The following is a 56,653-nucleotide window of genomic DNA, read 5'->3' on the forward strand; positions in this document are numbered from 1 at the left end:
CTGCTCTGCCGCACGCGCCGCCGATCGGCCCTCCCCCGTTGCGCGACGCCATCGCCCGCCACGCCGCGCCGAACCATCTGCTCGCCGCGGCCCCGCGCAACCCGCCGCGCGGCCGGCGCCGGCCCCGCCGGCAGTTGCACCGGCGACGCGACCCGCCGGCCCGCGCGGGACGCCCCTGTCGGCTGCATGTATCATTTGCGGTTGAGATCAGCATGACGAACGAGGCCGCCCGGCGCGGCCGCAGGCCGTTCGCATCGTGCTGGCCGCCTTGTTCGCCATGGAATTCCGGACCCAGTGAAACTCTCGTTCACCAAGATGCACGGCGCGGGCAACGACTTCGTCGTGCTCGACGGCTATTCGCGCGCGTTGCCGCCGCTCACCGAAGCGCAGGTGCGCGCGCTCGCCAACCGCCACTTCGGCATCGGCGCCGACCAGTTGCTGCTCGTCGAGCGGCCGACCGTCGACGGCGCGGATTTCAAATACCGCATCTTCAATTGCGACGGCGGCGAGGTCGAACACTGCGGCAACGGCGCACGCTGCTTCGTGAAGTTCGTCAGCGACCGCGGCCTCACCGGCAGCCGCAGCGTGCGCGTGCAGGTGATGAAGGGGCTGATCACGTTGACGCTGCAGGACAACGGCGAAGTGGTGGTCGACATGGGCGCGCCGGTGTTCGCGCCGGCGCAGGTGCCGTTCGATGCGGCGGGCCTCGACGGCCGCACGGAGGGCCGCGACACGCTGTGGCCGCTCGACGTCGGCGGCGCGACGCGCTGGATCTCGACGGTGTCGATGGGCAACCCGCACGCGGTGCAGGTCGTCGACGACGCCGACGCATATCCGGTACGGGAGGAAGGCCCGCTGATCGAGCGCCACGCGCGCTTCCCGCAGCGCGTGAACGCCGGCTTCATGCAGATCCTGTCGCGCAGCGAGGTGAAGCTGCGCGTGTACGAACGCGGCGCGGGCGAGACGCTCGCGTGCGGCACCGGCGCCTGCGCGGCCGTCGCCGCCGGCATCCGGCGCGGCCTGCTCGATTCGCCCGTGACCGTGCACACGCACGGCGGCACGCTGACGATCGGCTGGGACGGCGCGCGCGACGAAGCCGCCGCGCTGACGATGGCCGGGCCCGCCACGACCGTGTTCGAAGGCGAGATCGACCTGAACGCCTGACCCTGCAACGTTACCGATAACTGAACGCGCCAGCCACATGAACGATCGCGAAGTCGCCGACTACCTGCTTGCCAACCCCGAATTCTTCGCGCGGCACGCCGAGCTGCTCGCGACGGTCCGCCTCGCGAACCCGCACGGCAAGGCCGCGATCTCGCTGCAGGAGCGGCAGATGGAGATGCTGCGCGACAAGAACAAGCATCTCGAGCGCCGGCTCGCCGAACTCGTGCGCTACGGCCACGAAAACGACGGCCTGTCCGCGAAGTTCAGCCGCTGGACGGCGCGCGTGATCGCGGAACGCGATCCGTACGCGCTGCCGCGCACGATCGCCGACGGCATTGCCGACGTGTTCGACGTGCCGCAGACGGCGCTGCGCGTGTGGGACGTCGCCGACACCTACTCGCAGGCCGACTTCGCACGCCAGGTCGGCGAGGAAGTGCGCCTGTTCACGAACGGCCTGTCGACGCCGTACTGCGGCGCGAACACGGGCTTCGAGGCCGCGCAGTGGCTCGCGCCCGCAGCCGCCTCGGCCGCGCACGCGGCGGAAGGCGCGGAAGCCGCGCCGGCCGGCGACGGCGCCGCCGCATCGGTCGCGCTGCTCGCGCTGCGCGCGCCGAATGCCGGCGCCGATGGCGACGCGCCGGCGTTCGGCCTGCTGGTGCTCGGCTCGCCCGATCCGCGCCGGTTCCACGACGGGATGGCCACCGATTTCCTCGCCCGGATCGCGACGCTCGCAAGCGCCGCGCTCACGCGCCTGCTGCCGCACTGAGTCCTGTTCACGCGATGACAGACGATCCGGTCGCCGCCTACCTGTCGAACCTGAAGCACGTCAGGCAGCTGTCGGAGCACACGCTGCGCGGGTACGCGCACGAGCTCGACGAGCTGAAGAAGCTCGCGGCCGGCCGGCCGCTCGACGCGCTGACGGCCGCCGACATGCGCGGCGCGGTCGCGCGCGCGCATGCGGGCGGGCTGTCGGCACGCTCGATCTCGCACCGGCTGTCCGCATGGCGCGCGTTCTACCGCTGGCTCGCGCAGCGCGTCGAGATGCCCGCGAACCCGGTTGCCGCGGTGCGCGCGCCGAAACGCGCGAAGACCTTGCCGAAGGCGCTGTCGGTCGACGATGCGTCGGCGCTGATGGACGCGCCGCTCGCCGGCACGACCGAAGGCATCCGCGATCACGCGATCCTCGAGTTGTTCTATTCGTCGGGGCTGCGCCTCGCCGAGCTGATCGGGCTCGACGTCGGGTACGCGCAGGCCGACGGCTACCGCTCGGCCGGCTGGCTCGATCTGGCCGAAGCCGAAGTCACCGTGCGCGGCAAGGGCAACAAGGAGCGCAAGGTGCCGGTCGGCCGCAAGGCGATCGATGCGCTGAACGCGTGGCTCGCGGTGCGCGGCGAATTCGTGAAGCACGACCCGCATCCGCTGTTCGTGTCCGTACGCGGCAACCGGATGTCGCCCGGGGTCGTGCGCGAGCGCGTGAAGCGTGCTGCGCTCGCCGCGGGCATCCCCGCCAACGTCCATCCGCACGTGCTGCGCCACTCGTTCGCGACGCACGTGCTGCAGTCGAGCGGCGACCTGCGCGCGGTGCAGGAGCTGCTCGGCCACGCGAGCGTCTCCGCGACGCAGGTCTATACGTCGCTCGACTTCCAGCATCTCGCGAAGATTTACGACAGCGCGCATCCGCGCGCGAAGAAGCGCGACTGACGCGCCTCCCGTGTTACCCGCCGCGCGCGGCAACCGGCAACGGTCCGCTTCGCGCACGGCCCATTTCGATCTCACCATGCAAACCGTCACCCTCAAGCCGTCCAAGGAAAAATCGCTGCTGCGCCGCCATCCGTGGATCTACGCCAATGCGATCGACCGCGTCGACGGCAAGCCCGCGCCCGGCGCGACCGTGATCGTGCGCGCGCACGACGGCCGCTTCCTCGCGCGCGGCGCCTACAGCCCGCAGTCGCAGATTCGCGTGCGCGTCTGGAGCTTCGACGAGAACGAGCCGATCGACCACGCGTTCTTCAAGCGCCGAGTGCAGCGCGCGGTCGCGCACCGCACGTCGATGGTGTCGGGCACGGGCGCGGTGCGGCTCGTGTTCGGCGAAGCCGACGGGCTGCCGGGGCTGATCGTCGACTACTACGTCGCGGACACCGCCGAAGCCGGCGCGGCGCCGCGCGGCCAGCTCGTCTGCCAGTTCATGGCCGCCGGCGTCGAGGCGTGGAAGGACGCGCTCGTCGCGGCGCTCACCGGCGCGACCGGCTGCCCGAACGTGTACGAGCGCTCGGACGTGTCGATCCGCGACAAGGAAGGGCTCGAACAGACGACCGGCGTGCTGGCCGGCGATGCGCCGCCGGCGACGCTGATCTCGAACGAAAACGGCGTGCGCTATCACGTCGACGTGCCGAACGGCCACAAGACGGGCTTCTACGTCGACCAGCGCGACAACCGCGCGCTCGTCGCGCAGTATGCGGCCGACCGCGACGTGCTGAACTGCTTCTGCTACACGGGCGGCTTCTCGCTCGCGGCGCTCAAGGGCGGCGCGAAGCGCGTCGTGTCGATCGATTCTTCGGGCGACGCGCTCGCGCTCGCGCAGCAGAACGTCGTGGCCAACGGCTTCGACGCCGCCCGCGCGACCTGGCTCGACGCCGACGCGTTCAAGACGCTGCGCCGCCTCGTCGACGAAGGCGAGCGTTTCGACCTGATCGTGCTCGACCCGCCGAAGTTCGCGCCGACCCGCGACAGCGTCGACCGCGCGGCGCGCGCGTACAAGGACATCAACCTGAGCGGCTTCAAGCTGCTGCGTCCGGGCGGCCTGCTGTTCACGTACTCGTGCTCGGGCGCGATCGACATGGACCTGTTCCAGAAGATCGTCGCGGGCGCCGCCGCCGACGCGAAGGTCGACGCGCGCATCCTGAAGCGGCTCGGCGCGGGCGTCGATCACCCGCTGCTCGCCGCGTTCCCGGAAGGCGAATATCTGAAGGGCCTGCTGTTGCAAATCGTCTGATCGCCCCGATCTACGCGCGTAACCGTCCGCCGGACGCCATTCCGCGCCCGGCGGATCCGCGCTCCCGCCCGTCGTTCGGACGACGGGCGGGGGCTTGACAGGTATGTTTCAATGGATGGTTGTGCGCCCCGGCTGGCAACGCCCGGGCGCGACGCACATCCTGGTTTTGACCCCGATTCACGAACCACAGGCGACCGACATGGCCACTCCCGTCACCATCCTTACCGGCTTCCTCGGCAGCGGCAAGACGACGCTGCTCAAGCGCATCCTGAACGAACAGCACGGCATGAAGATCGCCGTGATCGAGAACGAGTTCGGCGAAGAGAACATCGACAACGAAATCCTCGTGCAGGATTCGAACGAGCAGATCATCCAGATGAGCAACGGCTGCATCTGCTGCACGATCCGCGGCGACCTCGCCCGCGCGCTCGGCGACCTGGCCGCGAAGAAGCGCGAAGGCAAGCTCGACTTCGACCGCATCGTGATCGAAACCACCGGCCTGGCGAACCCCGGCCCCGTCGCGCAAACCTTCTTCATCGACAGCGAGATCGCCGACGATTTCCTGCTCGACGCGATCATCACGCTGGTCGACGCGAAGCACGCGAACGCGCAGCTCGACGAGCACGAGGTCGTGCAGCGCCAGGTCGGGTTCGCCGACCGCCTGTTCATCACGAAATCGGATCTCGTCGACGACCAGACCGTCGCCGGCCTCAAGCACCGGCTGCTGCACATGAACCCGAAGGCCGCGGTCAGGGTCGTGAACTTCGGCGAAGCGGACATCAAGGAAATCTTCGACCTGCGCGGCTTCAACCTGAACGCGAAGCTCGAGATCGACCCCGACTTCCTCGCCGAGGACGACCACGCGCACCACCACCACGATCACGGCCATGATCACGATCACGCGAATTGCGACCACGATCACGGCCAATGCGCGCACGATCACGACCACGGCCACCACCATCACCACCACGCGCACCACGACGACAAGATCAAGTCGTTCGTGTACCGCAACGACCGCCCGTTCGACCCGAACAAGCTGGAAGACTTCCTCGGCGGCATCCTGCAGATCTACGGCGAGCGGATGCTGCGCTACAAGGGCGTGCTGTTCATGAAGGGCGTCGACCGCAAGGTCGTGTTCCAGGGCGTGCACCAGATGATGGGCAGCGACCTCGCCGCGAAGTGGCTGCCGATCGAGAAGAAGACCAGCAAGATGGTGTTCATCGGCGTCGACCTGCCGCAGGACCTGATCACCGACGGCCTGGACGCCTGCCTCGCCTGACGCATCCGGGCGCCCGTTGCACGACCGTCATTCCAGGCGGCTGCGGCGGGCGCGCGGCGCCCTTTCCGGGCAGGGTTTCGCCGTCATCGCTTTTTCGCGATTTGCGCGTTATATTTTCTAGATATTGGCGCAGCCGACGGGGATCGACCCGATACGGCGCCCACTTGCGATTCAGTTACAATACGTGCCCGCTGGAGTACGGCAACAAATAGGCCCGGTTCTTGCTGAACCAGTTTTCCGGGCATCGCAACCGCGCCGGATCGCCAATCCGCCTCCCGGCCACGGCCGATGCGAAGTGCCGCGCAGCACACCGGTTCGCAGCGCGCGCAACTCCGCGCCAGGCCTATCCTGGTATTTGAGAACCGGTTTTCCAGAGGCTTTCGGCCCCGCGGCGGCAAATCGCAAATGATTGCAAGCGCGGTTGCGGGTAATCCCAAAGTGCAGGCAATATCTGTCGATTTGCCGCACATTGAAGAAGCAAGCAGATGACGAAGAAACTCTTGACCGAAGCCGAAATCCTGAAGATGAGCGACAAGGATTACATGAATGAGGATCAGCTCGCCTTCTTCAAAAATCGGCTCGAACAGTTGCAGGCGGACATCCTCAAGAATGCAGGCCAGACGACCGAGAACCTGCGCGAGACGGTGATCGTGCCCGATCCCGCCGATCGCGCGACGATCGAGGAAGAGCACGCGCTCGAGCTGCGTACGCGCGATCGCGAACGCAAGCTCCTCAAGAAGGTTCAGCAGTCGCTCGCCCGCATCGATTCCGGCGATTACGGCTGGTGCGAGGAAACCGGCGAGCCGATCGGCATTCCGCGGCTGCTCGCCCGTCCGACCGCCACGCTGTCGCTCGAGGCGCAGGAGCGCCGCGAGTTGCGCCAGAAGCTGTTCGGCGACTGATCGAGCGGCGTTCCGCTCCGACACGCTGCTTCCCGAAAGCGCGCGGCCTGCCGCGCGCTTTTTGTTTTTCCGGCACCGGTTCCCGGTGTGCCGGCCCGCCGATTTGCCGCCCGCCTCTTGATATCCCGGCGCCCGCCCTAAAATGAAACGGACGCGCGCCGGGCCGCTTCCCGGCGCACTGCGCTTTACGCGGCGGCGCCTCGCGCCGCCCGACTCTTCCCCGTTTTTCTCAAGGAACGCAGATGGAGCAATTTCACGGCACGACCATCGTTTCGGTCCGGCGCGGCGACAAGGTCGCGCTCGGCGGCGACGGCCAGGTAACCCTCGGCAACATCGTCATGAAGGGTGGCGCGCGGAAAGTGCGGCGGATCTACAACAACCAGGTGCTGGTCGGATTCGCGGGCGGCACCGCCGATGCGTTCTCGCTGCTCGACCGCTTCGAGGCGAAGCTCGAGAAGCACCAGGGCAACCTGACCCGTGCGGCCGTCGAGCTCGCGAAGGACTGGCGCACCGACCGGATGCTGCGTCGCCTCGAGGCGATGCTGATCACGGCCGATGCGACCACCACGCTCGTGATCACCGGCAACGGCGACGTGCTCGACCCCGAGGAAGGCATCTGCGCGATCGGCTCGGGCGGCGCGTATGCGCAGGCCGCGGCCCGCGCGCTCGCGGAGAACACCGATCTGTCGCCGCGCGAGATCGTGGAGAAGTCGCTCGAAATCGCCGGCGACATGTGCATCTATACGAACCACAACCGCATCATCGAAACGATCGAGTAAGGACAGCACCATGAGCACCATGACCCCTGCCGAGATCGTCTCGGAACTCGACAAGCACATCATCGGCCAGGCGAAGGCGAAGAAGGCCGTCGCGGTCGCGCTGCGCAACCGCTGGCGCCGCCAGCAGGTCGCCGATCCGCTGCGCCAGGAAATCACGCCTAAGAACATCCTGATGATCGGGCCGACGGGCGTCGGCAAGACCGAAATCGCGCGCCGCCTCGCGAAGCTCGCCGACGCGCCGTTCATCAAGATCGAAGCGACCAAGTTCACCGAAGTCGGCTACGTCGGCCGCGACGTCGACAGCATCGTGCGCGACCTGATCGAGATCTCGGTCAAGCAGACGCGCGAGACCGAGATGCGCAAGGTGCGCAGCAAGGCGACCGACCAGGCGGAAGACCGCATCCTCGACATCCTGCTGCCGCAGCCGCGCGCGGTGGGCTTCGGCGGCAACGCCGAGCACGCGAACGACGACAACAACGCGACGCGCCAGACGTTCCGCAAGCGCCTGCGCGAAGGCCAGCTCGACGACAAGGAAGTCGAACTCGACCTCGAGCAGCCGTCGGCCGGCATGGACATCATGGCGCCGCCGGGGATGGAAGAGATGACCGAGCAGATCCGCTCGATGTTCTCGAACCTCGGCAGCGGCAAGAAGCAACGCCGCAAGGTGAAGATCAAGGAAGCGCTGAAGCTGCTGACCGACGAGGAAGCGGCGAAGATGCTGAACGACGAGGAAGTGAAGACGAAGGCCGTGCAGAACGTCGAGCAGAACGGCATCGTGTTCCTCGACGAGATCGACAAGATCACGTCGCGCAACAACGAAGGCAGCGGCGGCGAAGTGTCACGCCAGGGTGTGCAGCGCGACCTGCTGCCGCTCGTCGAAGGCACGACGGTCAACACGAAGTACGGGATGGTGAAGACCGATCACATCCTCTTCATCGCGAGCGGCGCGTTCCACCTCGCGAAGCCGAGCGACCTGATTCCGGAACTGCAGGGCCGCTTCCCGATCCGCGTCGAGCTCGATTCGCTGTCGGTGAACGATTTCGAGGCGATCCTCGTCGCGACCGATGCGAGCCTCGTCAAGCAGTACCAGGCGCTGCTCGCGACCGAGGACGTGCAGCTCGAATTCGCCGACGACGGCATCCGCCGGCTGGCGGAGATCGCGTTCGCGGTCAACGAGAAAACCGAGAACATCGGCGCGCGCCGGCTGTACACGGTGATCGAGAAGCTGCTCGAGGAAGTGTCGTTCTCGGCCGGCAACCACGCCGGCGAGCGCGTGACGATCGACGCGCAGTATGTCGACCGCGCACTCGGCGAAGTGTCGCAGGACGAAGACCTGTCGCGCTACGTGCTGTAACGCGCGCGGCACGCGTTGCCGGCTGCGGAACGGGCGGTTCCTTGTTCGGGGCCGCCCGTTTTCGTTTGCGCGACGCGCGCATGCGAAGCCGCCCTCTGGCCGGCATCCGGATCGCGACCTATCATGACGTCTGCCGGGCGCATCGTTCGCCCGCCCGCCGGTTCGCCGGCCTGCCGTCACCGGGTCGCTCTCGACGATGATCGTCTACCCTTCCATCGCCGGCCGTGTCGTGCCGGAATTGCGGTCGCTGACGCGCGCCGACCTCCGCTGGATCTTCCTGCGGATCCGGCGCGACTCGCGCCGCCGCTACTACGTCGCGCTGTCGCTGGCGTTGCTGGGCTCGCTCGCCGGCGCCACGCTGCTGATACTGCCGGTGTTCGCCGGCATCTCGTTCGCGATGCGCGGGATGCTGTCCGCGTCGGCCCTGTCCGGCCTGGCGGGCGCGGTGTGCGGCGTGATCGCCGTGCACGTCGGCTACGCGATCGAAACCGCGCTGATGACGCTCCAGCTCAAGCCGGAAATCGCCGCGCGGCTCGCGCGCGACCGCCTCCCGGCCGCCTGAGCCGCCCGCCACTTACTGCCGGACCGGCTTCTTCGCGAGCTTGCGCTGCAGCGTGCGGCGGTGCATGTTCAGCGCGCGCGCGGTTGCCGAGATGTTGTTGTTGTTCTCGGACAATACGCGCTGGATGTGCTCCCATTCGAGCCGGTCGACCGACAGCACCACCGGATTCTCGAGCGCTTCGTCGGCCTGCACCTCGGTCGCGTTGGTCTGCAGCGCGGCCAGGATCGACTCGACGTTCGCGGGTTTCGCGAGATAGTTGTCGGCGCCTTCCTTCACGGCCTGCACGGCGGTCGCGATGCTCGCGTAGCCGGTCAGCACCAGGATCCGCGCATCGGGCTGCAGGTCGCACAGCGGCGCGATCAGGCTCAGGCCCGAATCCTCGCCCAGGTGCAGGTCGACCGTGATGAACTGGAACTTGCCGCCGGCCGCGAGCCTGAGCGCCGTCTCCTTGTCGTGCGCCTGCTGGACCGCGTAACCGCGGCGCTCGAGGCCGCGCGCGAGCGTGCCCGCGAACACCTCGTTGTCGTCGATCACCAGGAAATTGTTCTCGCTCATGTGGTTTCTCCGTCTACGTGTTGGTTGAGGCGGCCGGCGCCGCGACGCGCACGACCGGCAGGCGCAGCACGGCGCGCGTGCCGCGCGCGGCGGCCGCACGGCTGTCCGGCGTGCCGGCCGCGTGCGGCCCCGTGCGGGGGCCCGATCCCGCCGGGGCGTGACCGTTCGCCGCACTGCGTCCGTTGCCGCCCGCGGCGCGCGGCGCGACATCGGACAGTTCGATTTCGCCGCCGAGCCGCGCGGCCGCGCTGAACGCGAGATACAGGCCGACCCCGTGCCCGCCCTGCGTGCTGTCGACCGGCATCGCGCCGAGCGATTCGCGCAGCGCGGCCGGAATGCCGGGCCCGTCGTCGCATACCTCGAATTCAATCTCGTCGGCCGCGCCGCCGTGCGCGACCTTCGCGGCCAGCGTCACGCGCTGCGGGCTCGCCCGCGCCGCATTGTCGAGCAGGATCGTCAGGATCTGGCCGGCCGCGACCGTGTCGTCGAGCGCGACGCCCGCCGGTCGCGCGCCGAGCAGCTCGAACTGCACGTGAGGATGCCGCAGGCGCCAGTGCTCGACGAACGTGTCGAGCCAGTCGTCGACCGGCTGGCGGCTGGCGGGTGCGCTCGCGCGGCTGCGCAGGCGTGCGAGCGCGGACGTGCAGAGCGTCATCTGCTCCTCGAGCACCTTCAGGTCGGCCTCGTAGCGAGCCAGCCCCGGATCGGCGCGCGCCGCATCGCGCAGCTCCTCGGCGAGCATCGCGATCGTCGACAGCGGCGTGCCCATCTCGTGCGCGACGGTGGCGGCCTGCACGCCGAGCGCGACCGCGCGCTCGTCGCGCAGCAGGTGTTGCTGGGCCGCGCCGAGCGCCGCGTCGCGCTGGCGCAGCGCGTTCGACATGCGTGCGACGAACCATGCGATCAGCCCGACGCTGACCATGAAGTTCGCCCACATCCCGGTGCGGTAGTAGTCGAACAGGTTCGCGGGATTGTCCAGGTTGAGCGGCACCGAATCGAAGCCGAGCGCCGCGTAGCAGGCGACCGCGAACGCCGCGAGCCAGATCATCAGGTGCCATGGCAGCACGGCGGCCGCGATCGCGAGCGAAGGCAGGTACAGCGACACGAACGGATTGGTCGTGCCGCCCGACAGGAACAGCAGCGCGGACAGCGCGCCGAGGTCGACCCACAGCTGGCCGAGCAGCTCGAAATTGGTCTCGGGCCGCGCGCGCAGCACGCGCACCCAGGTCAGCGCGTTGAAAACGATTTCGAGCGCGATGACCATCAGCATCGCCGGCAACGGCAGATGCACGCCGAAATAGGTCTGTACGACGCCGATCGTCACGAGCTGGCCGATGATCGCGAGATTGCGGAGCCAGAACAGGTGACTGAGGTTGACGCGCCCGGTGGTGGTGATTCGTTGCATCCGGGCAGTTTACCCGTTTAGCGGGCAACGCCCCTAGCGGGGACGGATCGAAGCGCCGCGAACCGGCCCGCGGCGCGGCGCCGGCAGCCGCCGTCAGCCGGCCGCGCCGGCCATCCGCTGGGCGATCTCGTCGGCCAGGCATTCGGGGCAGCGGCAGCGCGCGCCGGCGGCCGGCGGCACGCCGCCGGGCAGCGCCGGCATCGACGCGCACCAGCAGTCGAACGGCTGCGTGCGGGCGCCGCAGTCGAAGCCGCGCCCGCAGTGCGGGCAGCGCGCACGGCGCGGAGCGGGACGGGCGTCGACGGCGGAATCGGTCATGGCGCAATCGCGGAAGCGGGCGGGAAGTCGCCCCACGCGACAAGCATAGCGCGGCACACGGAATTTGCACGCCCGCCGTCCGGCCGATGCGGGCCGCGAACCGCCCCGCCGACGGTCCGGCGCACCGCCGCCCGCATCGCGCCGCGCCATAGCCGGCGGGCCGCCGCGCGCCGCGCCCACCCGTCGCCGACGGTGTTCCGGCCCGTCCAAAAACCCGATGCTGCGCTGCGCCACTCCTGTACAATTCGCCGTGTTTCAACCGTTCCCAGCCAGAGCCGCCGCCATGTCCGAGCCCATCGACCTCTCGCAGATCGCCCCCACGCTGAAAGCAGAAATCCTCGCCGAGGCGCTGCCGTATATCCGCCGCTACCACGGCAAGACCGTGGTCATCAAATACGGCGGCAACGCGATGACGGAAGAGCGGCTCAAGCAAGGCTTCGCGCGCGACGTGATCCTGCTGAAACTGGTCGGCATCAACCCGGTGATCGTCCACGGCGGCGGTCCGCAGATCGATCATGCGCTGAAGAAGATCGGCAAGGCCGGCACCTTCATCCAGGGCATGCGCGTCACCGACGAAGAGACGATGGAAGTCGTCGAGTGGGTGCTGGGCGGCGAAGTGCAGCAGGACATCGTGATGCTGATCAACCACTTCGGCGGCCACGCGGTGGGCCTGACGGGCAAGGACGGCGGCCTGATCCACGCGCGCAAGCTGCTGATGCCGGACCGCGACAACCCGGGCCAGTACATCGACATCGGCCAGGTCGGCGAGGTCGAGGCGATCAACCCGGCGGTTGTGAAGGCGCTGCAGGACGACGCGTTCATCCCGGTGATCTCGCCGATCGGCTTCGGCGAAGACGGCCTCTCGTACAACATCAATGCCGACCTGGTCGCGGGCAAGCTCGCCACGGTGCTGAACGCCGAGAAGCTGCTGATGATGACCAACATCCCGGGCGTGATGGACAAGGACGGCAACCTGCTGACCGACCTGTCCGCGCGCGAGATCGACGCGCTGTTCGAGGACGGCACGATCTCGGGCGGCATGCTGCCGAAGATCTCGTCGGCGCTCGACGCGGCGAAGAGCGGCGTGAAGTCGGTGCATATCGTCGACGGCCGCATCGAGCATTCGGTGCTGCTGGAAATCCTGACCGAGCAGCCGTTCGGCACGATGATCCGCTCGCATTGAGCGCGCGCCGCACCTCCACCCGCCCCGACCTGCCGGCGTCGCTGCGACGCCGGCGCATCTCCCGCAGCCGGCCGCGCGCCGGCTCGCCCGTCTGGCTGTTCGATCTCGACAACACGCTGCACCACGCATCGCACGCGATCTTTCCGGAGATCAACCGCGCGATGACGCAGTACATCATCGACGCGCTGCAGGTCGAGCGCGCCGAGGCCGACCGCCTGCGCACCGGCTACACGCAGCGCTACGGCGCCGCGCTCCTCGGCCTCACCCGCCATCACCCGATCGATCCGCACGACTTCCTGCGCGTGGTCCACACGTTCGCCGATCTGCCCGCGATGGTACGCGCCGAGCGCGGTCTCGCGCACATCATCGCCGCGCTGCCGGGCCGCAAGTTCGTGCTGACCAATGCGCCGGAGAACTACGCGCGCGCGGTGCTGCGCGAGCTGCGCATCGAACGGCTGTTCGAACGCGTGATCGCGATCGAGCACATGCGCGACCGCCGCACGTGGCGCGCGAAGCCCGATCACACGATGCTGCGCCGGACGCTGCGCGCCGTGCATGCGCGGCTCGCCGACGCGATCCTCGTCGAGGATACGCTCGGCCACCTGAAGCGCTACAAGCGCCTCGGCATCGGCACGGTGTGGATCACCGGCCACCTGCCCGGCCATCTGCCGGGCACCGGACGCCCGCTTTATGTCGACCAGCGCATTCGTTCGCTAAAATCGCTGCGACAGGGCACACGATCGGGGCGACAGAAATGCAGCCGACTTACCCGCAGGACCCAGCCGTAACGGAAGACCAGGCCACACCGTCCCGCCGGCGCCCGAAGCCGGGCGAGCGGCGCGTGATGATCCTGCAGACGCTCGCCGCGATGCTCGAGGCGCCGAAACCCGAGAAGATCACGACCGCCGCGCTCGCGGCCCGGCTCGAGGTATCGGAAGCCGCGCTGTACCGGCATTTCACCAGCAAGGCCAAGATGTACGAAGGCCTGATCGAGTTCATCGAGCAGGCGCTGTTCGGCCTCGTCAACCAGATCGTCGCGAAGGAGCCGAACGGCGTGCAACAGGCGCGCACGATCGCGCTGACGATGCTCAATTTCGCCGCGAAGAACCCCGGCATGACCCGCGTGCTGACCGGCGAGGCGCTGGTCGGCGAGGACGAGCGGCTCGCCGAACGCGTGAACCAGCTGCTCGACCGCATCGAGGCGACCGTCAAGCAATGCCTGCGGGTCGCGCGCACCGAGGCGGACGCGCCGCAGGACGGCGCGGCGCCGCTCGTGCTGCCGGCCGACTACGATCCGGCCGCGCGCGCGAGCCTGCTCGTCAGCTACGTGATCGGCCGGTGGCACCGCTTCGCGAAGGGCGGGTTCCAGAAGCCCCCCGGCGAGCAGGCCGATGCGCATTTGCGGTTGATCCTGCAGTGACCTGCGCGTGACGCGCACGCTCGCGACGCGGCGGCCGCTGCGCCGCGCGCGCCGCCATGGCCGGACGCGCCCGCCCGCGGCAATCCGCCCCGGAAGGATTTCCGCTATACTTTGCCGACCGTCGCCCCTTGGCGACAGGTCGGAAGCGCGCCGATTTGCTGACTCGATTGCGGGCGCGCGAACCGGCCGGGCACCGATTCGTCGTTGTCCCGGCGGTTCACTACAAATGCGGCTAAAGAGGTCGTCAGCCGCGCATCTCCGACTCCGCGCCTCGCCGACACCATTTAGCCGCCCAGTCATAAGGCATAAGGCGGAACGAATGGAATCGATCGGCATCGTCGCTCCACAGACCATGCACTTCGCCGAACCGCTGCGCTTGCAAAGCGGCAGCGTGATCGGCAACTATCAGCTCGTCGTCGAGACCTACGGCGAACTCAACGCCGCGCGCTCGAACGCGGTGCTCGTCTGCCACGCGCTCAACGCGTCGCATCACGTCGCCGGCGTCTACGCGGACGATCCGCGCAGCACCGGCTGGTGGGACAACATGGTCGGGCCCGGCAAGCCCCTCGACACCAACCGCTTCTTCGTGATCGGCGTGAACAACCTCGGCTCGTGCTTCGGCTCGACCGGCCCGATGAGCACCGATCCGTCGACCGGCAAGCCGTACGGCGCACGCTTTCCGGTCGTGACCGTCGAGGACTGGGTGCACGCGCAGGCGCGCGTCGCCGACGCGTTCGGCATCGAACGCTTCGCCGCGGTGATGGGCGGCAGCCTCGGCGGCATGCAGGCGCTCGCGTGGAGCCTGATGTATCCGGAGCGCGTCGCGCACTGCATCGACGTCGCATCGACGCCGAAACTGTCCGCGCAGAACATCGCGTTCAACGAGGTCGCGCGCTCGGCGATCCTGTCCGATCCCGACTTCCACGGCGGCGACTACTACGCGCACGGCGTGAAGCCGAAGCGGGGCTTGCGCGTCGCGCGGATGATCGGCCACATCACCTACCTGTCCGACGACGACATGGCCGAGAAATTCGGCCGCGCGCTGCGCCGCGCCGACGGCGCGCTCGACGCGTACAACTTCAGCTTCGACGTCGAATTCGAGGTCGAGTCGTACCTGCGCTACCAGGGCGACAAGTTCGCCGACTACTTCGACGCGAACACTTACCTGCTGATCACGCGCGCGCTCGACTACTTCGATCCGGCGAAGGCGTTCGACGGCAACCTGACGGCCGCGCTCGCGCACACCCAGGCGAAGTACCTGATCGCGAGCTTCACGACCGACTGGCGTTTCGCGCCCGCGCGTTCGCGCGAGATCGTGAAGGCGCTGCTCGACAACAAGCGCACGGTCAGCTACGCGGAAATCGACGCGCCGCACGGCCACGACGCGTTCCTGCTCGACGACGCGCGCTATCACAACCTGATTCGCGCCTATTACGAACGAATCGCCAACGAGGTGGGCGCATGAACCAGCAAGCGCTGAATTCCCTGTCCGCACGCGCGGACTTCCGCGCGATCGCCCGCTGGGTCGAGCCGCGCGGCACCGTGCTCGATCTCGGCTGCGGCGACGGCTCGCTGCTGTCGCTGCTGATGGAGGAGCTGGACGTCACCGGCTACGGCATCGAACTGAACGATGCGGGCGTGCTCGCGAGCACGAAGAACGGCATCAACGTGATCCAGCAGAACCTGGAGGACGGGCTGCGCCTGTTCGAGGACCACAGCTTCGATTTCGCGATCCTGTCGCAGACGCTGCAGACGATCCACCAGACGGCCGCGATCCTGCGCGAAACCGCGCGGGTCGGGCGCGAATGCATCGTGTCGTTCCCGAACTTCGGCTACTGGGCGCACCGGCTGTCGGTGCTGCGCGGCCGCATGCCGGTGTCGAAGTCGCTGCCGTACCAGTGGCACAACACGCCGAACGTGCGGGTGCTGACGATCAAGGATTTCGAGGCGCTCGCGCCGGAAGTCGGCGTGACGATCCTCGACCGCATCGTGCTGCACGAAGGCCAGCCGATTCGGTGGGGAGCGAACTGGCGTGGTAGTCTTGCTGTCTACCGCGTCAAGCGCAGCTGAGCCGGAGAGCCGTCGACGGAAGCTCCGTTTCGCACGCGCAAGCGGCCGCCCCTCCTGCGCCGCTTGCGCCGCCGCCGCAATCCGTCAACGCCACACAGCTCCATTCCATGTCGAAAACGCCACACGAGGCGCCCGCACTCACCGCTCACGAGGATCACCCCGGCTGGCGAGCCTATCTGAACACGCACATGCTGATCTGCGTGTTCCTGGGTTTCACGTCGGGTCTGCCCCTCTTCACGCTCGTCTACCTCGTGCAGGCATGGCTGCGCTCCGAGGGCGTGAACCTGAAGGAAATCGGCCTGTTCGCGCTGATCCAGTTCCCGTATACGTGGAAGTTCCTGTGGGCGCCGCTGATGGATCGCTACATCCCGCGCCTGCCCGGCTGGCGGCCGGGCCGCCGGCGCGGCTGGATGCTGCTCACGCAGCTGCTGGTCGCGGGCGCGATCGCCGCGCTCGGTTTCGTGTCGCCGCGCGACTCGATCTGGACGGTGGCCGCGCTCACGACGCTCGTCGCGTTCTTCGGCGCGAGCTCCGACATCGTGATCGACGCGTACCGCCGCGAACTGCTGCGCGACACCGAGCAGGGCCTCGGCAACGCGGTGCACGTGAACGCGTACAAGCTCGCCGCGCTGATCCCCGGCTCGCTGGCGCTGATCCTGTCCGACCACATGCCGTGGGACGCCGTGTTCGCGCTCACCGGCGCATTCATGCTGCCGGGCATCCTGATGACGCTGTTCGTGCGCGAGCCCGAAGTGGCCGGCGCGCCGCCGCGCAACCTGCGCGACGCGATCGTGCTGCCGTTCCGCGAATTCATCCAGCGCGACGGCTGGGCCGGCGCGCTGCTCGTGATCGCGTTCATCTTCCTGTTCAAGATCGGCGACACGATGGCCACCACGCTGTCGACCTCGTTCTTCCTCGACATCGGCTTCTCGCGCACCGAAATCGGCATCGTCGCGAAAACCACCGCGCTCGTCGCGAGCGTCGCCGGCGGCATCATCGGCGGCATCTGGCTCGTGAAGATCGGCATCGGCCGCGGGCTGTGGATCTTCGGCGCGCTGCAGATGGTGTCGACGCTCGGCTTCGCGTGGCTCGCGCAGCTCGGCCCCGGCTCGCCGGTGCTCGCGATGCTCTACGACTTCACCGTGTCGACCAGCCATGCGATCGCATCCGCGCTGTCGATCCTCGGCATCGCCGTCACGCCGCAATTCAGCCCGATGACGGTCGCGCTCGCACTCGTCTACGGCTTCGAAACCTTCACGACCGGCCTGACGATGGCCGCATTCGTCGCGTATATCGCGAGCACGACCGACCCGCGCTATACGGCCACACAGTTCGCGCTGTTCACGAGCCTCGCGTCGGTGCCGCGCACGCTCGCCTCGGCGGCGAGCGGCTTCATCGTCGCGAAGATCGGCTGGTTCGACTACTTCATCGTCTGCACCGCGCTCGCGATTCCCGGCATGCTGCTGCTGTTCAAGATCGCGCCGTGGAACGGCGCCGCACGCAACGGCGAGGCCAGCCGTGCGCAGTAACCGCCCGCGCCGCGTCGCGCGCATTGCGGCTTCGTTGAGCATCGGTGCGGCGGCGCTTGCCGCGACGTTCGTGCACGCGGCCGACACGGGCGCGACCGCGGCGGGCTCCCCGCCGACCGCCGCGCCGCCCGCGCCGGCACCCGCGACGCCCGCCGCGCCCGTCCCGCCGTCCGCCGCCGAAGCCGCGCAGCCGACCGGCGCCGCTGCGCCGGCGAAGACCGCCGACGCGCAGACGCCTCAGCAGCTTCGCTACGGCAACGCCATCGCGTTCCGCACGCTGATCCCGTCGCCGCTGCTCGAACAGCTCACCGCGAACGAATACATGCAGATCGTGCAGGCGGCGGCCGACAGCGACCGCCTGCTGCCCGCGAACCAGCCGCGCGTGAAGCGCCTGCGTGCGATCGTCGCGAAGCTCGCGCCGTATTCGGTGAAGTGGAACGACCGCGTGAAGAACTGGGCGTGGGAGGTCAACGCGATCCGCTCGCGCGACATCCGGCTCACCTGCCTGCCCGGCGGCAAGGTGCTCGTGTACGGCGGCATGCTCGACCGCGTCCATCTGAACGACGACGAACTCGGCGTGCTGCTGGCGCACGGCATCGCGCACGCGCTGCGCGAGCACGCGCGCAGCAACTTCAGCGCGACCTCGCAAACCTCGCTGCGCGCCGCCGCGCTGCCGCCGCTGTTCGGCCTCGGCGATCCGCTGCCGCCGGCGCTGAACCTCGGCGAGCGCCTGCAATCGCTGCACTACGATCCGACCGACGAAACCGAGGCCGACGTGATCGGCGGCGACATCGCCGCCCGCGCGGGCTTCGACCCGCGCGCGGCGATCACGCTGTGGGACAAGCTCGCGATCGCGACGCGTGCGAACAAGGCGACGGGTTTCATCTACACGCACCCGTACAGCACGGCCCGGCGCCAGGATCTTCTGAATCGCCTGCCGGACCTGATGCCGTTGTACGCGAAGGCAATCGGCAAGCGCGTCGACACGCTGCCCGACTATGCGGGCATCAGCGCGCAACGGCGCAAGGTCGTGCGGCGCTAAGGCCTGCTCACGCCGATAACGGGCTCGCCAACGCGCCCTTGCGCCCGCAGGGCAGGATTGGCGTGAACAGACCCTAGGCGTCGACGTCCGCTCCGGCGGACTGGTCGATCGCCGCGCGCTCGCCGGGCGTCCGGCTGCCGCTCTCCCGCATCCAGCGCACCTCGTCACCCGGGCTGCGGCCGAACAGCCGCTTGAATTCGCGGCTGAACTGCGACGCGCTCGCATAACCGACGCGCGCGGCCGCGGTGCCGGCGCCGACCCCGTCCTGCACCATCATCAACCGCGCCTGATGCAGGCGCGCCGCCTTCACGTACTGCATCGGCGACGTCGCCGTCACGTGCTTGAACTGCGCATGGAACACCGCGAGACTCATCCCGGCTTCGCGCGCGAGCGTCTCGACGTCGAGGTCGGCCGTCAGCTCCGCGTGGATGCGCCGCAGCGCCTTCGCGATGCGGCCGAAGTGATGCTGCTGCACGAGCGCCGCGCGGATCGCGTCGCCCTGCGCGCCCGTCAGCACGCGGTATGCGATCTCGCGCATGATCCCGGGCCCCAGCACGCGCGTGTCGTGCGGCGACGCCAGCGCTTCGAGCAGCCGCACGACCGCGTCGGCCAGCGGCGCGTCGAGCGCCGTCGAATAGACGCCGAGCGGCTCGCTGACGGCCGCGCCGAGCGTCTCGTCGAGCAGGATCGCAAGCTCGGCGATCACGGCGAGATCGACGCGGATCGAGATCGCGAGGAACGGCTCGTCCATGCTGGCGAACGTCTCGCATTCGAACGGCAGCGGCACCGACAGCACCAGGTACTGCTGCGCGTCGTAGACGAACGAACGATCGCCGAGATAACCGAGCTTGCGCCCCTGGCACACGACGATGATGCTCGGCTCGTACAGCACGGGCATGCGCGGGCCCGGACGGCTCACGCGGATGAAGCGCACGCCGTCGAGCGCCGCGCGTGTGTCGCCCTCGTTCGGCGCGAGGCGCGTGTGCAACTCGATCATGCGGCGCTGCACGCGCTCGCCCGCGTCGGCGAAAAGAGGCTGGAAGCTCATCGGCGGGTCCTGTACGGCAAGAGAATCTGGCTCGCAATGTAGCACCTGGAACGCATTTTGACGGCTGTTCGCATGCAATTCGAGAGGAATAGGCAAATCTTCGAGACCTTCATGTATTTCGCCGCGGCGCCGCGCTCCTTACGATGACGTCCTGCCTCGCCGCATCGCCACATGATGCGACGGCAGTCTGTTTCACCGGACCCCGTTCCGGACAAGGAGCCCATCGCATGAGCACAACCTATGCCTACGCGGCGACCGATTCCCAGTCGCCGCTCGCCCCGTTCGAATTCCAGCGTCGCGCGCTGCGCGACCTCGACGTCCGGATCGACGTCCTCTTCTGCGGCGTCTGCCACTCGGATCTGCACCAGGCGCGCAACGAATGGCGCAACACGACCTACCCGGTCGTGCCGGGCCACGAAATCGTCGGCCGCGTCACCGCGGTCGGCCCGCAGGTGTCGCGCTTCAAGGTCGGCGAGCTGGTCGGCGTCGGCTGCCTCGTCGATTCGTGCCGCACCTGCCCGAGCTGCGCCGACGGCCTCGAGCAATATTGCGAGAACGGCTTCGTCGGCACCTACAACGGCCAGGATCGCGTGACGGGCGATATCACGTACGGCGGCTACTCGACGCAGCTCGTGGTCGACGAGGCGTTCGTGCTGCGCGTGCCCGAGACGCTCGACCCGGCCGGCGCCGCACCGCTGCTGTGCGCGGGGATCACGACCTACTCGCCGCTGCGGCAGTGGAACGTCGGCCCCGGCAAGAAGGTCGGCATCGTCGGGCTCGGCGGCCTCGGCCACATGGGCGTGAAGCTGGCGCGCGCGATGGGCGCGCACGTCGTGCTGTTCACGACGTCGCCGTCGAAGATCGAGGACGGCAAGCGCGTCGGCGCGCACGAAGTCGTGATCTCGAAGGACGAGGCGCAGATGCACGCGCACCTGAACAGCTTCGACTTCATCCTGAACACGGTCGCCGCGCAGCACGACCTGAACCCGTTCCTGCACCTGCTGAAACGCGACGGCACGATGACGCTGGTCGGCGCGCCGGAACACGACCACCCGTCGCCGCAGGTGTTCAACCTGATCTTCAAGCGCCGCCGCCTCGCGGGCTCGCTGATCGGCGGGATCGCGGAAACGCAGGAAATGCTCGACTTCTGCGCGGAGCACGGCATCACGTCGGACATCGAGACGATTCCGATGCAGCAGATCAACGCGGCCTACGAGCGGATGCTGAAGAGCGACGTGAAGTACCGGTTCGTGATCGACATGGCGTCCATCAAGCCGTAAGCGACGCGTCAATGGAAACGGGCCGCATGTTCGACATGCGGCCCGTTCTGCATCCGGCGGCGGAATGGTTCGGCCGCTACGCGCGCGACACGGCGCCGGGGCTCACTTCTTGTAGTCGTAGTCGATCGTCAGCGGCGCGTGATCGCTGAACTTGATGTCCTTGAAGATCGACGTGCTTTTCGCGGTACCGGCCACGCCCGGCGTCGCGATCTGGTAATCGATCCGCCACCCGACGTTCTTCGCATACGCCTGCCCGCGGTTGCTCCACCACGTGTACTGCTCGGCGCGCGGGTCGAGCGTGCGGAACACGTCGACGTAGCCGACGTCGTCGAACAGCTTCGTGAGCCACTCGCGCTCCTCCGGCAGGCAGCCCGAGTTCTTCTGGTTGCTCTTCCAGTTCTTGATGTCGATTTCCTTGTGGACGATGTTCACGTCGCCGCACAGGATCACCTCGCGCTTCTTCTTCAGCGCGGCGAGGTGCGGCATGAACTCGTCCATGAAGCGGTACTTCGCCTGCTGGCGCTCTTCGCCGCTCGAGCCGGACGGCACGTACACCGACACGACCGACAGCTTGCCGTAGCGCGCCTCGACGTAGCGCCCCTCGGCATCGAATTCGCTGCTGCCGAAGCCGATGATCACGTCGTCGGGCTCGCGGCGGCTGTACACGCCCGCGCCGCTGTAGCCCTTCTTCTCGGCGTGGTGGAAATAGCCCTTGAAGCCGTGCGGCTCGATGAATTCGGCCGGCAGGTCGTCGGCCGACACCTTGATTTCCTGCACGCACACGCAATCGGCGTTCTGTTCGCCGAGCCAGTCGAAGAAGCCCTTCTTCGCGGCGGAGCGGATGCCGTTCAGGTTGGCGGTAATCACTCGCATCATGTCGGGTTCCGTTCAGTTCGATGTTTTACAGGGTGGCAGCTTAACGGATCTTCACGCCTTCGAGTTCGGGCTTCGGCGGCGGGAATTCCAGCTTCATGTCGGTCATCGTGCGCAGCAGCAGCTCGGCGATCATCACGTTGCGGTGCGTTTTCGAATCCGCCGGGATCACGTACCACGGCGCATGCTCGGCGGACGTCGCGGCCAGCGCGTCGCGGTATGCCGACTGGTACGCGTCCCAGTGCTTGCGCGCGTCGAGATCGGAGATGTCGAACTTCCAGTGCTTGGCCGGATCGTCGATGCGCGCCTGCAGCCGCGCACGCTGCTCGTCCTTCGAGATGTGCAGGAAGCACTTGACGACCGTCGTGCCGTTCTCGACCAGCATCGTCTCGAAATCGCGGATCTGCCGGTAGCGGCGCTCGCACTCCTTCGCGTCGATCTGGTCGAGCACGCGCGGCACGAGCACGTCTTCGTAGTGGCTGCGATTGAAGATCGCGAGCTCGCCCGCGGCCGGCACCTGTGCATGCACGCGCCACAGGAAATCGTGCGCGGACTCGATCGGCGTCGGCGCCTTGAACGACACGACGCGCAGGCCGAGCGGATCGACTTCGCGGAACACCGCGCGCACGGTGCCGTCCTTGCCGCTGGTGTCCATCCCCTGCAGCACCAGCAGCACGCGCTTCTTCTGCTGCGTATGCAGGCGCTCCTGCTGCACGTCGAGCTCGGTCGACACGGCCGACAGCCGTTCGCGGTCGGCGTCCTTCGAGCCCGACGAAAACGGCTTCGCGGCCGGATCGAACGCGTCGAGCGCGAATGCGGCGGCTTCCTTCTCGCGCGTGCTGAACGGCACGCGAAAATCGTCGAGCGACGGTTGTTTGGCCATTCGTTCCTCCGTTGGAAGCTTGGGTCTGTTTACATAGGGAACGCACATGTGCCGCCTATGTGAACAGACCCCGGGGTGCATACGATAACGCAGCCTTCAATGCAACGGGCCGCCCCGAACTGCTTCGGGGCGGCCCGTCGTCAAGCGCGGTTCGCACGCGCGGTCATGCTCAGCCGAGCTTCTTCTTCAGCAGCTCGTTCACCTGCTGCGGGTTCGCCTTGCCCTTGGTCGCCTTCATCGCCTGGCCGATCAGCGCGTTGAACGCCTTCTCCTTGCCCGCGCGGAATTCCTCGACCGACTTCGCGTTCGCCGCGAGCACCTCGTCGATGATCGCTTCCAGCGCGCCGGTGTCGGAGATCTGCTTCAGGCCCTTCGCGTCGATGATGCGGTCGGCCGCGCCTTCGTCGTCCGCCTTCTCGTCCCAGATCGTCGCGAAGATTTCCTTCGCGATCTTGTTCGAGATCGTGCCGTCGGCGATGCGCCGCAGCACGAGCGCGAGCTGGGCCGCCGACACCGGGATCGCGTCGATTTCGATGCCGTCGCGGTTCAGCTGCGACGATACGTCGCCCATCAGCCAGTTCGCGGCGATCTTCGCGTTCGCCGCGCCGGCCTTCGCGACCACGGACTCGAAGTACGCGGCCATCGCCTTGCTCGACGTCAGCACGCCCGCGTCGTACGCGGACACGCCGTACTGCTCGGCAAAACGCTGCTGCATCGCGGCCGGCAGCTCGGGCATCCCGGACTGCACGCGCTCGATCCAGTCCTGGCCGATCACGAGCGGCATCAGGTCGGGGTCGGGGAAGTAGCGGTAGTCGTGCGCGTCTTCCTTGCTGCGCATCGAACGCGTCTCGCGCTTGTCCGGATCGTAGAGGCGCGTTTCCTGCACGACCTCGCCGCCGTCCTCGATCAGTTCGATCTGGCGGCGCACTTCGTAGTTGATCGCTTCCTCGAGGAACCGGAACGAGTTCAGGTTCTTGATCTCCGCGCGCGTGCCGAACTTCTCCTGGCCGACCGGGCGCACCGACACGTTCGCGTCGCAGCGGAACGAGCCTTCCTGCATGTTGCCGTCGCAGATGCCGAGCCACACGACGAGCCCGTGCAGCGCCTTCGCATAGGCCACGGCCTCGGCCGCGCTGCGCATTTCCGGCTCGGTGACGATCTCGAGCAGCGGCGTGCCCGCGCGGTTCAGGTCGATCCCCGTCATCCCGGCGAAGTCTTCATGCAGCGACTTGCCTGCGTCTTCCTCGAGGTGCGCGCGGGTCAGGTTGACCGTCTTCTCGTACGCTTCCTTGCCGGCCTTTTCGTTGGCGGGCACCTGGATCGTGATCCGGCCGCCCTGCACGACCGGAATCTCGTACTGGCTGATCTGATAGCCCTTCGGCAGATCCGGGTAGAAGTAATTCTTGCGCGCGAAGATGCTGCGCGGCGCGATGGTCGAGCCGATCGCGAGGCCGAAGCGGATCGCCCGCTCGACCGCGCCGCGGTTCAGCACCGGCAGCACGCCCGGCAGCGCCAGGTCGACCGGGCATGCCTGCGTGTTCGGCTCGGCGCCGAACTGCGTCGGCGCGCCCGAGAAAATCTTCGAGACGGTCGACAGTTGCGCGTGCGTCTCGAGACCGATAACGACTTCCCATTGAGTCATGCTTACACCCCCGCCGGAACTTGCTTGTGCCAGTCGGTCGCGCGCTGGAACGCGTCGGCGACCTGCAGCATCCGGGCTTCGTTGAAATAGTTGCCGATGATCTGCAGGCCGACCGGGCGCTTCGCGTTCGCGCCCGCGCCGAAACCGCACGGCACGCTCATGCCGGGCAGGCCGGCGAGGCTCACCGACAGCGTGTAGATGTCGGCCAGATACATCGCCACCGGATCGTCGCCCTTCGCGCCGAGATCCCATGCGACCGTCGGCGACGCCGGGCCCATGATCACGTCGCAGGACTTGAACGCCTCCTGGAAATCGTTCGCGATGATGCGGCGGATCTTCTGCGCCTGCAGGTAGTACGCGTCGTAGTAGCCGTGCGACAGCACGTAGGCGCCGACCAGGATCCGGCGCTTCACCTCGGGGCCGAAGCCTTCGGCGCGCGACTTCTTGTACATGTCGAGCAGGTCGCCGTACTGCGCGGCGCGGTGGCCGAAGCGCACGCCGTCGAAACGCGACAGGTTCGACGAGGCTTCCGCCGGCGCGATCACGTAATACACCGGGATCGACAGCTCGGTCTTCGGCAGCGACACCGGCACGAGCGTCGCGCCGAGCGCCTCGTACTGCTTCAGCGCCGCGTCGATCGTCGCGCGCACGTCGTCGGCGAGGCCGTCGCCGAAATACTCGTTCGGCAGGCCGATGCGCAGGCCCGCGAGCGGCTTGCCCGCGTCGTTGCCCGCCGCCCACGGCTGGCCGAGGTGGCGCGTGAAGTCTTCATCGTCGCGCTCGAGGCTCGTCGAGTCGCGCTCGTCGAAGCCGGCCATCGCGTTCAGCAGCAGCGCGCAGTCGGACGCGCTTTGCGCCATCGGGCCGCCCTGGTCGAGCGACGAAGCGAACGCGATCATCCCGTAGCGCGACACGCGGCCGTAGGTCGGCTTGATGCCCGTCACGCCCGCGAACGACGCGGGCTGGCGGATCGAGCCGCCGGTGTCGGTGCCGGTCGCGGCCGGCGCGAGGCGCGCGGCGACGGCGGCCGAGCTGCCGCCCGAGCTGCCGCCCGGCACGGCGTTCGTGTCCCACGGGTTCTTCACCGCGCCGAACGCCGAATTCTCGTTCGACGAGCCCATCGCGAACTCGTCCATGTTGGTCTTGCCGAGCGTGACCATGCCGGCCGCCTGCAGGCGGGCGACGACGGTCGCGTCGAACGGGCTCGCGTAGTTCGCGAGCATCTTCGAGCCGGCGGTCGAGTGCCAGCCGCGCGTGACGAAGACATCCTTGTGCGCGATCGGCAGGCCGGTCAGCGCGCCGCCCGCGCCGCGCGCGAGTTCGGCGTCGGCGGCTTTCGCCTGCGCGAGGGTCAGGTCGGCATCGACGTGGACGAACGCGTTCAGGTCGCGCGCGGCGTCGATCCGTTTCAGGTAGAGCTGCGCGAGCTCGACGGCCGAGCATTCCTTGGCGGCGAGCGCGGCGCGCAGTTCGGTCAGGCTTTTTGCGTGCATTGAGTGGTTTTCCTGGGAATTCTGGGTCGCGCGCGGCGCGAGGCCGGCGCGCTTGTCGTCGAATGCTTACTCGATCACCTTCGGCACGAGATAGAGGCCGTCCTGGACGGCCGGCGCCGGACGCTGGTTGTCGTCGCGATTGACAACTTCCGTCACGGCGTCGTCGCGCAGGCGCTGCGCGACTTCCTGGATCTGTTCGATCGGGTGGGCGAGCGGCGCGATGCCGGCGGTGTCGACCGCCTGCATCCGCTCGACGAGGCCGAAGAATTCGTTGAGCTGGCCGAGCATGTGCTCGGCGTCGGCGTCGGCCATTTCGAGTCGCGCCAGGTGCGCGATGCGTTTCACATCGGTCAGGGTCAGGGCCATGCGATCACCGGAAAAACAAGGCTGCGCAATGCATCGAAAGCTGCACTGCGGCGGGGGGTTGGAGGGTGCGATCCCACCCTCAAAAATCGGGACCGAAGCGGCAAAAATACCGCCCGTTTCGATTCAAATACCGTGAAATTATAAGGTATCATTACGCGTTCGACCCAAACCCGGCAGCCTTTTCCCGCACCGTTTCGCCCCGCTTCGGCAAGCCGTGCGTGCTTCGTGCGATCCCCGGTAGACATCACTCGCAGCTTCGTGCGCCGCGGCGGCCGCTTCCGCCACGCTTCCCGAGGCTGTTATTTTTTCCGCTGCCGCCCTCAGCGCTCGCTATCCAGGGCCGGCCCAGAGCGAAACAGGATTCTGAATGTTCGGTTTTTTGCGCAGCTACTTCTCCAACGATCTCGCGATCGACCTCGGCACCGCAAACACCCTGATCTACATGCGCGGCAAGGGCATCGTGCTCGATGAGCCGTCCGTCGTGTCGATCCGCCAGGAAGGCGGCCCCAACGGCAAGAAGACGATCCAGGCGGTCGGCAAGGAAGCCAAGCAGATGCTCGGCAAGGTACCGGGCAACATCGAGGCGATCCGCCCGATGAAGGACGGCGTGATCGCCGACTTCACCGTCACCGAGCAGATGATCAAGCAGTTCATCAAGACGGCCCACGAGTCGCGCATGTTCTCGCCGTCGCCGCGCATCATCATCTGCGTGCCGTGCGGCTCGACCCAGGTCGAGCGCCGCGCGATCAAGGAAGCCGCACACGGCGCCGGCGCATCGCAGGTCTACCTGATCGAGGAGCCGATGGCGGCCGCGATCGGCGCGGGCCTGCCGGTGTCGGAAGCCACCGGCTCGATGGTCGTCGACATCGGCGGCGGCACGACGGAAGTCGGCGTGATCTCGCTCGGCGGCATCGTGTACAAGGGCTCGGTGCGCGTCGGCGGCGACAAGTTCGACGAGGCGATCGTCAACTACATCCGCCGCAACTACGGCATGCTGATCGGCGAGCAGACCGCCGAGGCGATCAAGAAGGAAATCGGTTCCGCATTCCCGGGTTCCGAAGTCAAGGAAATGGAAGTGAAGGGCCGCAACCTGTCGGAAGGCATCCCGCGCAGCTTCACGATCTCCAGCAACGAAATCCTCGAGGCGCTCACCGATCCGCTGAACCAGATCGTGTCGTCGGTGAAGATCGCGCTCGAACAGACGCCGCCGGAACTCGGCGCCGACATCGCCGAACGCGGGATGATGCTGACGGGCGGCGGCGCGCTGCTGCGCGACCTCGACCGCCTGCTCGCGGAAGAAACCGGCCTGCCGGTGCTCGTCGCGGAAGATCCGCTCACCTGCGTCGTGCGTGGTTCGGGCATGGCGCTCGAGCGCATGGACAAGCTGGGCAGCATCTTCTCGTACGAGTGATCGTCTAGCAGTTTCTTGACATGACGCACCCGCGGCGTGGCCGGATCGCTCGTTCAGAACGAACCGCCGCGCCGTTTGCGCGTCTGAGCATCATTTAACCGATCACAGCGCCCGGCGCCGACCATGGAATACAGTCCGCCGCCCCTCTTCAAGCAAGGTCCGCCCGCGCTCGCGCGGCTCATCTTCTTCGTTGCCCTCGCGATCGCGCTCCTCGTATCGGACGCGCGCTTCAGCACGCTCGAAATCGTCCGGGGCGTGCTCGGCACCGTGCTCTATCCGCTGCAGCGCGCAGCGCTCGTGCCGCGCGACCTGTTCATGGGCGCGGCCGACATCGCCGTCACCGGCGCATCGCTACGCCACGACAACGACGCGCTGCGCAAGCGCAACCTGCAACTGTCCACGCAGGCCAACCAGGCCGCCGTGCTCGCGCAGGAAAACATGCACTTGCGCGCGGTGCTCGAGCTGCGCCAGCACATCGCGACGCAATCGACGCCGGTCGAGATCCAGTACGACACCAGCGATCCGTTCACGCAGAAGATCGTCGTCGGGCAAGGTTCGCAGCAAGGCATCCAGAACGGCTCGCCCGTCGTCAGCGAGGACGGCGTGGTCGGCCAGGTCACGCGCGTGTTCCCGCTGCAGTCCGAGGTCACGCTCATCACCGACCGCGATCTCGCGATTCCCGTGCAGGTGTTGCGCACCGGCCTGCGCAGCGTGATCTACGGCACGCCGAAGGGCGATTCGCTCGACCTGCGCTTCGTGCCGACGAGCGCGGATCTCGTCGCCGGCGACGAGCTCGTCACGAGCGGCCTCGACGGCGTCTACCCGCCCGGCCTGCCGGTCGCGAAGGTCGCGCGCGTCGACAAGCTCGCCGATACCGCGTTCGCGCGCGTGACCTGCGCGCCGGTCGCCGCCGTACGCGGTGCGCGCCAGATGCTGGTGCTGCATTACCAGAACGACATCCCGCCGCGTCCCGCCGAACCCGATCCGGCCGCCGACAAGAACGCGAAGGGCGGCAAGAAGGGCGCGAAAGCCGCCGCCAAGGGCGACAAGGCCGAAAAAGCCGACAAGGCCGACGCGAGCGCGAAGCCGGCCGCCGGCGCGAAACCCGCGCCCGCCGCTCCGGCCAAACCCGCCGCCGCATCCGCGAAGCCCGCGGCCGGGCAACCAGGAGCCCAGCGATGAACCGCCCGCAATACATCCTGCAGCCGGTCAATCCGTACTTCATCGTCTTCAGCCTCGCCGCCGCGTTCCTGTTGAACCTGATGCCGTGGGGCCGCCTGCCCGGCGTGCCCGATTTCGTCGCGCTCGTGCTGCTGTTCTGGAACATCCACCAGCCGCGCAAGGTCGGGATGGGCGTCGCGTTCGCGCTCGGCATCCTGATGGACGTGCACGACGCGGGGCTGCTCGGCGAGCACGCGCTCGCCTATACGCTGCTGTCGTACGGCGCGATCACGATCCACCGCCGCGTGCTGTGGATGCCGATCGGCGTGCAGGTGCTGTATGTCACGCCGCTGCTGGTGGTCGCGCAGCTCGTGCCGTTCGTGATCCGCCTCCTGATGGGCGCGGCGTTCCCGGGCTGGCGCTACCTGGTCGACGGCTTCGTCGAGGCCGCGCTGTGGCCGATCGCCAGCCACCTGCTGCTGATGCCGCAGCGCCGCCCGGTCGATCCGGACGATACGCGCCCCATCTGAGCCCGGGGCCCGCCTTGAATACCCGCCGCCCCCACGCCCGCCGCGCGCCGCGCTCCGGGGCTGCGCCTCGCCCGCCCGCGCGCGGGTCAGATTGCCCCTAATCGCATGACCGAATTCAACGACACCCAACAGCAGCTCTCGAAGTTCCGCCTGCGCGTCGCGGCGGCGGGCGTGTTCGTGTTCGTCTGCTTCGGGCTGCTCGCGAGCCGCTTCTTCTACCTGCAGTTGATGCAGCACGGCAAATACGCGCTGCAGGCCGAGGAAAACCGCATCTCGGTCGCCCCGATCGTGCCGAACCGCGGGATCATCACCGACCGCAACGGCGTGATCCTCGCGAAGAACTACTCGGCCTACACGCTGGAAATCACGCCGTCGAAGCTCGACGACACGCTCGACAACACGATCGACAAGCTGTCCGAGATCATCCCGATCGACGCACGCGACCGCCGCCGCTTCAAGAAGCTGCAGGAAGACTCGAAGAATTTCGAGAGCCTGCCGATCCGCACGCGCCTCACCGACGAGGAAGTCGCGCGCTTCACCGCGCAGCGCTTCCGCTTCCCCGGCGTCGACGTGCGCGCGCGGCTGTTCCGTCAATACCCGCTCGGCATGACCGCCGCGCACGTGATCGGCTACATCGGCCGGATCTCGAAGCGCGACCAGGATCGCATCGACGCGATGAGCGACGACAACGACAGCGACCAGGAAAACTACGATCCGCGCCGCGACGCGAACAACTACAAGGGCACCGACTACATCGGCAAGATCGGCGTCGAGCAGAGCTACGAGACCGAGCTGCACGGGCTGACGGGCTTCGAGGAAGTCGAGGTGACGGCCGGCGGCCGGCCCGTGCGCACGCTGTCGCGCACGCAGGCGACGCCCGGCAACAACCTCGTGCTGTCGCTCGACATCGGGCTGCAGCAGGTCGCCGAGCAGGCGTTCGCCGGCAAGCGCGGCGCGCTCGTCGCGATCGAGCCGAAGACGGGCGACGTGCTCGCGTTCGTGTCGTCGCCGAGCTTCGACCCGAATTCGTTCGTCGACGGCATCGACCAGCAGACCTGGGACGAGCTGAACAACTCGCCCGACAAGCCGCTGCTGAACCGCCCGCTGCACGGCACCTATCCGCCCGGCTCGACGTACAAGCCGTTCATGGCGCTCGCGGGCCTGACGCTCGGCAAGCGCACGCCGGGCTGGGGCTTCCAGGACCCCGGCTACTTCACGTTCGGCGGCCACACGTTCCGCAACGACGTGCGCTCGGGCCAGGGCTGGGTCGACATGAACAAGGCGATCATGGTGTCGAACGACACCTACTTCTACATGCTCGCACGCGACCTCGGCGTGAACGCGATCGCGAATTTCATGAAACCGCTCGGCTTCGGCCAGATCACCGGGATCGACATCCAGGGCGAGGCGCGCGGGATCCTGCCGTCGACCGACTGGAAGAAGAAGGCGTTCAAGAAGGCGGCGCAACAGAAGTGGTTCGACGGCGAGACGATCAGCCTCGGGATCGGCCAGGGCTACAACTCGTTCACGATCCTGCAGCTCGCGCACGCGACCGCGACGCTCGCGAACAACGGCATCGTGATGAAGCCCCACCTCGTGAAGGAAATCGAGGATCCGATCACGCGCGGCCGCCGCCTGACCGTGCCGAAGGAAAGCGACGTGCTGCCGTACAAGCAGGCCGACCTCGACGTCGTGAAGCGCGGGATGGAAAACGTGGTCGAGAACCCGTCCGGCACCGCCTACAAGGTGTTCCGCGGCGCGCAGTACCTCGCGGCCGGCAAGACCGGCACCGCGCAGGTGTTCTCGCTGCAGGGCGGCAACTACAAGGGCCACCTGCTCGCCGAGCACCTGCGCGACCACGCGCTGTTCATCGCGTACGCACCGGTCGACCATCCGCAGATCGCGATCGCGCTGATCGTCGAGAACGGCGGCTGGGGCGCACAGGCCGCGGGCCCGATCGCGCGCCGCGTGCTCGATTTCTACCTCGTCGACCGCCAGAACCCGCAGAACGAGGCCGCAGCCGTGGCGGCCGCGGCGTCGGCGACCGAACCGATCAACGCGCCGGTGATCGGCGACGCGAACAAGCCGGCGGCCGTCGCGGCCGGCTTCACGGCATTGCCGCAACCCGTCGTGCCGACGGCGGCCAGCGCGATCGACGCGGCGTCGGCCGCGGCGGCCTCCGATGCGTCGGCTGCGGCCGGTGCAAACGCCGCCGCACCGACCGTCGCCAGCGCCGCCGCGCCGGCGCCCGCGAGCCTGCCGCCGATCCGGCGCCCGCACCGGCCCCACCGGCCGGCCAGCGATGCGCAGCCGCTCGTCGCGACGCCGCGGGACGACACCCACCGTGCGACGGCCCCCGCGAAGTCGGCGGACGTCGGCACCGCTCATTAACGGAGAAAGGCATGCAATTCGACAAGCGCGCCTGGCTCGACAAGATCAAGCAGATGTTCGCGGGCTTCGACCGCCCGCTCGCCCTCATCGTGTTCCTGCTGATGTGCGTCGGCATCGTCACGCTGTACAGCGCGAGCATCGACATGCCGGGCCGCGTCGAGGACCAGCTACGCAACATCCTGCTGACGTTCGTGCTGATGTGGGTGATCGCGAACATCCCGCCCACCACGCTGATGCGCTTCGCGGTCCCGCTCTACTCGTTCGGGGTCGCGCTGCTGGTCGCGGTCGCGCTGTTCGGGATGACCAAGAAGGGGGCGAAGCGCTGGCTGAACGTCGGCGTCGTGATCCAGCCGTCCGAGATCCTCAAGATCGCAACGCCGCTGATGCTTGCCTGGTACTACCAGCGCCGCGAAGGCGGGCTGCGCTGGTACGACTTCATCGCCGCGTTCGGGATCCTGCTGGTGCCGGTCGGGCTGATCGCGAAGCAGCCCGACCTCGGCACGGGCCTGCTCGTGTTCGCGGCCGGCTTCTTCGTGATCTACCTCGCCGGCCTGTCGTTCAAGCTGATCGTGCCGGTGCTCGTCGCGGGCGTGATCGCGGTCGGCTCGATCGCCGTGTTCGAGCAGCGCATCTGCCAGCCCGAGGTGCAGTGGCCGCTGATGCACGACTACCAGAAGCACCGCGTGTGCACGCTGCTCGATCCGACCTCCGACCCGCTCGGCAAGGGCTTCCACACGATCCAGGCCGTGATCGCGATCGGCTCGGGCGGCGTGCTCGGCAAGGGCTACCTGAAAGGCACGCAGGCTCACCTCGAATTCATTCCGGAGAAGCACACCGACTTCATTTTCGCGGTGTTCTCGGAAGAATGGGGGCTCGTCGGCGGGCTCGTGCTGCTGACGCTGTACATGGCGCTGATCGCGCGCGGGCTCTACATCGCCGCGCAGGGCGCGACGCTGTTCGGCCGCCTGCTCGCGGGCTCGCTCACGCTCGCGTTCTTCGTCTATGCGTTCGTCAACATCGGGATGGTGAGCGGCGTGCTGCCGGTCGTCGGCGTGCCGCTGCCGTTCATGAGCTACGGCGGCACCGCGCTCACGACGCTCGGCATCGCGATCGGAATGATCATGAGCGTCGGGCGGCAGCGCCGGCTGATGAAGAGCTAACCGCGCGGCACGCACTGCGGCGAGAAAACGGCGCCCCGGCGCCGTTTTTCCATGCCGCCTGCCGAAAGCCCGCGCGCCGCGGCGGCGCTCACTGCGGCGGCGCGTGCGCCCCGCCCGGCTCCGCACCTGCGCCCGGCGCCTGCGCCCTCAGCCGCGCACTCAGCTCCTTGAATTTCAGCCCGGCCGCCTCGTCGCCCTGCGCGGCCGCCGCCGCGTAATACGCGCGCGCGATGTTCAGGTTCTGCTCGACGCCGTCGCCGCCGCGCTCGTAGAACGACGCGGTCACGTACTGCGCGGTCGGCTCGCCCGCGTCGGCGGCCTGCTTGTACCACACGAACGCCTGCCGGTTGTCGCGCGGGGTGCCGCGCCCGTCGAGGAACTGGTTCGCGAGCGACAGCTCGGCCTGCACATGCCCCTGCTTCGCCGCCCGCAGGAACCAGCGATGCGCCTCGGCCGGATTGCGCGCGACGAATTCGCCGTCGTCGAACATCCGGCCGTACACGTACTGCGCGTGCGACATGTTCGCGTCCGCCGCGCGCCTCAGCCAGCGCAACCCCTCGTCGACGTTCGCCGTCACGCCTTCGCCCGTCAGCAGCATCATCGCGTAGTTGAATTGCGCGAGACGGTCGCCGCGTTCCGCCGCGTCGTGGAACTGCACCAGCGCCGCGCGATAGTCGCCCGCGTTGTAGTCGGCGACCGCCGCTTGCGTCTCGCGTGACGGATCGGGCTTCGCTTGCGGCGCGCCCTGCGCGGTCGCCGCGATACAGACGATCCACAGGCCGAGCATCGCGCCGATCTTCCCGCGCACGCGGAATGTACCCTCGCCACCGTTCATGACCGCACCTCCTGCAGCGCCTGCCGCGTGGCGCGCAACAGCCAGCTGACGTCCGCCGACAGCGTGATCATCCGGTAGCCGGCGTCGCGGTACTGGCGCGCCCCCGCCGTATCGACCGCGAAGATGCCGACCGCGACGCCGGCCTGCCTGCCGGCCGCGAGCACGCGCGCCATCGCGGCCTCGACGTCCGGATGGCGGATGTCGCCGAGATGCCCGAGGCTCGCCGCGAGATCGGCCGGACCGACGAACAGGCAGTCGATGCCGGGCAGCGCCGCGATCCGCTCGACTTCGTCGACCCCGCGCGCCGATTCGATCTGCACGATCACCGCGACCTGCGCGTTCGCGGTCTGCACGTAATCGCGGCGCATGCCGAACGCCGCCGCGCGCACCATGCCCGCGACGCCGCGCAGCCCATCCGGCGATTCGGGCGACGGATAACGGGTGAGCCGCACCGCGTGCACGGCATCGTCGGGCGTCTCGATGCAGGGAAACATCAGCGTGCGCGCGCCGGCGTCGAGCGCGCGCTTCACGAGCCACGGCTCGCGCGCCGGCACGCGCACGACGGGCTCGCTCGGCAGGTGGGCGGCCGCGATCGCGCGCAGTTGCGATGCAACATCGCGGCTGTCGTTCGGCGCGTGCTCCATGTCGATGCAGAGCCAGTCGTAGCCGGCATGCGCGAGCGCTTCCGCGGCCGCGTCGCTGCCGAGCGACAGCCACAGGCCGTATAGCGGCTCGTCGCCGTCGCGCAGGCGTTGCTTGAGGGAATTGGTGAGCGTGCTCATCGATACGGCCTCCAGGACGGAACGGCAGTCGAACGGGACAAGCAACGGGCGAGGCGGCGCGCAATACGCCGGGCAGCGACGCACGGCGGGCGGCGACGGACCGGGCCCGGGAACGTCAGTCGGCCGTGGGCGGCCAATCTGACAGTGCGGGCCGCGCGCCGGCGCGCCACTGCGTTTCCGGGTGCCACGCAACGATCATAGCGCGGCGTTACGCGGAATGTGGGAACGGATGGGGAACGGGGCGGAACGAAGCCGCCGGAGGCGGCGGCAGGCAGCCCGCGCCGGCCGGCGGGGCTGCCGGGAAGACAGGATCAGCGGCCGGGCTGGCGCTCGACGTCGGCCCAGCAGTTCGGCGTTTCGTACAGGCGCACGCGCTCGAGGCGCAGGTTCACGCCGTAGTGCGCGTCGTACACGTTCGCGAGGATGTCGAATGCGATCGCCGCGAGGTTCTCGACGGTCGGAATCCGGTCGATCACGACGGTCTTGTGGTCGGCCATCTGCTCGAGGAACGAGCGCACGATCTCGTCGCGCGCGTAGACCAGGAACGCGTGGTCCCACTTGCCGACCAGGTGCTCCATCGCGAGCGCCTTCACGTCGGCGAAATCCATCACCATGCCGCGGTCGGGCGCCCCCTCGGTATCGACGAGATCGCCGCGCAGCGTGACTTCGAGCACGTAGCGATGGCCGTGCAGGTTCCGGCACTGGCTGCGGTGATCGGGAATGCGGTGGCCCGCGTCGAATTCGAGTTTTCGGGTAATCAGCACGATGTCAAAAGCCGTGGCTCAGGGAATGTTCAGGTATTTGTGGGTCTGCATCGACAGGCGCCACTGCGGATGACGCTTGCACCAGTCGATCGCGAGCTTCGTATTGAGATCGCGCGACGGGCCGTCCATCGGCTGCACGAGGAAATACTCGAAGTCGAGCTTCGCATACTCGGCCAGCCGCTGGTTGTCCTGCGGGATCACGACCTTCAGCTCGTTGCCCTTCGTGACGACGAGCGGCGCGTCGGCCTTGGGGCTCACGCAGATCCAGTCGATCGACTCGAGCACCGGCATCGAACCGTTGGTCTCGATCGCAATCTCGAAGCCCGCCGCATGCAGCGCATCGACGAGCGGCTGGTCGAGCTGCAGCATCGGCTCGCCGCCCGTGCAGACGACGAAGCGGTGCGCCTCGCCTTCCGGCCACAGGCCGGCGATCGTCGCGACGAGCGCGTCGGCGTCCTTGAACTTGCCGCCGTTCTCGCCGTCGGTGCCGACGAAGTCCGTGTCGCAGAAGCGGCATACGGCCTCCGCACGATCCTCTTCGCGGCCCGACCACAGGTTGCAGCCGGCGAACCGGCAAAACACGGCCGGCCGGCCCGCGTTCGCGCCCTCGCCCTGCAACGTGTAGAAAATTTCCTTGACCGCGTAAGTCATCGTCCTTCGTCCGGCTCGCGCCACTCGTTGTCGATCAGAATCCATCATTCGCCGGGCGCTGCCGGCACGCCCGCGTCACAGCGGCGCTTCGGTCACCCGCTCGCCCTTCAGGTAGGCCTCGTAGCCGCGCTTGCGCAGCTTGCAGGCCGGGCACTCGCCGCAGCCGAAGCCCCAGTCGTGCAGCTCCGCGCGCTCGCCCACGTAGCACGTGTGCGTCTCGACGCGGATCAGTTCGACGAGCGCCTCGCCGCCGAGCTGCTCCGCGAGCTGCCACGTCTGCGCCTTGTCGAGCCACATCAGCGGCGTCTCGAGCACGACGCGCGTGTCCATCCCGAGGTTCAGCGCAACCTGCAGCGCCTTCATCGTGTCGTCGCGGCAGTCGGGGTAGCCCGAAAAATCCGTCTCGCACATCCCGCCGACCAGCACGCGCAGCCCGCGGCGATAGGCGATCGCTGCGGCGATCGTCATGAACAGCAGGTTGCGGCCCGGCACGAACGTGTTCGGCAGGCCGTTGGCCGCCGTCTCGATCTCGATCGTGCGCGTCATCGCGGTGTCGCTGATCGCGCCGAGCACCGACAGGTCGACCATGTGATCGTCGCCGAGCCGGTCGGACCACGCGGGAAACCGGCGCTTCAGCGCTTCGCGCACGCCTTCGCGACACTCGAGCTCGACGCGATGGCGCTGGCCGTAATCGAAGCCGAGCGTCTCGACCGTCTGGTAGCGTTCGAGGGCCCATGCCACGCACGTGGCCGAGTCCTGCCCGCCGGAAAACAACACGAGCGCGCCGTCTTTAGCGTCTGTCCGAATCACCGTGATACTCCGTGAATGTGTAGGCTCGCGTCGCGCTGCGCCCCGGGGCCGGCTGCCGCCGGGCGGCCCGACGCGTGCCGGCCTGCGCCGGCTCGACCAGTATAGGCAGCGCGATCGGCCGCGAACGCGGCGGAGCACTTATACCGCCCATCGCGCGGCATCGTTGCCGCGTGCCGCGGCGGCGCCACGATGGCAGCCGGCCGCGCGCTTGAAGCGATGCGCTAAGTCATTGAGCGGACACGGATTTTATCATGCCCCCACGAATGCTGCCGGGCACAGCGCCTACGGCACGCAAACCCCACCACAAACGAAAAACCCCAAGAACCTTCCGATTCTTGGGGTTGGAACTGCTGGTGGCCTGGGACGGAATCGAACCATCGACACGCGGATTTTCAATCCGCTGCTCTACCAACTGAGCTACCGGGCCAACGAAGAAGAGAAAGTATATCCACCCTTCTTCACTTGATCAAGTGTTTTCGCAAAATATTTTATACGGCGCCTTCGGACGGCTTCTTGCCGAGCTCGACTCCGAGCTGCTTGAGCTTGCGATACAGGTGCGTGCGCTCGAGGCCCGTCTTCTCCGCGACGCGCGTCATGCTGCCGTTCTCGCGCGCCAGATGATACTCGAAGTAAGCTCGCTCGAATGCATCGCGCGCTTCACGCAGCGGAATGTCGAACGGGATCGCGGCCGTCTGTCCCGCGACGCCGAGTGCCGACGCCATGTCGTCGCCGAGCATCGGCAGCGCGGCTGCCGACGCCACCGCCGCCGGCCCCGAAGCCTGCCCGGCGCCGGCCTTCGCCGCCGCACCGGCGGACACCGGCGCCGCACCGCGTGCGAGACCGTGCTCGACGGACTTCAGCAGCTTCTGCAGCGCGATGGGCTTCTCGAGGAAATCGAGCGCGCCGATCTTGGTCGCCTCGACCGCCGTATCGATCGTCGCGTGCCCGGACATCATGATCACCGGCATCGTCAAAAGCCCCTGCGCCGCCCACTCCTTGAGCAACGTCACGCCGTCGGTATCGGGCATCCAGATATCGAGCAGCACGAGATCGGGCGCCTGATTCAACCGGTATTCCCGCGCGGCCTGCGCGTTCTCCGCGGCCTCGACGACGTGTCCTTCGTCGCTGAGGATCTCCGAGAGCAATTCCCGGATGCCCATTTCATCATCTACCACCAGGATGGTTGCCATTTACGCTGCCTTTGTCTGCTCACTTGCTTTTGTCTTGGCGGGGGCCGCCCCGTCCTGCACGCCCGATTCGGCGCCTGGCGCATCGCTCGCCATCTGCAGGAACAGGATCGACACCTGCGCACCCTCGACGGTCTCGCCGTGCATGCGATTGCGCAGATCGATCCGCGCACCGTGCTCGTCGACGATCTTCTTGACCGTGGCCAACCCCAGCCCCGTGCCCTTCGCCTTCGTGGTCACATAAGGCTCGAACGCGCGAGTCAGGATGCGCGCCGGAAAACCGGGCCCGTTGTCGGACACGGTGAGACGTACCGCGACGCGCGTTTTCCCCTCGGCGTCGGGATCGCCATATTCTACTGTCTTGGTTTCGATCAACACACGCGGATGCGCCGACTCCGCGACCGAATCCTGCGCATTCTGCAGCAGGTTGTGAATCACCTGGCGCAATTGCGTCGCGTCGCCGCGAATCACCGGCAGCGACGGCGCGAGCTCGGCGACGATCGCGCTCTTGCCTTCACCCACACCGTACAGCCCGAGCACCTCGCTCGCCAGTTCGTTCAGCTGCAGGTTCGCGAGCACCGCCGGCGGCGTGCGCGCGTATTCGCGGAAATCGTCGACCATCCGCTTCATCGCGGCCACCTGGTTGACGATCATCGTCGCGCCGCGCTTGAGCACGTCGGCATCGGACGGCGCGAGCTTGTCGGACAGCTTCATCTGCAGCCGCTCGGCCGACAGCTGGATCGGCGTCAGCGGATTCTTGATCTCGTGCGCGAGCCGCCGTGCGACCTCGCCCCACGCAACCGAACGCTGCGCGGAAATCACGTCGGAAATATCGTCGAACACGACGACGTAACCCGACGTCTGCGGATCGTCGGCCTGCCCCTCGACCGTCGACACGAGGCGCGTGCCGCGCACGAGCAGCGTCAGCGGCTCGGTTTCGCCCGGCACCTCGATCGCGAACTGCTGCTGCCAGTGGCCGCGATCGCCGCTGCCGCCGTCGGATGCCGCCTCGCGATCGGCGAAGGCCTTGCGCACCATCGCACCGAAGCCCGCAGCCACGCCGATCCGGTCGAGCGTCGTGCCGATCAGCGCGTTGAACGGCTGCCGGAAGATCCGCTCGGCGCCCCGGTTGGCCGTGGTCAGCCGGAACTGGCGGTCGAGCACGAACACGCCGGCCGTGAGGTTCGCGAGGATGCTCTCGAGATAGGTCTTCGAATGCTCGAGCGCGACGCGGTTCTTCTCGACCGCGAGCCTCGCCTCGGACAACTGGCGCGTCATCGCGTTGAACGACTGCGTAAGGAAGCCGAGCTCGTCGCGCGTCTTGATCTCGCGCTTCGGCGTGTAGTCGCCTTCCGTGACTTCCTTCGTGCCCTGCGCGAGCAGGAACAGCGGCCGCGCGAGCTGCTGGCCGAGCGCGAGCGCGAGCATCATCGCGATGAAGGTCGCGAGGAACAGCGCGAGCGTCAGCGTGCCGATGTACATCTTGCGCAGCCCCGTGCGGCCGAGCGACTTTTCCTGGTACTCGCGATACGCGCGCTGCACGGCGTCCGCGTTGTGCGCGAGCGTGGGCGGCACCGGCTGCGTGAGCTGCAGGAACCGCTCGGCAGGCTGCAGCAGCGACGTCGTCGCATCGGGAATCGGCCGGACGACGCGCAACCGCAGCGCGCCCTTCGCGCCGTGCGCACGCGGGTCGCCGTCGACTTCGCCCTCGATCGCCGCGTACGCGCCGTGTTCGCGCGCCTGGCTCAGCATCAGCGACGTCGGCAGGTCGTCCGGGATCAGCGCCGCGAAATTGCCCGACGCCTGCGCAACGATGTGCAGGTCGGGCGCCGCGCCCGAGCCGGCGCGGCTCGGCTCGACGATCGTCGCATCCTGCACGCCGAACTGGTCGCGCAGCCGCAGCAGCGTGAGCGTCGTGCCGTTCGTGTTCGCGTCGGCGCTCGCGAGCTGGTCGGACATCAGCCGCGCCTTCGTCTGCAGATCGGACAGCGACGCATCGAGCATCCCGCGGCCGAGGTTCAGGCCGGCCGTCAGCGCCGTCTCGACGTTCACGTCGAACCACGACTCGATGCTGCGCGACACGAACTGGTACGACACGATGTAGATGATCCCGCCCGGCACCACGCCGACGAGCGCGAAGAACACCGCGAGCTTCGCGAGCAGCCGCGTGCCGAACTTGCCCTTCCGCAGGCGCACGACGATCATCCCGATCAGCCCGAGCACCACGAGTAGGAACACGAGCGCGACGACGATGTTCATCGCGTACAGCCACGAATAGTAGCGGTCGAAGAATTCGGTGTTCGCGCTCGCGGCCGCGAGCAGCACGAGCAGCAGCAACGCGGTGAGCGCGACGGTCGAGACGATCACGCGAACGAGGAGGCTCTTCCCGCTGGCCGCGCGGCGCACTTTATTTAGCACGTTCGGTCACCGTGAAGTTGAAGCGCTTCCAGTCCGATCCGAGCGTCCAGTCGCGGTTGTTCACGGCATCGACCTGGAACGGCTTGGGCATCAGCGCCGTATCGAGCTGCATCCGCACCGACGCCGTGTAGGTTTCGCCCGAGCGCACCTGGTTGCGGTCGATCACGTGCCACGACGTGATGTGCCTGACGACCGCGAGCGCGTCCTTCAGCGACGGGAAACCGAGCTGCAGGCCGCCGGTCGACACGCGGTACTCGCGCGTGAGCGGCTGGAACGACAGGCGGATCGTCTGCGACACCGACACCGGCTGCTCGTCGAACCAGTACCAGCGTGCGCGGCTCAGCTCGAAGTCGGTCGTGAAATACAGCGGAATGCCCTTGTTGACGGCATCCTCGAGGCTCGGATTCAGGTCGAAATCGAAGCGGGCGTCGAGGCTCCAGCCGCTGCCGTCGGCCTGGAGCGACGCACGCTGCACGGCGATCGACTCGGCATGCGCCGGCCGGACGACGGCCAGGCACAGCGCCAGCGCGACCATCAGGACGGCCGCGAGCCGAAGTGGAAAAAGGTGTTTGATCGTCACCGTTTCTGAAACCGCGCGTAGAAAAATCCGTCGTGATCGGTGTTCTGGTCGAGTGCGCCGGCGGCGGCCCCTCCCTGCATGCCGCCCGGCAGCAGTTGGCCGGGGGCGTCCAATCGTACCGCATCTTCACAGGCCGCTTCAAACCAGCGGGCCTGCCATTCGCCTTCTTCGGGGAAGATCGAACAGGTCACGTAAAGCAATTCGCCGCCCGGCTTCACGAGCGGCCACAGCGCTGCCAGGATGCGGCGCTGTTCCGCGACGAGCGCCGGGATGTCGGCCTCGCGGCGCAGCCAGCGAATGTCGGGGTGCCGCCGCACGATGCCGGACGCCGAGCACGGCACATCGGCGAGGATGCGGTCGAACGGGCGCCCGTCGTACCACGTGTCGGGCGCGCCCGCATCGCCGACGCGCACCTCCGCTTCGAGCGACAGGCGCACGAGGTTCTCGCCGATGCGCGCCGCGCGCGCCTTGTCGCTTTCGAGCGCGACGACTTCCGCACGCGCCAGTTCGAGCACGTGGCCGGTCTTGCCGCCGGGCGCCGCGCAGGCGTCGAGCACGCGCATGCCGTCGCGTGCGCCGAGCCATTCGGCCGCGAGCTGGGCGCCGGCGTCCTGCACCGACACCACGCCGTCGGCAAACCCCGGAATGCGCTCGACCGGCAGCGCCGACGCGAGCCGCACCGCATGCCGGCCGATCGCGGTCGCTTCGATTCCGCTCGCACGCAACGTATCGAGATAAGTGTCGACGCTCGCGCGGCGTGCATTCACGCGCAGCGTCAGCGGCCCCTGGCGCTCGCCGGCCGCGAGGATCGCCTGCCATGCGTCGGGCCACGCGCGCTTCACCGCGTCGACCCACCATGCGCGGTAATTCCAGCGCGCGACGACGTCGTCCCGCATCGCCGCGACGAGCGCGTCGCGCTCGCGCAGGAAACGGCGCAGCACCGCGTTGACCAACCCCTTCGCGAACACATATTCGCGGCGCGCGCCGATCACGGTGACGGCCTGGTCGACCACCGTAAACGCCGGATATGCGGCCTCGTTCGCCGGGTCGAGCAGCAGCGCGAACGCGCCGGCGAGCACCGCGTGCACGTGTGCGGGCGGCGCCTTGCTGACGAGCCGGCCGATCAGCCAGTCCGCGCTGCCGAGACGACGCATCGTCCGGTACGCGACGTCCTGCGTCGCCCCGCGCGCGAGCGCCTGCGCGCCGGACGGCATCTGCGCGAATACCGCCGAGAGGGCCGCCGGCAACGCGGTGCCCCGCCGCACCGCGTCGACCGCCTGCGCGGCCGCGGCGAGCGCGAAGCCGAGCGAATCGGGCGCAAGATGCAGCGCGGACAGGCGCGCCGAGCGGCCGGAAGGAGACGGGGCGGAAGAACGGGTTCGTGTCATCGGAGCAAAATCGGCAAACAGGCGCGGCAAACAGGCGGCATGCCAACTTGGCAGGCAGCGGGATCGCGGCGCCCGCGTGGCCCTGCGATCCCAAACCGAGCATTGTAGCGTGCGGCCATGCAGCTCCTTTGGCCCCGTTACCGCACGCACAAATGAAACACCCCGCAGCGCGAAGCGTGCGGGGTGGCGTGGCGGCCCCGCGCGGCAATCGCCGCGCGGGCGCCCGTGCTTAATCGAAGCGGCCGGTACGCGCCATCTCCATCAGGCGCGCGATGCGCTCCTCGGTGGCCGGGTGCGTCGAGAACAGATTCTGCAGGCCGCCGCCGTGCAGCGGGTTCATGATCATCATCTGCGCGGTGGCCGGGTGCGCCTCGGCCGCCTGGAACGGAATGCCCGCCGCATAGCGATGGATCTTGTCGAGCGCGGTGGCGAGCGACTGCGGATCGCCGGAGATCTGCGCGCCGCCGCGGTCCGCCTCGAACTCGCGCGCCCGCGAAATCGCCATCTGGATCAACGCACCGGCGATCGGCGCGAGCAGCGCAACCGCGATACCCGCGATCGGATTCGTCGGCCGGCCGTTTTCGTCGCGCCCGCCAAAGAACATCGCGAAGTTCGCGAGCGCCGAGATCGCACCCGCCATCGTCGCGGTGATCGTCGAGATCAGGATGTCGCGGTGCTTCACGTGCGCGAGCTCATGCGCCATCACGCCGCGCATCTCGCGCTCCGACAGCACGCGCAGGATGCCCGTCGTCGCGGCCACCGCCGCGTGCTCGGGGTTGCGGCCCGTTGCGAACGCGTTCGGCGCATCTTCGTTGATCAGGTAGACGCGCGGCATCGGCAGGTTCGCGCGCGTGGCCAGCTCGCGCACCATCCGGTAGAACTGCGGCGCGGTGTTCTCGTCGACTTCCTGCGCGTTGTACATGCGCAGCACCATCTTGTCGGAGAACCAGTACGAGAAGAAATTCATGCCGAGCGCGAACAGCAGCGCGATCGTCATGCCGCGCGAGCCGCCGATCATCCCGCCGATCACGATGAACAGGGCCGTGATCGCGGCCATCAGCATCGCCGTTTTGACCCAATTGAACATACCCACTCCTTATCCGTCAGGGGACCCGCCGGCCATCGAGAGGCGCGGCGGAAAAATTGTAAGCGATTTGTTAGATAAGGTCTTGCCGGAAAAATTCAATCTCAGCGTTGCGAAGTTGCAAGACGCAGGCCGAGGCCCACAAAAGCGCTGCCGACCGTCCGGTCGAGCCACTTCCTGACGCCAGGCCGGCCGGAAAAGCGCTGCGTGACGCTGCCCGCGACCCAGGCGACCAGGCTGGTCCACGCCGTGCTCATCGCGACGAACACCGCACCGAGGGTCAGGAACGCCCATGCCTTGTGCGGGCTGTCGGCCGATACGAACTGCGGGAAGAACGACACGAAGAACAGCACGACCTTCGGGTTCAGCACGTTGGTCCAGAAGCCCTGCATGAACAACTGGCGCAGCGGCTTCGCGGCCTGGGCGGCCGCCGTGCCCGACGGCGCGGCCGCCTGCTTCGCGACGATCATCCGCACCCCGAGGTAGATCAGGTAGGCCGCGCCGACCAGCTTGATCACCGTGAACGCGGCAGCCGACGCCGCGAGCAGCGCCGTGAGGCCGAACGCACAGGCGAGCGCGTGAACGCAGCAGCCGGCCGAAATGCCGAGCGCCGACATCAGCCCCGCGCCGCGGCCCTGCGCGACGCTGCGGCCGACGATATAGGCGGTGTCGGGGCCGGGCGTGACATTCAGCAGGAAAACCGCCAGCACGAAGAAACCGAAATGGGTGATGCCGAACATGAAAACCTCGAAACCGGAGAGCGCACGGAAATTCTACGCGCGCCGGCCGCGCCGCGCGACTCGGCCGTCCGGCCGATGGCACGGGGCCGGCAGGCCCCGCGAACGACGGTCAGGCCGCGTCGGGCGACTCGGGCAGCGCGAAGCGCTGGCCCGCGGCGAGCGGCGAACCGGCCAGGAATTCGCGCGCGGGCAACCGCTTGCCGCCCGGCTTCTGCAGTTGCGTGACGCGCAGCGCACCGCTGCCGCACGCGACGATCACGCCTTCCGGCCCGGCTTCGACGATCGTGCCCGGCCCCGCGTCGCCGCGCGCCGCCACGGCCTCGGCGGCCCACAGCTTGATCGCCGCGCCGTCGAGCGTCGCAACGCCGCCCGGGAACGGATCGAACGCACGCACCTGGCGCGCGAGCGCATCGGCGGGCTTGCGCCAGTCGAGCGCCGCTTCGTGCTTGCCGATCTTTTCCGCGTAGGTCACGCCGTCGGCCGGCTGCGGCGTCGCCGGCAGCACGCCGTCGCGCTCGAGTTGCACGAGCGCGTCGACGATCAGCCGCGCACCTTCGGCCGCGAGCCGGTCGTGCAGGGTCGCGGTCGTCTCGTCGGCGGCGATCGCGACGCGCGCCTCCTCGATCATCGCGCCGGTGTCGAGGCCGACGTCCATCTGCATCAGCGTGACGCCCGTCTCGGCGTCGCCGGCCTCGATCGCGCGATGGATCGGCGCGGCGCCGCGCCAGCGCGGCAGCAGCGAAGCATGGATGTTGATGCAGCCGGCACGCGGAATGTCGAGCACCTCCTGCGGCAGCAGCAGGCCGTACGCGGCCACCACCATCACGTCGTGCGGCGTCGCACGCAGCAGCTCGATCGCATCGGCCGCCTCCGCCGGGTACTTGCCCGCGCGGCGCAGCGAGGTCGGCTGCGCGACGGGCATCCCGTGTTCGACGGCATAGCGCTTCACGGCGCTCGCCTGCAGTTTCATCCCGCGGCCGGCCGGGCGATCGGGCTGGGTGAGCACGAGCGGCACCGGAAAACCGGCCTCGTGGATCGCGGCAAGGGCAGCCGCGGCAAATTCCGGCGTGCCGGCAAAAATCACGCGCAACGTATGGGTCATGACAGCGTTCGGGGTCGGGCAGGGTGAACGCGCGTCACATCGCGCGTTCGAGTTTCTTCATCTTCGTCTTGATGCGCGTCTGCTTGAGCGGCGACAGGTATTCGACGAACACGCGCCCCATCAGGTGATCCATCTCGTGCTGGACGCAGACGGCGAGCAGGCCTTCGCAGTCGAGCTCGAAGGTCTCGCCCTGCTCGTTGAGCGCACGCACGCGCACATGGTCGGGACGCTCGACTTCGTCGTAGATGCCGGGCACCGACAGGCAGCCCTCTTCGTAGATCTGCTTCTCGTCGCTCGACCACACGATCTCGGGGTTGATGAACGCGCGCAGTTCGTTTTTCTCCTCGGAGATGTCGATCACGATCACGCGTTCGTGCACGTCGACCTGCGTGGCCGCCAGGCCGATGCCGGGCGCCGCGTACATGGTCTCGGCCATGTCGGCGACGAGCTTGCGGATCCGGTCGTCGACCTTGGCGACGGGCTTGGCGACCTTGTGCAGCCGCTTGTCGGGGTAATGAAGAATGTTGAGCAAAGCCATGGCGTTCGGTATTCGGTGGAGCGGCGTGCCGCATCGGCCATCCGGCCGGCTGGCGCCGCCGCCGGGATGCAATGAAGATGAGGCGGATGCGCGGCGAATCAATGCCGCGGATCGAGCCTCCTGCAATTGGCCGGGCGCCTGCGCGCACGGCCCTGTCGAGTATTTCGGATGATGAAAATTTTATCATGGCGCCACGCGGTCCGCTGGCGGCCGCATTCGAGGGGAGCCTCATGTCGCCGCAAGCGCTGACCGCCTCCGCGCTGCGCGCCTGGCTGCAGCTCGCGCATGCGCCCGGTCTCGCGCCCGCCATGCTGCAGGCGCTGCTCGATGCGTTCGGCTCGCCGGAGGCGCTGCTGCGCGCGTCCGACCCGGCCATCGCCGCCGTCGCCGGCCCGGCTGCCGCGCAGGCCGTGCGCGCGAACCTGCGCGACGATCTCGACGCCCGCACCGACGCCGCGCTCGCGTGGCTCGACGGGCCGGGCAACGCGCTCGTCACGCTCAACGATCCGGCCTACCCGCCGCGGCTGCGCGACCTGCACGATCCGCCGCCGCTGCTATATGTAAAGGGCCGGCTCGACCTGCTGCATGCGCGCGGCCTCGCGGTGGTCGGCAGCCGCCACGCGACGCCCCAGGGGCTCGCCGACGCGACGCGCTTCGCGCGCACGTTATCCGACGCGGGGCTCGCGATCGTCTCGGGCCTCGCGCTCGGGATCGACGGCGCCGCGCATCGCGGCGGGCTCGACGGCCGGTCCGGCACGGTGGCGGTGATCGCGACGGGGGCCGATCTCGTCTATCCGGCGCGGCACCGCCCCCTCGCCCACGAGATCGCCGCACACGGCGCGATCGTGTCGGAATGGCCGCTCGGCACGCCCGCGCGCGCCGCGCATTTCCCGCAACGCAACCGGCTGATCGCCGCGCTCGCGATCGGTGCGCTCGTCGTCGAGGCCGCCCCGCGTTCCGGCTCGCTGATCACCGCGCGCCTCGCGAACGAGCTGGGGCGCGACGTGTTCGCGATGCCGGGCTCGATCCACGCGCCGCTCGCGCAGGGTTGCCATGCGCTGATCCGCGACGGCGCGAAGCTCACGGCGGCACCGCTCGACATCCTCGAGGAATACGGGCTGGGCGAGCCGCCCGCGCGCCCGTCAGGCCAGGCGTCGCATCCGGCACACCAGGAGGCGGAGTCAGGCGCCAGCCACGCAACCGACGCCGCGGGCGTCGCGCAAGCCGCTCCCGCCGCCGCGGCTACCGCCTCCTCCCGAAGCGGAACGCCGCCACCGCCGCCGGGCAGCCCGTCCGAGCAGTCCGTGCTTGCCGCACTGGGATACGGCCCCGTCACATATGAATGGCTTGCCGAGCACGCGGGCCTGCCCGACGACGTGCTGCACCGCGCGCTGCTCGCGCTGGAGCTGGCCGGCCGCGTCGCGAGCCTCCCCGGCGGACGCTTCGCGCGGCTTGACGCAGCGCCCACCCCGCCCGCACACGGCGTGCTACATTCCCCCGCATAGAGCGGCCACGCCGCCGACGATACCCAAGGAAATCCATGCCCGCGCTGAATCTCGACACCGATGCGGATCGGATCGCCGAGCGCCTCGCCGACCCCGGCGCGTTGCTCGTCGCCTGCCTGTGCGCCGAGTGGTGCGGCACGTGCCGCGACTACCGGGCAGCCTTCGACCGGCTCGCCGACGCGCACCCGGACGCCTGCTTCGCCTGGATCGACATCGAAACGCATGCCGACCGGCTCGACGATCTCGACGTCGAGAACTTCCCGACGATCCTGATCGAAGACACCCACACCGCACGCTTCTTCGGCACGGTGCTGCCGCACGCGGCGATCGTCGAGCGGATGCTGTCCGACCTGAGCGCGGTGCCCGGTGCGCCGCACGCACCGAAATTGCGCAACATCCTGGCCGTCGAAGCCTGAATTCACGGGCCGGCCCGGCGGTTTGTCGCGCGTTTGCGCGCTCCACCGAGGCAGGCGCTTGCCGCCGGTGCGCCCCCCCTCTATGATGACCCGCTTTTTACACGCTGAGCCGCCATCGCTGCGGCGTGTGCTATAAAGCGGTCGTAAAAGGGACCCACAACCGGCGAACCCGGTCTACCAACACACACCTGTCATGTCCAAAGCACTGATCATTGCGGAAAAGCCTTCTGTCGCGAACGACATCGCACGCGCTCTGGGCGGCTTTACCAAGCATGACGAGTATTACGAGAGCGACGATTTCGTCCTTTCGTCCGCTGTCGGCCACCTGCTGGAAATCGCCGCCCCGGAAGAGTACGAGGTCAAGCGCGGGAAATGGAGCTTCGCGCATCTGCCCGTCATCCCCCCGCATTTCGACCTGAACCCGATCGCAAAAAGCGAGTCGCGCCTCAAGGTGCTCACCAAGCTGATGAAGCGCAAGGACGTCGACCGCCTGATCAACGCATGCGACGCGGGGCGCGAGGGCGAGCTGATTTTCCGCCTGATCGCGCAGCACGCGAAGGCGAAGCAGCCGGTCCAGCGCCTGTGGCTGCAGTCGATGACCCCGCAGGCGATCCGCGACGGCTTCGCGAACCTGCGCAGCGACACGGACATGCAGCCGCTCGCCGACGCCGCACGCTGCCGCTCGGAAGCCGACTGGCTGGTCGGGATCAACGGCACCCGTGCAATGACCGCGTTCAACAGCAAGGGCGGTGGCTTCTTCCTGACGACGGTTGGCCGCGTTCAGACGCCAACCTTGTCGATCGTCGTCGAACGTGAAGAGAAAATCCGCCGTTTCATCCCGCGCGACTACTGGGAAGTGAAGGCCGAATTCGCCTGCGCGGGCGGCTTCTACGAAGGCAAATGGTTCGACCCGAAATTCAAGCGGGACGAATTCGATCCGGAAAAGCGCGACTCGCGGCTGTGGGCCCTGCCGGCCGCCGAAACGATCGTCGCCGCCTGCCGCGACCAGGTCGGCACGGTCAGCGAGGAATCGAAGCCGTCGACCCAGCTGTCGCCGCTGCTGTTCGACCTGACGAGCCTGCAGCGCGAGGCGAACAGCCGATTCGGCTTCTCGGCGAAGAACACGCTCGGCCTCGCACAGGCGCTGTATGAAAAGCACAAGGTGCTGACCTACCCGCGTACCGATGCGCGCGCGCTGCCGGAAGACTATCTGTCGACGGTCCAGTCCACGCTCGAGATGCTCAAGGAGAGCCACAACTACCTGCCGCATGCGAAGCAGGTGCTCGACAAGGGCTGGGTGAAGCCGAACAAGCGGATCTTCGACAACTCGAAGATCAGCGACCACTTCGCGATCATCCCGACGCTGCAGGCGCCGAAGTCGCTGTCCGAGCCGGAGCAGAAGCTGTACGACATGGTCGTGAAGCGCTTCCTCGCCGTGTTCTTCCCGGCCGCCGAATTCCGCGTCACGACGCGGATCACCGAAGTCGCCGGCCATCACTTCAAGACCGAAGGCAAGGTGCTCGTCGAGCCGGGCTGGCTGCAGGTGTACGGCCGCGACGCCGAAGGCGCGGATGCGAACCTCGTGCCGGTGCAGAAGGGCGAGAAGGTGAAGACGGACGAAATCGCCGCCGTCGCGCTCGTGACGAAGCCGCCCGCACGCTACTCGGAAGCGACGCTGCTGTCCGCGATGGAAGGCGCGGGCAAGCTCGTCGAGGACGACGAGCTGCGCGAGGCGATGGCCGCGAAGGGGCTCGGCACGCCGGCCACGCGCGCGGCGATCATCGAAGGCCTGCTCGGCGAGAAATACCTGCTGCGCGAAGGGCGCGAGCTGATCCCGACCGCGAAGGCATTCCAGCTGATGACGCTGCTGCGCGGGCTCGGCGTGAAGGAGCTGACCGCTCCCGAACTCACCGGCGAATGGGAATACAAGCTGTCGCAGATGGAGCGCGGCAATCTCGGGCGCGAAGCGTTCATGCAGGAGATCGCCCGCATGACGCAGCAGATCGTCAAGCGCGCGAAGGAATACGATTCCGACACGATCCCCGGCGACTACGCGACGCTCGAGACCCCGTGCCCGAACTGCGGCGGCCAGGTGAAGGAAAACTACCGCCGCTTCGCGTGCACGAAGTGCGAGTTCTCGATCTCGAAGATCCCGGGCAGCCGGCAGTTCGAGATTCCGGAAGTCGAGGAGCTGCTGCAGAAGAAGGAAATCGGCCCGCTGTCCGGCTTCCGCAGCAAGATGGGCCGCCCGTTCTCGGCGATCCTGAAGCTGTCGTTCGACGACGAGACGAAGAACTACAAGCTCGAATTCGATTTCGGCCAGGACACGGGCGGCGAGGAAGGCGAAGCGCCCGACTTCTCCGCGCAGGAGCCGGTCGGCGCGTGCCCGAAGTGCAAGGGCCGCGTGTTCGAGCACGGGATGAGCTATGTGTGCGAGCACTCGGTCGCCAATCCGAAGACCTGCGACTTCCGCTCGGGCAAGGTGATCCTGCAGCAGGAAATCACGCGCGAGCAGATGGGCAAGCTGCTTGCCGACGGCCGCACGGATCTGCTGCCGAACTTCAAGTCGTCGCGCACGGGCCGCAACTTCAAGGCATTCCTCGTGAAGCAGCCGGACGGCAAGATCGGCTTCGAGTTCGAGAAGAAGGAGCCGAAGGCCGCCGCCGCGAAGAAGACGGCCAAATCGGCGACGAAGGATGCCGAAACCGTGACGGAAGGCGCGGAAGAGAAACCGGCACCGGCCCGCAAGACCGCCGCCCGCAAGACCACGGCGCGCAAGACGGGCTCGTAACACCCCGGCCGACGGCGCCCCCGGGCACGTCGGACTCCGTCAGTCAGTCATAAAAAAACGCGGATCGATCGCTCGATCCGCGTTTTTCTTTGTGCCGGCGGCAAGCGCCGCCCGGCCATCGCGCCGTTACAGCGGCGACGGCGCCGCGACGCGCGCGCGCGGCGAACGCGGCAGGCGCGGCGACAGGTTCGGGTCGGCCGCTTCGGGCTGCTCCGCACGCGTCTCGACGCCGATCGGCGCGAGCGCCGTGCTCTGCGCGGCCCACTGCTCGCCCATCGTCGCGTCGGTCGAGTGGCTGAAATGCTCGACGAGGTGGTCGATGAACGTGCGCACCTTCGCGGGCAGATGGCGCCGGCTCGGGTAGGCGATGTTGATCTCGACCTGCGGCAGCCGGAAATCCGGCAGCAGCCGCACCAGCGCGCCACGTGCGATGTCGCCGCCGATCAGGTAGCTCGGCAGGATCGCGACGCCCATCCCGAGCAGCGCGAACTGGCGCAGCATCGCCGTGTTGTTCGCGACGATCACGTTGGTCGGGCGCACCCGCACTTCGCCGTCCGGCCCCGTGAACACGCGCTCGTCGCCCCAGTATTCGGTCGGCAGGCTCAGGCTCGGGTGCTCGGCGAGGTGCTCCGGATGGGTCGGCACGCCGTGCTTCTCCAGATAGCTCGGCGTCGCGCACACGGTCATGCAGCCCGTGGTGAGCCGCCGCGTGACGATGCTCGCGCTGCGCATCTGGCGCGTGACGACGATGCCCACGTCGAAGCCTTCCTCGACGAGATCGACCTGACGGTCGACCAGCGTGAGATCCGGCACCACTTTCGGGAAATTCTCCGTGTACGACTGCAGCACGGGCGCGAGGTTGTGCAGGCCGAACACGACCGGCGCGACGATGCGCAACGTGCCGACCGGCTCGTGATTGCGCGCGACAACCATCTGCTCGACGTCCTCGAGCTCATCGAGGATCTGGCGAGCCCGCTCCAGGTACACCTGGCCCGACTCCGTCAGGGAAAGGCTGCGTGTGGTGCGGTTAAGCAGGCGCGTGCCGAGCCTGCCCTCCAGATCGGCGACGTGACGCGTCGCGACCGCGTTGGAGATATCCATTGCGCTCGCGGCCCGCGCGAAACTGCCGAGATCTGCAACCTTGACGAACACGCGCATCGACTGCAAATGATCCATAAACGACTCCTGCCGCTGTTACAACTTCAAAAAGATGAAGCAAATGCGTAATTCTCCTACGACAGCGGAAATGATGCAGAGTTGCTCAACAAGGCCCCGGTTGACGATAAAAATAGTCAAAAATCCTCGCCCTCTGCGGATAGTTGATCCAATTATTCTGATTGAAGCAACAATTGGGTGAACCTCGTCGAGTAAGCGGGCGAATCAGGAAAGACATATTTGATGCGACACAACAGCGCACCCAGCCGCCCGCGGCCGAGGGCTTCCGGATCAGGCTGCCGCCAATTGCGGCGGAGCGTAACAACCTGTTAAAAAGACACCATGGAGGCGGCCGACGATGCATCATGTCGGCCCCGGCCGGGCGGTACTGAGTGCGCGACGTGCGCCGCCGCCACTGCCGCTTTCAACGCGCGACACCCGCACACCATGAAAATTGCCATTCTCGACGACTACCAGGACGCCGTCCGCAAGCTGAACTGCTTCGAGATGCTTGCCGACCACGACGTGAAGGTCTTCAACAACACGGTGCGCGGATTGGGACAGCTCGCCAGCCGTCTGGCGGAAGTCGAGGCGCTCGTGCTGATCCGGGAGCGCACCCCGATCACGTCGCAACTGCTCACCAAGCTGCCGAACCTGCGCATGATCAGCCAGACCGGCCGCATTTCGAGTCACATCGATCTCGACGCCTGTACCGACCGGGGCGTCGCGGTGCTCGAGGGCACGGGTTCGCCGATCGCCCCCGCCGAACTGACCTGGGCGCTCGTGATGGCCGCGCAGCGCCGCATTCCGCAGTACGTTGCGAACCTGAAGCAGGGCGCGTGGCAACAGTCGGGCCTGAAAACGTCGGCCATGCCGCCGAACTTCGGCCTCGGCCAGGTGCTGCGCGGCCAGACGCTCGGCATCTGGGGCTACGGCAAGATCGGCCGGCTCGTCGCCGGCTACGGCAAGGCGTTCGGGATGAACGTGCTGATCTGGGGCCGCGAGCATTCGCTCGAGGCCGCGCGCGCCGACGGCTACACCGCCGCCGAGAGCCGCGAAGCGCTGTTCGAGCAGAGCGACGTGCTGTCGCTGCACCTGCGCATGCACGACGACACGCGCGGGATCGTGAAGCAGGAAGACCTGATGCGGATGAAGCCGACGTCGCTGCTCGTCAACACGAGCCGCGCCGAACTGCTCGAGGAAAATGCGCTCGTCAACGCGCTGTCGCACAACCGCCCGGGGATGGTCGCGATCGACGTGTTCGAGAGCGAGCCGATCCTGCAGGGCTACAGCCTGCTGCGGATGGAGAACGTGATCTGCACGCCGCACATCGGCTACGTCGAGCGCGAAAGCTACGAGCTCTACTTCAGCGCGGCATTCCGGAACATCCTGGCGTTCGACCAGGGCGACATGTCTAGCGTCGCCAACCCGGAAGCGCTGACGCCGATCCGCAAGCGCTGATCGCCCGGGCCGCGCACCCTGCGCGGCTCCGTTTCGCCCGCCTCGCCGTCAGGCCGCCGCGCGGCCGCCCGTCATCGCGCCGACGCGCGTGAGGAAATGCTCGCCGTCGCGCCGACCGAGATCGTACGCATGCCGCATCTGCGCCGGGCTCGTGTAATCCCAACTCGAAATCGGCACCTTGCTCGACGGCTGGACGTACAGCCGCCGCTGGTCGCCATGCGCGACCGTAAACATCTGCGGGCGCGGGTACAGCCGCGTGACCAGCACCAGCACGTCGCCCGGCGACGGGTCGAGCGCGCCGACCGGCACGTTGTCGACCATCCCGCCGTCGAGCACGGGCCGGCCGCCGCGGCGCAGCACCGGCGTGAACGGCGGCGTGCAGGACGACTGCAGGATCAGGTCGGCCAGTTCGTCGACTTGCGTGCAGGCCTGCGCGCGCACGAACTCGGGCCGGAAGCCAAGCGTGCGCCCGAGCGTCGGGTGCAGCGTCTTGCGCACGTACTTTTCGATGTTGTAGGCGACCAGGCCGGCGGCGACCGCGCTGCGCGCGCCGAGCCAGCGCGGCACGTGCGACACGCCGATGCGGATCTCCGGCGCCGCCGCGAGCTTCGCGAACGGCTCGCCGTAGATGTCGAGCAGGGCCTGACGGTAAATCCGGTAATGCGGGAACACGGGTTCCCGACCGAACAGGTTGCCCCAGTACGCGTTCTTCCGGTTGTGGCGCAGCGCCTCCTCGTAATAGCGCATCACCCATGCGGCGTCCCGCGTATACAACATGCAGGCGGTCGCCGCGCCGGCCGAGATGCCGGTGATCACGCGCGGGCGCAAGCCGAGCGCCGGCTGCGCGACGTCCCAGAAGCCGGCCTGCCACCAGCAGCGATTGCCGCCACCCGCAAAGACGATCTGGTCGAACATCGCGCCGCTCAGCCGACGAGCGCGTAGGTCGACGTCGCGTGGACGGCCATCTTGCCGTCCTCGTCGAACAGTTCGACTTCGCCGAACACGAGGTTGCGGCCCATCCGCAGCACGCGCGCGGTGACGAGCACGTCGCCCTTGCGCACCGGACGCATGAAGTTGGTGTTCAGCGACACGGTCGTCATCGGCCGGAACTCGCCGAGCGCGGCGGAGATCGCGACCACCATCGCGGTGTCGGCGGCCGCCGTGAACACCTGGCCGCAGATCACGCCGCCCGAATGGCGGAATTCGCCGGAAAACGGCAGGCGCAGCGTGACGCTGTCGTCGCCGATCGACACGGGGACCAGACCGAGCGAGCGGACCCACGGGGCCAGCAGGCGATCCAGCAATTCGCGGACTGCGTTTTCGTCCATCTTGGAAAGTCCAGAAAGCATTGCGCGACCGCCGCGCAATACGTGTGGCGTCATCATACCGGGAGCCCGCAAACTGCGACCGGTCGTTACCGCGGCGACAGCTGCCGTTGTCGTGACGAAATATTTGAGGAAATTTGCAGAAAAGGCTTGCCAAGCCCGAAATGCTCATGCATAATCTTTCTTCTGTTGGGGGCGTTAGCTCAGTTGGTAGAGCAGCGGACTCTTAATCCGTAGGTCGAGTGTTCGAGTCACTCACGCCCCACCAGGAATTCCGAAGCCCGGTTAGCGAAAGCTGACCGGGCTTTTTCCTTTGTCCGGGGCGTTTTCGTTTCCGATCAATGCGTCAGCAAGCTCGACACCGCGCGAGCATCTCGCAACGCTCCCGGCCGAATCGCCCTGTCGCACCCCACCCCGCCCCATCCGGTTCATCCCTTCGCGATTGCAGGCACCGCACCACCCTCGCCGCGCCAATCGCCACCGAGAATGTCCGCCACGCGATTCTCCAAGAACTATCCTTCGATGTTGACGCGCCGTCACACGATGCAGCCTTACGATGGCAGCGCCTCATCGACGCGGGGCGCCTGATCAGGGCGCAAGCCCGACTCGATGCGTGCGCCGACCGATTCAAAAAAATCACGACCGATACCGGGGGTCCAGAGCATGAAGCGTTTCATTCTCGCGCTGATGGCCGTTCTTTCCCTGCAGGCCTGGGCGGAAAAAGATCCTGAAATCGACAGCCCCGGTCAGATTCAGTCGTTCCTGAACAGCCCGGGCGTCACGGATTTCCATTACCCGGACCCCAAGATCTGGAAAAGCTACAGAAAGTACATCCAGATCGGAACCCGGATGCCGGACGGGTCGTGTCAATACCACTACGAATCCACCGGTTCGTCGAATCAGACTCTCATCCAGAAGGAAATCGCCGTCGATCGGGCCGGGTGCCGATCGCTGATGCTGGAGGGCGTTCCTGACGACGCCACCCTGAATCGGTGGAAGCAGATCCAGCAAGTCATCCACCAGGGCTCAAAGCAGCAGGAACTCAATAGCCCGAATGCCGGTAGAACAATTACGATTCAGCGAAACCCCACATCGGGAAATCAGTTGCTGATCAATCAACGTACCCGGCACGGTTCGCATCCGGACGGCGAAACCATTGCGTAGCGTCCGCGGGTTCGCCTCGCAATATCGCGAAGCCGGGCTGCTCGAGCCCTGTTCCAGCTACTCCGCCCAATCCGGCCTGGTCGCCGCTTCAGCGACGCGGCCATCGATAGCGACGAAGTCGAACGAAGCGCCATCGTCGACGGCGCGCAAGCGAATCGCACGCATCGTCTATCCGCCAACCTGCCCGTCCGCGAACGCGACGGCCAACGCATCGGCCGTCGCCCGCACGCTCCCTGCGCAAGACCGCTCGCCGCGCCCTTGTCACGGGACCCTGTCGCACGCCCGTTGCGCATCGTTTCCGCTAGAATCGTCCGACAAATATCACACGACCGGCGCAGACACTGTCGCTTACCCGCCGGCACTGAGAGAACATGGGACGTCAGACATGGAAGCATGTAAACGAGACGCGACCATTCAGAGGGCCTGGTTGCGCCGATATCGGACCGCCCGTCGGGACACGCCACGCGCCCGAACATCCCGGCCTTCGCCGGGCGTCGCACGAACCGGATCCGGTCGCGCCGGGTAAGGACGCGCTCGTCGCACTGGCGCTCGGCGCCGTCCTGCTCGTGCTGGCGGGCGTATTCGCCGCCCTGGCCGGCCAGGCAACCGGCCATCTGGCCCGTACGCCGGGCACGGTCGTGCGCATCGTGCAGGACAGCGACACGATGCGCGCGTACCGGCCGATCGTCGCGTACCTCGCGAACGACGGCCAGCGCCGCGAGATCGCGGGCAATACCGCGTCGACCGTCCCCGCCTACGATATCGGCGAGAACGTCGACATCCTGCTCGACCCCGCCCATCCCGAGCGCCCCGCACTGATCGACGATTTCGTGCAACGCTGGTTTCCGGCCGCGGCAGCGGCGCTGCTCGCCGTCGCGTCGTTCGCGATCGGCGGCCTGCTGATCGCCGGCAAGCGGCACCGGCTGCACGCCGATACCCCGCCGACCCAGGCCGCACCGAGGCCGGCGCGGCGCCGCTGGGATATCGCCATCGTGCTGATTCCGATCGCGATCGGCACGGGCTTCGTCGCCGGCGCCGGCGCGGCCGGCCTGCGACAGTGGCAAATCGTCCACGGCTATGAGCACTCGACCGGCCATGTCGTCGAGATCGCGAATCACGCGCGGTCGTCCCGCGCAAGCCTGTCCCCGCATGCAACGGTCGTGGC

General features: G+C 67.8%; 53 protein-coding genes and 2 tRNA genes (1 of these 55 cut by a window edge). 29 read left to right on the forward strand and 26 right to left on the reverse strand.

The annotated features are described in order from the left end of the window. Positions 1–294 precede the first annotated feature (294 nt). The 9 genes from dapF (at position 295) to GQ57_RS30165 (ending at position 9,032) form a co-directional block, all read left to right on the forward strand. On the forward strand, positions 295–1,164 hold the full coding sequence (dapF, locus tag GQ57_RS30125; protein ID WP_031399690.1) for a diaminopimelate epimerase: 870 nt from the start codon (positions 295–297) through the stop codon (positions 1,162–1,164). Positions 1,165–1,201: 37 nt separating this feature from the next. Beyond that, positions 1,202–1,930 carry a DUF484 family protein gene (locus tag GQ57_RS30130; RefSeq protein WP_031399689.1) on the forward strand — a complete coding sequence of 243 codons (729 nt, stop codon included), beginning with the start codon at positions 1,202–1,204 and terminating at the stop codon, positions 1,928–1,930. A 14-nt stretch (positions 1,931–1,944) separates the two neighbouring features. Next, positions 1,945–2,865: a tyrosine recombinase XerC gene (gene xerC / locus GQ57_RS30135; protein ID WP_031399688.1), complete on the forward strand. Its 921-nt coding sequence runs from the start codon at positions 1,945–1,947 to the stop codon at positions 2,863–2,865. A gap of 76 nt (positions 2,866–2,941) precedes the next feature. Beyond that, the gene (locus GQ57_RS30140; protein ID WP_034199783.1) at positions 2,942–4,156 is read left to right on the forward strand and encodes a class I SAM-dependent rRNA methyltransferase; all 1,215 of its coding nucleotides are present in this window, start codon (positions 2,942–2,944) and stop codon (positions 4,154–4,156) included. Between the two features lie 103 nt (positions 4,157–4,259). Continuing rightward, complete coding sequence (locus GQ57_RS30145) at positions 4,260–5,435, forward strand: CobW family GTP-binding protein (RefSeq protein ID WP_174923200.1); 1,176 nt, start codon at positions 4,260–4,262, stop codon at positions 5,433–5,435. Between the two features lie 485 nt (positions 5,436–5,920). Continuing rightward, positions 5,921–6,337 carry an RNA polymerase-binding protein DksA gene (gene dksA, locus GQ57_RS30150; RefSeq protein ID WP_006477498.1) on the forward strand — a complete coding sequence of 139 codons (417 nt, stop codon included), beginning with the start codon at positions 5,921–5,923 and terminating at the stop codon, positions 6,335–6,337. Between the two features lie 242 nt (positions 6,338–6,579). Continuing rightward, a complete protein-coding gene (gene hslV, locus GQ57_RS30155; RefSeq protein ID WP_031399685.1) occupies positions 6,580–7,116 on the forward strand; it encodes an ATP-dependent protease subunit HslV in 537 nt (178 codons plus the stop codon). A 10-nt stretch (positions 7,117–7,126) separates the two neighbouring features. After that, entirely contained in the window at positions 7,127–8,470 is a 1,344-nt protein-coding gene (gene hslU / locus GQ57_RS30160; RefSeq protein WP_031399684.1) for an ATP-dependent protease ATPase subunit HslU, read from the forward strand. Between the two features lie 196 nt (positions 8,471–8,666). After that, positions 8,667–9,032 carry a hypothetical protein gene (locus tag GQ57_RS30165; protein ID WP_034199784.1) on the forward strand — a complete coding sequence of 122 codons (366 nt, stop codon included), beginning with the start codon at positions 8,667–8,669 and terminating at the stop codon, positions 9,030–9,032. Between the two features lie 12 nt (positions 9,033–9,044). On the opposite strand, the gene GQ57_RS30170 is transcribed toward GQ57_RS30165, so the two are convergent. The 3 genes from GQ57_RS30170 to GQ57_RS30180 form a co-directional block, all read right to left on the reverse strand. Further along, positions 9,045–9,587, reverse strand: a complete 543-nt coding sequence (locus GQ57_RS30170; RefSeq protein ID WP_031399682.1) for a response regulator transcription factor — start codon at positions 9,585–9,587, stop codon at positions 9,045–9,047. 13 nt (positions 9,588–9,600) lie between these two features. Then, entirely contained in the window at positions 9,601–10,992 is a 1,392-nt protein-coding gene (locus tag GQ57_RS30175; RefSeq protein WP_034199785.1) for an ATP-binding protein, read from the reverse strand. Positions 10,993–11,085: 93 nt separating this feature from the next. After that, positions 11,086–11,310 (reverse strand): cysteine-rich CWC family protein, encoded by a 225-nt coding sequence (locus GQ57_RS30180; protein ID WP_031399680.1) that lies wholly within the window; start codon positions 11,308–11,310, stop codon positions 11,086–11,088. A gap of 283 nt (positions 11,311–11,593) precedes the next feature. Here GQ57_RS30180 and argB point away from each other — a divergent pair, with 283 nt between their 5' ends. The 7 genes from argB to GQ57_RS30215 all read left to right on the forward strand — a co-directional run bounded on the left by argB (position 11,594) and on the right by GQ57_RS30215 (position 18,554). Continuing rightward, on the forward strand, positions 11,594–12,493 hold the full coding sequence (argB, locus tag GQ57_RS30185) for an acetylglutamate kinase (RefSeq protein WP_006490510.1): 900 nt from the start codon (positions 11,594–11,596) through the stop codon (positions 12,491–12,493). Next, positions 12,490–13,281, forward strand: coding sequence for a pyrimidine 5'-nucleotidase (locus tag GQ57_RS30190; RefSeq protein WP_034199786.1), 792 nt, complete (start codon positions 12,490–12,492; stop codon positions 13,279–13,281). Before argB ends, GQ57_RS30190 begins: the two co-directional genes overlap by 4 nt. Continuing rightward, the gene (gene slmA / locus GQ57_RS30195; protein WP_034199787.1) at positions 13,248–13,913 is read left to right on the forward strand and encodes a nucleoid occlusion factor SlmA; all 666 of its coding nucleotides are present in this window, start codon (positions 13,248–13,250) and stop codon (positions 13,911–13,913) included. Before GQ57_RS30190 ends, slmA begins: the two co-directional genes overlap by 34 nt. Before the next feature lie 319 nt (positions 13,914–14,232). Next, positions 14,233–15,378, forward strand: a complete 1,146-nt coding sequence (gene metX / locus GQ57_RS30200) for a homoserine O-succinyltransferase MetX (protein ID WP_031399677.1) — start codon at positions 14,233–14,235, stop codon at positions 15,376–15,378. Then, the gene (metW, locus tag GQ57_RS30205; RefSeq protein ID WP_031399676.1) at positions 15,375–15,983 is read left to right on the forward strand and encodes a methionine biosynthesis protein MetW; all 609 of its coding nucleotides are present in this window, start codon (positions 15,375–15,377) and stop codon (positions 15,981–15,983) included. Before metX ends, metW begins: the two co-directional genes overlap by 4 nt. A 107-nt stretch (positions 15,984–16,090) precedes the next feature. Next, on the forward strand, positions 16,091–17,512 hold the full coding sequence (locus GQ57_RS30210) for an AmpG family muropeptide MFS transporter (RefSeq protein ID WP_031399675.1): 1,422 nt from the start codon (positions 16,091–16,093) through the stop codon (positions 17,510–17,512). Further along, positions 17,502–18,554, forward strand: coding sequence for a M48 family metallopeptidase (locus tag GQ57_RS30215; protein WP_034199788.1), 1,053 nt, complete (start codon positions 17,502–17,504; stop codon positions 18,552–18,554). The genes GQ57_RS30210 and GQ57_RS30215 overlap by 11 nt, the downstream gene beginning before the upstream one ends. A 73-nt stretch (positions 18,555–18,627) precedes the next feature. Here GQ57_RS30215 and GQ57_RS30220 read toward each other — a convergent pair whose 3' ends face one another. Next, positions 18,628–19,602 (reverse strand): AraC family transcriptional regulator, encoded by a 975-nt coding sequence (locus GQ57_RS30220; protein WP_031399673.1) that lies wholly within the window; start codon positions 19,600–19,602, stop codon positions 18,628–18,630. Between the two features lie 227 nt (positions 19,603–19,829). Between GQ57_RS30220 and GQ57_RS30225 the strand changes: the two genes are divergently transcribed. Next, positions 19,830–20,882 (forward strand): NAD(P)-dependent alcohol dehydrogenase, encoded by a 1,053-nt coding sequence (locus GQ57_RS30225; protein WP_034199789.1) that lies wholly within the window; start codon positions 19,830–19,832, stop codon positions 20,880–20,882. Between the two features lie 102 nt (positions 20,883–20,984). Here GQ57_RS30225 and GQ57_RS30230 read toward each other — a convergent pair whose 3' ends face one another. The 5 genes from GQ57_RS30230 to gatC all read right to left on the reverse strand — a co-directional run bounded on the left by GQ57_RS30230 (position 20,985) and on the right by gatC (position 26,139). Next, positions 20,985–21,758, reverse strand: coding sequence for an exodeoxyribonuclease III (locus tag GQ57_RS30230; RefSeq protein ID WP_031399671.1), 774 nt, complete (start codon positions 21,756–21,758; stop codon positions 20,985–20,987). A gap of 40 nt (positions 21,759–21,798) precedes the next feature. Further along, positions 21,799–22,638 carry a PPK2 family polyphosphate kinase gene (locus GQ57_RS30235; RefSeq protein WP_031399670.1) on the reverse strand — a complete coding sequence of 280 codons (840 nt, stop codon included), beginning with the start codon at positions 22,636–22,638 and terminating at the stop codon, positions 21,799–21,801. 169 nt (positions 22,639–22,807) lie between these two features. Then, positions 22,808–24,280: an Asp-tRNA(Asn)/Glu-tRNA(Gln) amidotransferase subunit GatB gene (gene gatB / locus GQ57_RS30240; RefSeq protein WP_034199790.1), complete on the reverse strand. Its 1,473-nt coding sequence runs from the start codon at positions 24,278–24,280 to the stop codon at positions 22,808–22,810. A gap of 2 nt (positions 24,281–24,282) precedes the next feature. Continuing rightward, on the reverse strand, positions 24,283–25,773 hold the full coding sequence (gatA, locus tag GQ57_RS30245; RefSeq protein WP_034199791.1) for an Asp-tRNA(Asn)/Glu-tRNA(Gln) amidotransferase subunit GatA: 1,491 nt from the start codon (positions 25,771–25,773) through the stop codon (positions 24,283–24,285). Between the two features lie 66 nt (positions 25,774–25,839). After that, on the reverse strand, positions 25,840–26,139 hold the full coding sequence (gene gatC, locus GQ57_RS30250; RefSeq protein ID WP_031399667.1) for an Asp-tRNA(Asn)/Glu-tRNA(Gln) amidotransferase subunit GatC: 300 nt from the start codon (positions 26,137–26,139) through the stop codon (positions 25,840–25,842). 367 nt (positions 26,140–26,506) lie between these two features. On the opposite strand from gatC, the gene GQ57_RS30255 reads away from it, so the two are divergent. The 5 genes from GQ57_RS30255 to rodA all read left to right on the forward strand — a co-directional run bounded on the left by GQ57_RS30255 (position 26,507) and on the right by rodA (position 32,792). After that, on the forward strand, positions 26,507–27,550 hold the full coding sequence (locus tag GQ57_RS30255; RefSeq protein ID WP_004189550.1) for a rod shape-determining protein: 1,044 nt from the start codon (positions 26,507–26,509) through the stop codon (positions 27,548–27,550). Between the two features lie 123 nt (positions 27,551–27,673). Continuing rightward, on the forward strand, positions 27,674–28,732 hold the full coding sequence (mreC, locus tag GQ57_RS30260; protein ID WP_034199792.1) for a rod shape-determining protein MreC: 1,059 nt from the start codon (positions 27,674–27,676) through the stop codon (positions 28,730–28,732). Then, positions 28,729–29,241, forward strand: coding sequence for a rod shape-determining protein MreD (gene mreD, locus GQ57_RS30265; protein ID WP_006482567.1), 513 nt, complete (start codon positions 28,729–28,731; stop codon positions 29,239–29,241). Before mreC ends, mreD begins: the two co-directional genes overlap by 4 nt. Positions 29,242–29,346: 105 nt before the next feature. After that, positions 29,347–31,632, forward strand: coding sequence for a penicillin-binding protein 2 (mrdA, locus tag GQ57_RS30270; RefSeq protein WP_031399665.1), 2,286 nt, complete (start codon positions 29,347–29,349; stop codon positions 31,630–31,632). Between the two features lie 11 nt (positions 31,633–31,643). Beyond that, positions 31,644–32,792, forward strand: a complete 1,149-nt coding sequence (rodA, locus tag GQ57_RS30275; RefSeq protein ID WP_031399664.1) for a rod shape-determining protein RodA — start codon at positions 31,644–31,646, stop codon at positions 32,790–32,792. An 88-nt stretch (positions 32,793–32,880) separates the two neighbouring features. Here the strand turns inward: rodA and GQ57_RS30280 are convergent, their stop codons facing one another. The 14 genes from GQ57_RS30280 to def all read right to left on the reverse strand — a co-directional run bounded on the left by GQ57_RS30280 (position 32,881) and on the right by def (position 45,671). Next, complete coding sequence (locus GQ57_RS30280) at positions 32,881–33,627, reverse strand: tetratricopeptide repeat protein (protein ID WP_031399663.1); 747 nt, start codon at positions 33,625–33,627, stop codon at positions 32,881–32,883. Further along, entirely contained in the window at positions 33,624–34,409 is a 786-nt protein-coding gene (locus GQ57_RS30285) for an HpcH/HpaI aldolase family protein (protein WP_031399662.1), read from the reverse strand. The genes GQ57_RS30280 and GQ57_RS30285 overlap by 4 nt, the downstream gene beginning before the upstream one ends. A gap of 311 nt (positions 34,410–34,720) precedes the next feature. Then, a complete protein-coding gene (queD, locus tag GQ57_RS30290) occupies positions 34,721–35,173 on the reverse strand; it encodes a 6-carboxytetrahydropterin synthase QueD (RefSeq protein ID WP_034199793.1) in 453 nt (150 codons plus the stop codon). Positions 35,174–35,191: 18 nt separating this feature from the next. Next, positions 35,192–35,824, reverse strand: a complete 633-nt coding sequence (gene queE / locus GQ57_RS30295) for a 7-carboxy-7-deazaguanine synthase (RefSeq protein WP_031399661.1) — start codon at positions 35,822–35,824, stop codon at positions 35,192–35,194. Between the two features lie 75 nt (positions 35,825–35,899). Beyond that, entirely contained in the window at positions 35,900–36,634 is a 735-nt protein-coding gene (gene queC / locus GQ57_RS30300; protein ID WP_031399660.1) for a 7-cyano-7-deazaguanine synthase QueC, read from the reverse strand. Between the two features lie 351 nt (positions 36,635–36,985). Further along, positions 36,986–37,061, reverse strand: a tRNA-Phe gene (locus GQ57_RS30305). Positions 37,062–37,122: 61 nt separating this feature from the next. Next, positions 37,123–37,824, reverse strand: coding sequence for a response regulator transcription factor EsaR (gene esaR, locus GQ57_RS30310; RefSeq protein WP_031399659.1), 702 nt, complete (start codon positions 37,822–37,824; stop codon positions 37,123–37,125). Next, entirely contained in the window at positions 37,825–40,239 is a 2,415-nt protein-coding gene (gene esaS / locus GQ57_RS30315) for a sensor histidine kinase EsaS (RefSeq protein WP_034199794.1), read from the reverse strand. Further along, complete coding sequence (locus GQ57_RS30320) at positions 40,229–40,819, reverse strand: DUF4390 domain-containing protein (protein ID WP_031399758.1); 591 nt, start codon at positions 40,817–40,819, stop codon at positions 40,229–40,231. Before GQ57_RS30320 ends, esaS begins: the two co-directional genes overlap by 11 nt. Further along, a complete protein-coding gene (rsmB, locus tag GQ57_RS30325; RefSeq protein WP_034199801.1) occupies positions 40,816–42,207 on the reverse strand; it encodes a 16S rRNA (cytosine(967)-C(5))-methyltransferase RsmB in 1,392 nt (463 codons plus the stop codon). Before rsmB ends, GQ57_RS30320 begins: the two co-directional genes overlap by 4 nt. Before the next feature lie 229 nt (positions 42,208–42,436). Then, the gene (gene htpX / locus GQ57_RS30330; protein ID WP_031399656.1) at positions 42,437–43,294 is read right to left on the reverse strand and encodes a zinc metalloprotease HtpX; all 858 of its coding nucleotides are present in this window, start codon (positions 43,292–43,294) and stop codon (positions 42,437–42,439) included. Positions 43,295–43,395: 101 nt separating this feature from the next. Beyond that, a complete protein-coding gene (locus tag GQ57_RS30335; RefSeq protein WP_031399655.1) occupies positions 43,396–44,031 on the reverse strand; it encodes a LysE family translocator in 636 nt (211 codons plus the stop codon). A 109-nt stretch (positions 44,032–44,140) separates the two neighbouring features. Continuing rightward, the gene (fmt, locus tag GQ57_RS30340; RefSeq protein WP_034199795.1) at positions 44,141–45,133 is read right to left on the reverse strand and encodes a methionyl-tRNA formyltransferase; all 993 of its coding nucleotides are present in this window, start codon (positions 45,131–45,133) and stop codon (positions 44,141–44,143) included. A gap of 34 nt (positions 45,134–45,167) precedes the next feature. Beyond that, the gene (gene def, locus GQ57_RS30345) at positions 45,168–45,671 is read right to left on the reverse strand and encodes a peptide deformylase (RefSeq protein WP_031399653.1); all 504 of its coding nucleotides are present in this window, start codon (positions 45,669–45,671) and stop codon (positions 45,168–45,170) included. 185 nt (positions 45,672–45,856) lie between these two features. Here def and dprA point away from each other — a divergent pair, with 185 nt between their 5' ends. The 3 genes from dprA (at position 45,857) to GQ57_RS30360 (ending at position 50,383) form a co-directional block, all read left to right on the forward strand. Continuing rightward, on the forward strand, positions 45,857–47,176 hold the full coding sequence (gene dprA, locus GQ57_RS30350; protein ID WP_034199796.1) for a DNA-processing protein DprA: 1,320 nt from the start codon (positions 45,857–45,859) through the stop codon (positions 47,174–47,176). A 35-nt stretch (positions 47,177–47,211) separates the two neighbouring features. Then, positions 47,212–47,592 carry a thioredoxin family protein gene (locus GQ57_RS30355; protein ID WP_031399651.1) on the forward strand — a complete coding sequence of 127 codons (381 nt, stop codon included), beginning with the start codon at positions 47,212–47,214 and terminating at the stop codon, positions 47,590–47,592. Between the two features lie 193 nt (positions 47,593–47,785). Further along, entirely contained in the window at positions 47,786–50,383 is a 2,598-nt protein-coding gene (locus tag GQ57_RS30360; RefSeq protein WP_031399650.1) for a DNA topoisomerase III, read from the forward strand. A 126-nt stretch (positions 50,384–50,509) separates the two neighbouring features. Here the strand turns inward: GQ57_RS30360 and GQ57_RS30365 are convergent, their stop codons facing one another. Next, positions 50,510–51,559, reverse strand: a complete 1,050-nt coding sequence (locus GQ57_RS30365) for a LysR family transcriptional regulator (protein ID WP_031399649.1) — start codon at positions 51,557–51,559, stop codon at positions 50,510–50,512. 426 nt (positions 51,560–51,985) lie between these two features. Between GQ57_RS30365 and GQ57_RS30370 the strand changes: the two genes are divergently transcribed. Next, positions 51,986–52,999, forward strand: coding sequence for a D-2-hydroxyacid dehydrogenase family protein (locus tag GQ57_RS30370; protein WP_031399648.1), 1,014 nt, complete (start codon positions 51,986–51,988; stop codon positions 52,997–52,999). A gap of 48 nt (positions 53,000–53,047) precedes the next feature. On the opposite strand, the gene GQ57_RS30375 is transcribed toward GQ57_RS30370, so the two are convergent. Next, complete coding sequence (locus GQ57_RS30375; protein ID WP_034199797.1) at positions 53,048–53,914, reverse strand: patatin-like phospholipase family protein; 867 nt, start codon at positions 53,912–53,914, stop codon at positions 53,048–53,050. A gap of 8 nt (positions 53,915–53,922) precedes the next feature. Next, positions 53,923–54,327 carry a PaaI family thioesterase gene (locus tag GQ57_RS30380; RefSeq protein WP_031399646.1) on the reverse strand — a complete coding sequence of 135 codons (405 nt, stop codon included), beginning with the start codon at positions 54,325–54,327 and terminating at the stop codon, positions 53,923–53,925. A 189-nt stretch (positions 54,328–54,516) separates the two neighbouring features. Between GQ57_RS30380 and GQ57_RS30385 the strand changes: the two genes are divergently transcribed. The 3 genes from GQ57_RS30385 to GQ57_RS30395 all read left to right on the forward strand — a co-directional run. Further along, positions 54,517–54,592: transfer RNA gene (locus GQ57_RS30385), tRNA-Lys, on the forward strand. Between the two features lie 395 nt (positions 54,593–54,987). Beyond that, a complete protein-coding gene (locus GQ57_RS30390) occupies positions 54,988–55,488 on the forward strand; it encodes a hypothetical protein (protein WP_034199798.1) in 501 nt (166 codons plus the stop codon). Between the two features lie 371 nt (positions 55,489–55,859). Then, positions 55,860–56,653, forward strand: the 5' portion of a protein-coding gene (locus GQ57_RS30395; RefSeq protein ID WP_034199799.1) for a DUF3592 domain-containing protein. Its footprint extends 262 nt past the window's final position; the window shows 794 of its 1,056 coding nt (coding positions 1–794); its start codon is at positions 55,860–55,862; the stop codon falls past the right edge of the window.

Origin of the sequence: Burkholderia sp. MSh2 (genome assembly GCF_000731655.1) — a bacterium.
Classification (GTDB): domain Bacteria; phylum Pseudomonadota; class Gammaproteobacteria; order Burkholderiales; family Burkholderiaceae; genus Burkholderia; species Burkholderia paludis.

What these genes read in the sequence shown, in the direction of transcription:
- GQ57_RS30370 (WP_031399648.1), top strand. Translation starts at nt 51,986, where the DNA reads ATGAAAATTGCCATTCTCGACGACTACCAGGACGCCGTCCGCAAGCTG.
- GQ57_RS30335 (WP_031399655.1), bottom strand. Translation starts at nt 44,031, where the DNA reads ATGTTCGGCATCACCCATTTCGGTTTCTTCGTGCTGGCGGTTTTCCTG.
- metX (WP_031399677.1), top strand. Translation starts at nt 14,233, where the DNA reads ATGGAATCGATCGGCATCGTCGCTCCACAGACCATGCACTTCGCCGAA.
- GQ57_RS30375 (WP_034199797.1), bottom strand. Translation starts at nt 53,914, where the DNA reads ATGTTCGACCAGATCGTCTTTGCGGGTGGCGGCAATCGCTGCTGGTGG.
- GQ57_RS30280 (WP_031399663.1), bottom strand. Translation starts at nt 33,627, where the DNA reads ATGAACGGTGGCGAGGGTACATTCCGCGTGCGCGGGAAGATCGGCGCG.
- dprA (WP_034199796.1), top strand. Translation starts at nt 45,857, where the DNA reads ATGGCGCCACGCGGTCCGCTGGCGGCCGCATTCGAGGGGAGCCTCATG.
- GQ57_RS30360 (WP_031399650.1), top strand. Translation starts at nt 47,786, where the DNA reads ATGTCCAAAGCACTGATCATTGCGGAAAAGCCTTCTGTCGCGAACGAC.
- GQ57_RS30130 (WP_031399689.1), top strand. Translation starts at nt 1,202, where the DNA reads ATGAACGATCGCGAAGTCGCCGACTACCTGCTTGCCAACCCCGAATTC.
- GQ57_RS30140 (WP_034199783.1), top strand. Translation starts at nt 2,942, where the DNA reads ATGCAAACCGTCACCCTCAAGCCGTCCAAGGAAAAATCGCTGCTGCGC.
- argB (WP_006490510.1), top strand. Translation starts at nt 11,594, where the DNA reads ATGTCCGAGCCCATCGACCTCTCGCAGATCGCCCCCACGCTGAAAGCA.
- GQ57_RS30390 (WP_034199798.1), top strand. Translation starts at nt 54,988, where the DNA reads ATGAAGCGTTTCATTCTCGCGCTGATGGCCGTTCTTTCCCTGCAGGCC.
- rodA (WP_031399664.1), top strand. Translation starts at nt 31,644, where the DNA reads ATGCAATTCGACAAGCGCGCCTGGCTCGACAAGATCAAGCAGATGTTC.
- GQ57_RS30210 (WP_031399675.1), top strand. Translation starts at nt 16,091, where the DNA reads ATGTCGAAAACGCCACACGAGGCGCCCGCACTCACCGCTCACGAGGAT.
- GQ57_RS30380 (WP_031399646.1), bottom strand. Translation starts at nt 54,327, where the DNA reads ATGGACGAAAACGCAGTCCGCGAATTGCTGGATCGCCTGCTGGCCCCG.
- GQ57_RS30365 (WP_031399649.1), bottom strand. Translation starts at nt 51,559, where the DNA reads ATGGATCATTTGCAGTCGATGCGCGTGTTCGTCAAGGTTGCAGATCTC.
- GQ57_RS30235 (WP_031399670.1), bottom strand. Translation starts at nt 22,638, where the DNA reads ATGGCCAAACAACCGTCGCTCGACGATTTTCGCGTGCCGTTCAGCACG.
- esaR (WP_031399659.1), bottom strand. Translation starts at nt 37,824, where the DNA reads ATGGCAACCATCCTGGTGGTAGATGATGAAATGGGCATCCGGGAATTG.
- gatA (WP_034199791.1), bottom strand. Translation starts at nt 25,773, where the DNA reads ATGCACGCAAAAAGCCTGACCGAACTGCGCGCCGCGCTCGCCGCCAAG.
- rsmB (WP_034199801.1), bottom strand. Translation starts at nt 42,207, where the DNA reads ATGACACGAACCCGTTCTTCCGCCCCGTCTCCTTCCGGCCGCTCGGCG.
- GQ57_RS30355 (WP_031399651.1), top strand. Translation starts at nt 47,212, where the DNA reads ATGCCCGCGCTGAATCTCGACACCGATGCGGATCGGATCGCCGAGCGC.
- GQ57_RS30165 (WP_034199784.1), top strand. Translation starts at nt 8,667, where the DNA reads ATGATCGTCTACCCTTCCATCGCCGGCCGTGTCGTGCCGGAATTGCGG.
- hslU (WP_031399684.1), top strand. Translation starts at nt 7,127, where the DNA reads ATGAGCACCATGACCCCTGCCGAGATCGTCTCGGAACTCGACAAGCAC.
- htpX (WP_031399656.1), bottom strand. Translation starts at nt 43,294, where the DNA reads ATGTTCAATTGGGTCAAAACGGCGATGCTGATGGCCGCGATCACGGCC.
- slmA (WP_034199787.1), top strand. Translation starts at nt 13,248, where the DNA reads ATGCAGCCGACTTACCCGCAGGACCCAGCCGTAACGGAAGACCAGGCC.
- metW (WP_031399676.1), top strand. Translation starts at nt 15,375, where the DNA reads ATGAACCAGCAAGCGCTGAATTCCCTGTCCGCACGCGCGGACTTCCGC.
- GQ57_RS30145 (WP_174923200.1), top strand. Translation starts at nt 4,260, where the DNA reads ATGTTTCAATGGATGGTTGTGCGCCCCGGCTGGCAACGCCCGGGCGCG.
- GQ57_RS30180 (WP_031399680.1), bottom strand. Translation starts at nt 11,310, where the DNA reads ATGACCGATTCCGCCGTCGACGCCCGTCCCGCTCCGCGCCGTGCGCGC.
- queE (WP_031399661.1), bottom strand. Translation starts at nt 35,824, where the DNA reads ATGACTTACGCGGTCAAGGAAATTTTCTACACGTTGCAGGGCGAGGGC.
- mrdA (WP_031399665.1), top strand. Translation starts at nt 29,347, where the DNA reads ATGACCGAATTCAACGACACCCAACAGCAGCTCTCGAAGTTCCGCCTG.
- GQ57_RS30220 (WP_031399673.1), bottom strand. Translation starts at nt 19,602, where the DNA reads ATGAGCTTCCAGCCTCTTTTCGCCGACGCGGGCGAGCGCGTGCAGCGC.
- GQ57_RS30170 (WP_031399682.1), bottom strand. Translation starts at nt 9,587, where the DNA reads ATGAGCGAGAACAATTTCCTGGTGATCGACGACAACGAGGTGTTCGCG.
- xerC (WP_031399688.1), top strand. Translation starts at nt 1,945, where the DNA reads ATGACAGACGATCCGGTCGCCGCCTACCTGTCGAACCTGAAGCACGTC.
- dksA (WP_006477498.1), top strand. Translation starts at nt 5,921, where the DNA reads ATGACGAAGAAACTCTTGACCGAAGCCGAAATCCTGAAGATGAGCGAC.
- mreD (WP_006482567.1), top strand. Translation starts at nt 28,729, where the DNA reads ATGAACCGCCCGCAATACATCCTGCAGCCGGTCAATCCGTACTTCATC.
- gatB (WP_034199790.1), bottom strand. Translation starts at nt 24,280, where the DNA reads ATGACTCAATGGGAAGTCGTTATCGGTCTCGAGACGCACGCGCAACTG.
- gatC (WP_031399667.1), bottom strand. Translation starts at nt 26,139, where the DNA reads ATGGCCCTGACCCTGACCGATGTGAAACGCATCGCGCACCTGGCGCGA.
- GQ57_RS30230 (WP_031399671.1), bottom strand. Translation starts at nt 21,758, where the DNA reads ATGATGCGAGTGATTACCGCCAACCTGAACGGCATCCGCTCCGCCGCG.
- mreC (WP_034199792.1), top strand. Translation starts at nt 27,674, where the DNA reads ATGGAATACAGTCCGCCGCCCCTCTTCAAGCAAGGTCCGCCCGCGCTC.
- GQ57_RS30225 (WP_034199789.1), top strand. Translation starts at nt 19,830, where the DNA reads ATGAGCACAACCTATGCCTACGCGGCGACCGATTCCCAGTCGCCGCTC.
- fmt (WP_034199795.1), bottom strand. Translation starts at nt 45,133, where the DNA reads ATGACCCATACGTTGCGCGTGATTTTTGCCGGCACGCCGGAATTTGCC.
- def (WP_031399653.1), bottom strand. Translation starts at nt 45,671, where the DNA reads ATGGCTTTGCTCAACATTCTTCATTACCCCGACAAGCGGCTGCACAAG.
- hslV (WP_031399685.1), top strand. Translation starts at nt 6,580, where the DNA reads ATGGAGCAATTTCACGGCACGACCATCGTTTCGGTCCGGCGCGGCGAC.
- GQ57_RS30285 (WP_031399662.1), bottom strand. Translation starts at nt 34,409, where the DNA reads ATGAGCACGCTCACCAATTCCCTCAAGCAACGCCTGCGCGACGGCGAC.
- GQ57_RS30175 (WP_034199785.1), bottom strand. Translation starts at nt 10,992, where the DNA reads ATGCAACGAATCACCACCACCGGGCGCGTCAACCTCAGTCACCTGTTC.
- GQ57_RS30255 (WP_004189550.1), top strand. Translation starts at nt 26,507, where the DNA reads ATGTTCGGTTTTTTGCGCAGCTACTTCTCCAACGATCTCGCGATCGAC.